We start from the raw sequence: 57,157 nt of genomic DNA, 5'->3' as shown, positions 1-57,157 counted from the left end.
AGCGCGGTCTGCATCCGTGGGACATGGCGGCCGGGGCGCTGTTCGCCCGGGAGGCGGGCGCGCTGACCGGTGGACGGCCCGGGGAGCCCGCCTCGGGCGAGCTGACCATCGCTGCGCCTCCCGGGCTCTTCGAGCCGCTCCAGGAGCTGCTGGAGGGCCTGGGCGCCTGGCACGACTGAGGCGCGGTCCCCCACGCGGCCCGTCCGGCGCTGTCCCGGCCGCCCCAGGCCGGTGACGGCCGGCTCCCGCGCTGTTCGCCGCGCGTAGACATGCGAACGCCCCGGCACCTTCCTGGTGGCCGGGGCGTGCGGCTTTTGGGTCGACCGCGGAATCAGTGGATCAGGCGACCTTGGGCCGTACGTCCACCCCGTGTTCCGCGGCGAGTCGCTGGAGGTCCTCCAGCTCGCTCTGCTCGACCTCGGCGAGGAATTCGTCGCCCGTCTCCCGCGCTTTGCGCAGGTCGGACTCGGTGGTGTGTATGCGCTGCAGGATTCCGGTTGTGAACGCGTTCATGTGCGCCCCCTCGTCGACTCCGTTGACACGAGGTGTGTCAAGCCCGGCGCCACGCGATGGGAAACGCGTGGCGAGGCATGGTGGGTGGGTGTACGCCTGTCCTCCCCACCCGTTTCGGGGCGGAAACCTCCCGGCAACCGGAAAATTGCGCGGGCATGTGCCAGGTGGCTCCCTTATCGCCGATTTACGGCCTCCCGGTGCACCATGGGGGTGCATTCCCACAGCTCATGGAAGGGACAAGCGCCTTGCGCGTACTGGTCGTGGAGGACGAGCAACTGCTCGCCGATGCGGTGGGCACCGGCCTGCGCCGGGAGGCCATGGCCGTCGATGTCGTCTACGACGGCGGTGCCGCTCTGGAGCGGATCGGGGTCAATGACTACGACGTCGTCGTCCTCGACCGGGACCTGCCGGTGGTGCACGGTGACGAGGTGTGCCGGCAGATCATCGGCCTCGGCATGCCCACCCGGGTGCTGATGCTCACCGCGGCCGGCGACGTCAGTGACCGGGTCGAGGGGCTGGAGCTGGGCGCCGACGACTATCTGCCCAAGCCGTTCGCGTTCACCGAGCTGACCGCCCGGGTCCGCGCACTGGGCCGCCGCACCACCGCGGCCCTGCCGCCGGTGCTGGAGCGCTCCGGCATCCGGCTGGACCCCAACCGCCGCGAGGTGTTCCGGGACGGCGCCGAGGTGCACCTGGCGCCCAAGGAGTTCGCCGTCCTGGAGGTGCTGATGCGCAGCGAGGGCTCGGTGGTCTCCGCCGAGCAACTGCTGGAGAAGGCCTGGGACGAGAACACCGACCCGTTCACCAATGTGGTGCGGGTCACCGTGATGACCCTGCGGCGCAAGCTCGGCGAACCCGCGGTGATCGTCACCGTGCCCGGTTCCGGCTACCGGATCTGATCGCCCATGGCCTCCGTGTCGTCCCAGACTCCCGCGCCCCCGCCACCCGCCGGTCCTCCGGTCCCGCCGCGGCCCTCGTGGGACCCGCCGTCCTCCGCCGAGAGCGGGCCGCCCTGGCTGCGGCCCACCATCCGTATCCGGCTGACCGTGCTCTACGGTGGCATGTTCCTGATCGCCGGGGTGGTGCTGCTGTGGATCATCTACCTGCTGGCGGCGCAGGCCATCAACCAGGGCAGCGCGCTGCCGGTCACCTTCATCGACGCCCACATCCGTTCGACCAACTGCTCCGCGCTGTCGACCGACGGCACGCTCACCCAGGACCAGTTCACCCAGGCGCTGGGCGTCTGTATGCGGCACCAGCGGGACCTGGCACTGAACACCCTGCTCAAGCGTTCGCTGATCGCCCTGATAGGGCTGGCCGTGGTCGCCTTCGCCTTCGGTTATGTCATGGCTGGCCGGGTGCTGGCGCCGCTCGGCCGGATCACCAGGACCGCCCGCGGCGTGGTCAGCTCCGACCTCAAGCGGCGGATCGAGCTGGACGGCCCGGACGACGAGCTGAAGGAGCTGGCCGACACCTTCGACGGCATGCTGGACCGGCTGGAGCGCTCGTTCGACGCCCAGCGCCGCTTCGTCGCCAACGCCTCGCACGAGCTGCGCACCCCGCTGGCGATCAACCGCACCCTGCTGGAGGTCCAGCTCTCCGACCCGGAGGCGTCCCCCGACCTCCAGCAGCTCGGCAAAACCCTGCTGGCCACCAATGAGCGCAGCGAGCAGCTGGTGGAAGGCCTGCTGCTGCTGGCCCGCAGTGAGAACGAGATCGTGGACCGCAAACCGGTGGACCTGGCCGAGGTCGCGTCCCAGGCGCTGGACCAGGCGCGGGGCGAGGCGCAGAGCAAGGCCGTGGAACTGCGCGGTGAGCTGAGCGCCGCCGTCGTACAGGGCAACGGTGTGCTGCTGGAGCGCATCGCGCTGAACCTGGTGCAGAACGCGGTGCGCTACAACGTGCCCGAGGACGGCTGGGTGCAGGTGAGTACGGTCGTGCAGAACGGGCATGCGGTTCTGGTGGTAGCCAATACCGGGCCGGTTGTGCCGGCCTACGAAATCGACAATCTTTTCGAGCCGTTCCGGCGGCTGCGTACCGAGCGGACCCGCAGCGACAAGGGTGTCGGGCTGGGCCTGTCCATCGCGCGCTCGGTCGCCAGGGCCCACGGCGGCGTGATCGCCGCGGAGCCCCGCGAGGGAGGCGGCCTGGTCATGCGGGTCGCGATCCCGCTGTAAGGTCTCCCACGGTCTTCCACCGGACCTGCGGAATCAGCCCCTTCAGCGCTGTGAACCGCGTCACTTCCGACTCGTGTGTCACAGCGGGCGGAATCGGCTCGTGTTCGCTTTGCGAGTAATTTCAGGGTCTGTTCTCAGCCGGTACAGATGGTGATCGGCCGGACACGGACGTCGTACAACGGGTACTCTCGGTGATCGCCAGACCTGGGAAAAGGACCGGAAAATCCATGTTTCCCCAGGTCATGATCACGGGAAGTACACGTGGAGGCGCCCGTGGCGGACGATTCGGAAACCGTCACGGATCATGATCGGCCACCCTGGTCATCACCTCTTCGGGGGCGTCAGTGGGTGTCGATCGAGTAACAGGCCTTGATGTGAGGCAAAATCTCCGCCTCAGGTCGGGCACAAGTCCGGCCTCCCGCGCGTTACGTGCGCTGGAGACACCACAGACACCCACAGGGGGAGAGCGAAAATGGCTACTGATTACGACACCCCACGCAAGACCGACGACGACGTCAACGAAGACAGCATCGAGGAGCTGAAGGCCCGGCGGAACGAGAAGTCGACCTCCGCGGTCGACGTCGACGAGTTCGACCAGGCCGAGTCCCTGGAGCTGCCCGGCGCCGACCTCTCCAATGAGGAGCTGTCGGTCCGCGTGCTGCCCCGGCAGGCGGACGAGTTCACCTGCATGAGCTGCTTCCTCGTTCACCACCGGAGCCAGCTGGCCTCGGAGAAGAACGGGAACCCGATCTGCCGCGACTGCGCGGCCTGATCCGCGGGCGCCCGTGACCGGCTCGCCGGAAGGACACGAGGGCGACGAGCGGGGCCGTGCGGCCTCGCTCGCGGCCACCACAGCGCGCTCGGCCTCGTTCGCGGCCACCGCAGCGCGCTCCATCGGCCGCGGCGTGGCGGGCGGCGCCCGCTGGGGCGGCAGGTTCGCCAAGGTCGGCGTCGGCTCGGTCGCCGAGCGGCTGGTCGACACCGCACCGCGGATCCCGATCCGCGATCTGGCGACCCTGCGCGGGCAGTTCCCCGGGCTCGGCCCGGAGGACATCGCCGACCGGCTGACGTCAGCGGCGGTCAGGGGCACCATGACGGTCGGCGCCGGAGTCGGCGCCGCCGCGATGCTACCCGCGCCGCCCGCGATACCGGCCGAACTGGCCACCGAGACGCTCGGCGTCGCCGCCGTCGAGTACAAACTGATCGCCGAACTGCACGAGGTCTACGGACTGCGCGTCCCCGGCACCGCCCGGGAGCGCGCCACCGCCTATCTCTGGTCCTGGACCGAGCAGCGCGGTATCGACGTGCTCAAGCCGACCACCGTCAATGTGGCACTCGGCAGCAGCATGAAGCGGGAGCTGCGCCAGCGGCTGCTGCGCCGCTCACTGCGGCACACCCCTTCGCTGACCCCGTTCATGGTCGGCGCCGCCGTCGGCGCCCTGATGAACCGGCGCGACACCCGCAAGCTCGCCGAGCGCGTCCGCCGGGACCTGCGGGCCCATCAACTCCCTTGGCCGGACCTGGAACCGCCGGCCCTGCCCGCCGGGCCGAGACCCCGCCCGGAGCTGCCGGGGCCCGGCAGCGGCACTGGCTGAGACCCCGTCACCCCGGCCCGCTCCCGTCAACCGGTCGTCGTCCTGACCGCCGCCAGCGCGTCCGCCAGCCGCTGCGGGAAGCGCGTGGACAGGTAGAGATACGGCGTCGGGTCGGACGGATCGATGATCTCGACCCTCAGCGCGGTCGGCACATACGAGCGCAGCAGCATGAACGCCCGCGGGTCGGCCTTGTGCGACCGCCAGGCAACCGTCTCGGCCGGGTCCAGCACCATGGCCTCGCCCAGCGCCTCCAGCGGGATCCGCGCCTTGCCCGCCATCAGCGAGCCGGCCACCACCCGGATCCGCGCCGAGCCGTAGGAACTGACCCCCATCATGGCCAGCGCGGTGCCGCCCACCAGACCGGCCAGGATCGCCAGTGGCCCGAAGGGGAACACGATCAGCGCCATCGCGACGCCGACCCCGAAGGCGAGCGCCCACCAGGAGCGGGGGACGGTCAGGCGTTCGTCATAAGGCTGCGGGGCACCAGGCATGGGACAAGGGTGCCATGGGCACCTGTGCCGTCCGCCGCGCGGGCACGCCAGCAGCCGGGTGACACCGGAGCCCGGCGGCGGCCTCCCACAGGTATCCGACAGGCTTCCGAAAGCCGGTGGGCTCCGGAAGGGAAAGGATCGCGCAGGAGGGTAGGGTCTCCGGCGTGAGTTCAGCCACGACATCCGCCAGCGGCGGCCGGCCGGTTCTGGCCCCGCCGCCCGACGCCACCGAGCCCGTGCGGCATCCGGACGCCCCCGCCCCCGGGACGCCGCTCGGCCCGCACTACGACCAGTGCTTCGGCTGCGGCGACGACCAGCCGTACGGACTGCACCTGGCGGTCAGGGCCGGCGAAGGCGTCGGTGTCACCGCCGAGTTCACCGTCCGGCCCGCCCACCAGGGCGCCCCGGGTCTGGCCCACGGCGGCGTGCTGGCCTCGGCGCTGGACGAGACGCTCGGCTCGCTGAACTGGCTGCGCCGGGTGATCGCGGTCACCGGCCGGCTGGAGTCCGACTTCCTGCGCCCGGTGCCGGTCGGCGCCACCCTGCACCTGTCGGCCCGCTGCACCGCGGTGGCCGGCCGCAAGATGTACGCCAGCGCGGAAGGCCGGATCGGCGGCCCCCAGGGGCCGGTCGCGGTCCGCGCCCAGGCACTGTTCGTCGAGGTCGGCGTGAGCCACTTCACCAGCAACGGCCGGCCCGAGGAGATCAGGGCCGCGATGTCCGATCCCGACCAGGTGAAGGTCGTGCGCGCCTTCGAGGTGGGCCCATGAGCGCCGTACGACCACCGGTGGACGTGCTGCTGCGGCGGCTGGACGAGTCCGTCCCGGTGCCCGGCTACGCCCACCCCGGCGACGCCGGCCTCGATCTGATCACCACCGAGGCCGCGGAACTCGCGCCCGGCGAGCGTACGGTGCTGCCCACCGGCATCTCGATCGCGCTGCCGGACGGCTACGCAGCCTTCGTGCACCCCCGTTCGGGCCTCGCGGCCCGCTGCGGAGTGGCGATGGTGAATGCTCCGGGAACGGTCGATGCCGGGTACCGTGGGGAGATCAAGGTGATCGTGGTCAATCTCGACCCGCGCGAGACCGTCCGGTTCGAGCGGGGCGACCGGGTCGCACAATTGGTCGTCCAGCAGGTCGAGCGGGTTCGCTTCCACGAAGTGGCGGAGCTGCCCGGCTCTGCCCGGGCCGCGGGGGGCTTCGGTTCCACGGGGGGTCACGCCGCGGTGGAGCCGCCGTCGGCCGACACGTCCAGCAACGGATACGCATCGGTCCTCAGCGACCGGGAAGGACAGTGACCGTGTTCCGTCGTCGCAAGGAGCGCGAAGACGCCATCGACGAGCTCGACGAGGCCGAGGGCCTGGACGGGCCGGCGGAGGACGCCGAGGATGCCGAGGAGGAGTCGGGCGGCTCCGGGGAGTCGGTCCGGTACAACCTCCCGTCCGCCCCGCGGCCCGACGGCCCCTGGGACGCGTCGGAGATCCAGGAGCCCGGCGAGGGCCGGGTGGACCTCGGCGGTCTGTTCGTCCCCGGGGTCGACGGCATGGAGCTGCGGGTCGAGGTGGCCGGCGAGTCCATCGTGGCCGCCACCGTGGTGCTGCGGGACAGCGCCGTGCAGCTCCAGGGCTTCGCCGCCCCCAAGTCCGAGGGCATCTGGGGCGAGGTCCGGGACGAGATCGCCTCCGGCATCACCCAGCAGGGCGGCATCGTCGACGAGATCGAGGGCCCGCTGGGGTGGGAGCTGCGTGCCCAGGTCCCGGTCCGGCTGCCGGACGGTACCAACGGCGTGCAGCTGGTCCGTTTCATCGGCTGCGACGGCCCGCGCTGGTTCCTGCGCGGTGTGATCTCCGGCCAGGGCGCGGTCCAGCCGGCCGCGGCCGGCGTACTGGAGTCGATCTTCCGTGACACCGTGGTGGTACGCGGTGACGCTCCGATGGCGCCGCGCGACCCGATCGTGCTCAAGCTCCCCAACGACGCGCAGATGGTGCCGGACGGCGCCGCCCCCGCGGAGCCGGCCGAGCCCTCCAAGTTCGGCGACGGCATCGACCCGCTGCGCCGCGGCCCGGAGATCACCGAACTCCACTGATCCGCATCCGCCCGGCCCCACCGGCCGACCCGCACACCTCAGCCACCCGGCCGCCGATCCGTTCGGCGACCGGGTGAGGTGTTTTCCGGCCCGCATCCCGGCTGAGCCCTGCCCGAACGCGCCGCGGCCCGCCCCGGTCTCCCGGGGCGGGCCGCAGCGCCGTGGGCATCAGAACAGCTGGGCTCCGCCAGCTATGCCCGACGGGATGCAGATCAGAGCGATCGCCGCGAAAGTGGTCATCATGCTCACAACGCCCACGAATTTGGCGGCAAAGGACAGCTTCATAGGGTCTTGTTCCTCAATCTGACAGGAGGGCTTTACGGAAGCAAATTCTGCCGGAAAGTGGATCTACAACACAAGCGCGGGCGAGAGATGATGATCTAGACATATATGCCAAACGCATACGCGTTTTGTGAATGCTGCTGGCATATGACAAAATCGCCGGAAGAGTGGGCCCGCAACGTCAACTGCCCCTACCGGGCACGGTGTTGTCCGGGAGCGTTATTGGCTGTTTCTGTTGCCCAACTGGGCAGGAGTGATATAGCCCATGGCGCACCGCCGTGCCATGCTCGCAAATGAGACAGGGTGACCATCGGCCGGAGGGGCAACGATGGAGGTTCATCTCCTGGGCGCGGTCGAATTATCGGCCCACGGCTCGCTCGTGCGGCTCCGGTCGGATCGGGAACGCTGCCTGCTCGCGTCACTCGCCCTCGATGTCGGCCGCCCCGTCACCCAGGAACTGCTCGTCGCACGACTGTGGGACGACGAGCCTCCCGACACCGCCCGCGCCAACCTGCATACGTACATCTCCCGGCTCCGGCACGCCCTGCGGACGGTCGGCGGCCCGGCGGGACAGCGCCCGAAACCGCCTCCGGTGATCAGCCTGCGAGCCCACACCTACAGCCTGGAAGCGGACCCGGAGAGTGTCGACTGGCACCGTTTCCTGCGGCTGTCCCGCGAGGCGGGGTCCGCAGTCCGCGCCGGGGACGACCACAGGGCGCTGGCCGCGCTGGACACGGCCGAGGGCCTGTGGATCGGCGAGGCGCTGGCCGGTCTGCCCGGCAACTGGGCGCGCTCGGCGCGGGGCATGATGGCCGAACGCCAACTCGCCACCGCTCACACCCGGTTGGATCTGCGGCTGCGCCTCGCACACTTCGCCGACGCCATCTCCGAGGCGTCCGAACTGACCGAACGGCACCCCCTCGACGAGACCTTGGCCCGGCAGCTGATGGTGGCCCTCTACGCCGACGGCCGCCACGCCGAGGCACTGCAGGTCTACCTGCGGGCCCGCCGCCTCTTCCGTGACCGGCTCGGCAGCGAGCCCGGCGAGCCGCTGGCCCGCGTCCACGGCCTGATCCTGCGGCAGGCTCCGCTCACCGACCTCATCCCGGGCCTGCGCCCGCCGCCCCCGCCACCCGTGGCCGCCCCGCCTCCTCCTTCGCTCGTGCCGGCCGCACCACCGCGCCGACTGCCCGGCCGCCACCAGCAGCTGGTCGGACGGGAACGCGAACTCACCCGCATTCTGCGGACCGGACGCCGGGCGCGGGACGCCGACGCGGTCATCGCCATCGAAGCCATCTCCGGCATGGCGGGAGTCGGCAAGAGCACCCTGGCGGTGCACGCCGCCCACCAGCTCGGCGAGAGCTTTCCGGACGGGTCCTTCTTCGTGGACCTGCGCGGCCACGCCGTCGCCCAGCCGCCGCTGACCACCGAAGCCGCCCTGGCCGCGCTGCTGCGCGATTTCGGGGTGCCGCCGCGGGAGATCCCGCTGGACCTGCGGGAGCGGACCGCGCTGTGGCGGACGCTGGTGGCCGGGAAGCGCGCGATCATCGTGCTGGACGACGCGGCCGGCACCCAGCAGGTGCTCCCGCTGCTGCCGGACGGCTCCCCCTCGCTGGTCCTGATCACCAGCAGGCACCGGCTCGCCGAACTGCCGGGCGCACGGCCGCTGTTCATCGACGTGCTGCCCCTGGACGACGCCGTCGGCCTGTTCCGGCGGCTGGTCGGGCCGGAACGCGCGGCGGAGACCGACAAGATCGCCGACATCGTGACCCGCTGCGGTCTGCTCCCGCTGGCCATCGAGATCACCGCCAGCAGGTTCAAGACCCGGCCCACCTGGGACCTTCACCATCTGATCGAGCGGCTGTCCCGCAGCCCCGGCCGGTTGCAGGAACTGCGGGACGGCTACCGGGAGGTGGCCGTCGCCTTCGAGATGTCCTACCAGGCGCTCACCGCCGACCAGCGCTCCGCCTTCCGCCGGCTCAGCCTGCACCCGGGCCCCGACTTCGGCACACACGCCGCCGCGGCCGTCATCGGCGAACCGCTGGACCGCACCGAGCGCCTCATCGAGAATCTGCTCGAGTACTGCCTGCTCCAGGAGTCGCGGCCGGAACGCTACCGATTCCACGACCTGCTCGGCGAGTTCGCCTCCACCCTGGCGGAATGGGAGGAATCGGCGGAGGACCGGGACGCCGCGTTACGGCGGCTCGGCGGCTACGCGCTGCGTGCCGCCGACCGGGCCGACCGGCTGCTGCATCCGCGTCGCTCCCGGCTGGAGCAGACCGCCTCGCCCGGGTCCGGAGCCGAAGCTGTCCCGGTGGCCGTGCCGCGCTTGGCGGACGCCGCCGCGGCCCGCGCCTGGCTCGCCGCCGATCTGGAAGGCCTGCTGGCGGTCGAACGCCGGGTCCGCCAGTACGGCGACGCCGGACAGGCCGCCCAATTAGCCAAAGTCCTGGGTGAGTTCGCCGACGCCGAGGGCTACTGGCGGGAGGCCGTGGCCATGCACGAGGCAGCTGCCGCGCACTGGCGGGCGGCCGGTGACCGTCGCGCGGAGGGCCGCGCCCTGCTCGACCTGGCCACGGCGCACGCCCGTGTCAGCCGCTACCCCCAGTCCTCCGAGGCGGCCGAACAGGCGCTGGTGCTGGCCCGGGGCTGCGGGGACGACGCCGGGACAGCCGAAGCACTCGGCCAACTCGGCGTGCTGCAGTGGCACGTGGGCGCGTACGACGCCGGTCTGAGGCTGCACCAGGAGTGCCTGGAACTGCGCAAGCGCATCGGCGACACCCGTGACTACGGCAGGAGCCTCAACAACGTCGGCATCACCCACCTCTACATGGGCGACTACCGCGGCGCGCTGGAGAACTTCACCGCCGCGCTCCGGGCGGTGCGCGAGGCCGGCGATGTCGAACTCCAGGCGACCTTCCTCAACAACCTGGCCGAGTTCCATATGCGGACCGGTGACGCAGACTCCGCCCGCGCCGCGTTCAAGGAGGCACTGGCGATCGGCGCCATCGCGCTGAGCGAGACCAACCGCGCCGTCATCCGGATGAATCTGGCCGCGGCGGTGGCCGAGTCGGGCGAGCCCGAGACGGCTCTCGAACTGTGCCGGACCGCCCTCGGCACCTTCCGTCGCACCGGCGACATCCGGCACGAGGCCCACGCGCTCAACGGACTCGGCAAGGTGCTGCTGGGCGCGGGGCGCTGGCGCGAGGCGAAGAGCCACCATGAGGACGCGCTGCGGCTGACCCGGCGGATCGGCGCCAGTCACGACGAGGCCACCGCTCTGCGCGGGATCGGCACCGCGGAGCGCGCCCTGGGCCGGCTCGCGCAGGCGCGCCACCACTTGGAGGCGGCCGCCGAGCTGGCCCGGCGTATTCAGGCCCCGGAGGAGGAGGCACTGTCCACCGACATGCTGGCCAAGCTGCTGTCCGACGAGGGACACGCGCAGGAGGCAGCGGGGCTGTGGCGCCGGGCGCTGGCCCTGTTCGAGCCGCTGAACCCGCTGGAGTCCGAGCGGATCAGGCACTCCCTGGCGGAGCACGGGCAGGGCGGCTCCGGCTGGTGGCCGAAAGAGGCGTGAGGTTCGTCCGGGAAGCCGGCGGACGCGGAGCGAGGGGGAGGCGACCGTGGACGCGATCAGTCATGAGGCCGTCGAGGGGGCGCTGCGACGGGCGGACGCCGCCGGGCGGGCCACGGCGCGGGCGCTGCTGCGGCGGGCGGCCGGGGTGCTGGCGCCCGGGTCCGCCGAAGCGGCCGACCCGGCCGAGGTGTTGTGCCGGGCGGCGGCCGTCAGCGAGGAGCTGAGGGCGGAGCTGGCGCGCTGGATCGGCGCGGCCGCCGGCGCCGGGTCGCACGGCAATACGATCGTCGGCGGCGATCACCACGCCGGTATCGTGCAGGCCCATACAGTCGGGGAGATCCACTGGCACACCGCGGCGCCCCCTTCCATGGCACTGCCCACACCCCGGCAGCTGATCGCCGCGCCGCGGCGACTGTCCGGCCGGACCAGGGAGCTGGCGGAGCTCGACACCATGTGGCAGGGCGGCGGCCAGCGGGAAGGCCCGCTGGTCGCGGTGGTCAACGGACCGGCCGGGGTGGGGAAGACGGCGCTGGCCGCGCACTGGCTGCGCAGCGTGGCGGCCGATTTCCCCGACGGCCAGCTCTTCGCGGATCTGCGCGGGCACGCCCCCGAGGGGCCTGTCGGACCACCGGAGTCCCTCGCCATGTTCCTGCGGGCTTTCGGCCTGACCGCCATCCCGCCGGATCCGGCAGAGCGGGCCGCGCTGTGGCGGTCGGTCACCGCGGGGCGCCGGCTGCTGGTCATGCTCGACAACGCGCTGTCCGCCGCGCAGGTCCGGCCGCTGCTGCCGGGCTCCGGGCAGAGCATCGTGGTGATCACCAGCCGGCGGCGGCTGACCGGACTCGGCCTGGAGGGCGCGGTCTTCCACCCGCTGGGTGTGCTGGACGCCGAGGCGTCGGCGGAGATCCTCGCCCAGCGGGTCGGGGCGTCACGCACCGCCGCCGAACCGGCCGCCGTGCGCCGGGTGGTCGACCGCTGCGGCGGCCTGGCGCTGGCCGTCTGCGTGGCCGCGGCCAGGATGGCCGCCCGGCCGGGGCAGCCGCTGGCGGCCACCGCTGAGGCTCTCGACCACGGGGCGCACCGCCTGGCCGAGCTACGGATCGGAGAAGAGGCCGCCGTGCGCAGTGCCCTCGACGCGTCCTACCGCCAGCTGCCGCCGGACGCCGCCGCCTTGTACCGGCTGCTGGGCGTACTCCCCTTCGTCGAACTGACACTGCCGGTGGTCGCCGCCGCGACCGGACGCGACGAGGCCGCCGCCGACCGGCTGATCGAGGTGCTCGCCGAGGCCAGCCTGCTGGAGGAGCCGGCCGCCGGCCGTCACCGCTTCCACGACCTGATCCGGCTGCACGCCCGCGGCCTCGCCGAGGTCCACGACCCCGACGCGATCCGTACCGCCGCCGTACGCCGGGCGCTGGAGTGGTATCTGGCGACCGCCACCGCCGCTGAGGCCCTGGTCAGCCCCAACCACCGCGTCCTCGACCGCGACTACGAGGAGCTGTCCCCGGACGCCGGGCTGAGGTTCCCCGACCAGCGGGGGGCGCTCGCCTGGCTGGCGGCCGAGCAGCACCACCTGATGACGGCGCTGCGCACCGCGGCCGCTCTCGGCTGGAACGGGCTGTGCTGGCAGCTCGCCGACGCGATGTGGCCGCTGTGGCTGCGCCTGCGGCCGTACGACCTGTGGGTGGAGGCCCACCGGCTCGGGCTGGCCGCCGCGCGCCGGGACAGCTCCCTCCCCGGCGAGTTGCGGATGCTGACCGACGGCGGCGCGGGCCTGCGCAACGGGGGCCGGCCGGACGAGGCCGTCAAGTCGTTCGGCGAGGCGCTGGAACTGGCGCGGACGGTCGGCGACCGGCGCGTCGAGGCGCAGGCACTGCACGGGCTGGGCCAGTCCCACTACCTCGCCGGCCGGCCGGACGAGGCCGCGGGCTTCTTCCGCCGCGCGCTGCGGCTGCGGGAGGAGATCGGCTACGCCCGCGGCGCCGCCCTGTCGCGGATCTCGCTCGGCGACACCATGCGCTCGGTCGGGCGGCCCGAGGAGGCCGCCGAGGAGCTGCGCCGGGCGCGGACCGAGCTGCTGGCCCTGCCCGACCCGTACGAGGCGAGCCGGGCGCTGGCACTGCTGGGGCGGGCGCTCGGCGAGGCCGGCCGGACCGGCCCCGCCGAACGCTGCTTGCGGGAGGCCGCCGAGGAGTTCAGGACCGGCGGCTCGGCGCACTGGGAGGCGTACAGCCTGGAGATGCTCGGCGTGGTCCTCCAGCGCGCCGGCCGCCCGGACGACGCCCGGCGCGCCTTCGAGCGCTCGCTCGCCCTCTACGAGGGAGCCGGAGCCCCCGACGCGGCCCGGCTGGCGGCCCGCCTCGCGCCACCGGCCCCGGGCACCGAATCGGGCACGGCCCCCGCCCCGGGCTCCGGTCCCGGCCGGGCTCCCGGCGCCGGAACGAGCTGAACGTCCCAGCGCCGGTCGCCGCCCGGCCCCCGGTGGACGAGCACGGCCCGCAGCGGCCGGTCCACCGGCAATCCGGCCGTCACGCAGGCGTGCAGCAGCGATCCGACGGCCGCCGCCGCGTCCGCCCCGCCCCCGGTGACGTACCCGGTCACCGGGGGCGCCCCGGCGCGGACGGCGAGGCAGCGTGCGTACCCGTAGCCGTAGCCGTATCCGTGCCCGGTCCGGTACCGCGTGCAGACCACCAGCGCCCCCGGGTGCCGGCGGACCGCCTCCCGGCACCAGTCGAGCGCGGCCGACCGGGAAGGAGCGGGGGAGCCCCGCCACAGCACGTCGGCGCTGTCCCGCCACGGTCCCCCGCCGCCGTCCCAGCGGACGCTCAGGTGCTCGTCGGTGAAGGGAGCAGGGAGGGCGGAGGCGCCGGCGTCCACCGGCAGCGGCGGGCCCGCGCACACCGCCAGCCGGACCACGACCTCGCGGACACCGGCCGGACTCACGACGCCTCCCCCTTCCCGAAGAGTCCGTTCCCGAAGAGCCCGCCGGGCGACGGCGGCGCGAGCGGCAGCGGACCGGGCAGCGGCAGCGGTTCGGTCTCCGGCTCGTGGGCCGGCTCGCCCAGCTCCAGCAGCCGGTACATCAGCCGCCGCATCCGGCTGTTGAAATGCCCGGGTTCGGAGGAGATCCGCGCCGCGATCGCCCGATAGGCGTCCGGGTCGTAGTGCTCCCTCGCGTAGTCGAGCTGCCGGGACAGCGGATGGGTGAGGGACAGCGCCGGCGCGAGGGCCGCCAGCGCCGCTCCCGGCGAGTGCCGGTTGACGTCCTGCCCGGGAAAGCGGGCCATGACGATGGGGACGCCGCACATGGCGGCGTACAGCGTCAGCGAGCCGTGGTCGCCGATGACCGCGTCCGCCGCGATCATCAGCGGGCGCCAGTCGGCGGCCGGGGAGACGACGGGCAGCTCTCTGCGGCCGGCCCCCGACAGCCAGGCCCGCACCTGCCAGCCGCCGTGGCCGGAGAAGACATTGGGATGCAGCAGCAGCGCCGGGCGGAAACCGTCCGCCGGGTCGAGGTCGGCCAGCACCCGGGGCAGCAGCGCCTCCAGCCGGTTGAAGCTCGATCCGCGTCCCCAGGTGGAGCAGATCAGCACCAGCCGCTCCCCCTCCTCCAGGCGCAGCGCCCGCCGGTAGTCCTCCCGCAGCGCCAGACTGCGCGCGATCCGGTCGTAGGTGGCGTCCCCGACCACCTCGGCGATCGGCAGCGCCTCGGGGCAGGACTCGGCCAGCAGCGCCAGGTCCTCCCGGTGCGCGAGGGCGAAAGCCGCCGGCACCACCCGGTCCCCCCACATCAGATAGTCCCGGCCCAGCCCGCCGACGCTGCGCCGGACCACGTCACCCGGCCGGGACAGCTTCATGTGCCCGGCGCCGTGCGGGAGGCGGACCAGCGGCCCGCGCAGTTGTTCCTGGCCCTGCGAGCCCGCGGCCAGGATCAGGTCGTAGTCGCCGGACACCGCCTGCGCCCAGGGGATCACCTGGGCGTCCAGTGCTTCCAGGAAGGCGCGGACCCCGGAGTTGAAGGCGTGCGGCGCGACGGTGAAGCGCACATGGATCCGCAGATCGGAGCGGAGCAGTTCGAAAACGTCCTGGAGCCGCTGTCCGTACACCACCGTGTGCACCACGACCAGGACTTCCTTGCAATCGGACCGTGTGGACCACTGCCCGGGATCGCGTATGACCGGGCCGGTCGGCCCGTTTACCGCTGACATGGGTGAAACCCCCCGACATGAGTCGTCTGCCGCGGCCGGCGTTCGGCCGCGTGTCCTCGGCTTTCCCGGGCCTTCTGACGGAAGGCGTGCCAAAGCCTTGCCGAAACCTTGCGCGGCGGACCGGTGGCCGGGCGGTCGGGGGACCCGAGGGGAGCGAACCGGGCCGCAGGGCGTGAAGTGCGCGCCCCGCGCGCCGGCCCGGGCGCCCCGGCGGGTGAAGGTCCCGCCGTCGGGGGCCGGGCACACCCCGCATCAAGACACCGTCAAGGTCGGGCCGCCGACCATCGGAATGACGGTACGACCGGTGCGCCCGATCTAGGGTCGTGATGAGCGCGCGGCCGGAACGCCCGGGTGAAGGGCGCGCACCGGCGGGACGATGGAGTCATGGCACGCGGCACACTGCGCATCTACCTCGGAGCCGCCCCCGGCGTCGGCAAGACCTACGCCATGCTCTCCGAGGCCCACCGACGCGCCGAACGCGGCACGGACGTGGTGGTGGCCTATGTCGAGCGGCACCGGCGGCCACGCACCGAGGTGATGACGGCCGGCCTGGAGACGGTCCGGCGCAAGGAGCTGGAGTACCGCGGCACCGTCTTCAGCGAGATGGACGTCGACGCCGTGCTGGCCCGCGCCCCCGAAGTCGCCCTGGTGGACGAACTGGCCCACACCAATGTGCCGGGCTCCCGCAACGCCAAGCGCTGGCAGGACGTCGAGGAACTGCTGCGGGCCGGCATCGACGTCGTGTCCAACCTCAACATCCAGCACCTGGAGTCGCTGGCCGACGTGGTGGAGTCCATCACCGGGGTGCGGCAGCGCGAGACGGTGCCCGACGAGGTGGTGCGCAGGTCCGACCAGATCGAGCTGGTCGACATGTCGCCGCAGGCGCTGCGCCGCCGGATGGCGCACGGCAACATCTACGCGCCCGACAAGGTGGACGCGGCGCTGTCCAACTACTTCCGGCCCGGCAATCTCACCGCGCTGCGCGAGCTGGCGCTGCTGTGGACCGCCGACCGGGCGGACGAGTATCTGCAGCAGTACCGCGCCGAGCACCGGATCTCCGCGGCCTGGCAGGCCCGCGAGCGGATCGTGGTCGGCCTGACCGGCGGACCCGAGGGCCGCACCCTGATCCGCCGGGCCGCCCGGATGGCCGCCAAGGGCTCCGGCAGCGAGATCCTCGCCGTGCACATCGTGCGCAGCGACGGACTCGCCTCGGCCTCCGCCGAGGAGCTGGCGGTGCAGCGCACCCTGGTCGAGGATCTCGGCGGTACGTTCCACCACGTCATCGGCGACGACGTGGTGGACGCGCTGCTGGACTTCGCCCGCGGTGTCAACGCCACCCAGATCGTGCTCGGCACCAGCCGCCGCAAGGCCTGGCAGTACGCCCTCGGACCCGGCGTCGGCGCCACCGTCGCCCGCGAGTCCGGCGACATCGACGTGCACATCGTCACCCACGAGCAGGCCGCCAAGGGCCGCGGGCTGCCCGCCACCCGGGGCGCGAAGCTCGGCCGGCCCCGGGTGGTGGCCGGCTGGCTGACCGGGATCGCCGGACCGCTCCTGCTCACCCTGCTGCTCACCCACTGGCACCCCGGGATGAGCCAGGCCACCGAACTGCTGCTCTTCCTCACCCTGACGGTCGCCGCCGCCCTGGTCGGCGGCCTGCTGCCCGCGCTGGTCTCGGCGGTGGGCGGCTCGCTGCTGCTCAACTACTACTTCACCCCGCCCAAGCACTCCTTCACCGTGGCGCAGCCCGAGAACGTCATCGCCATCGCGATCTTCGTCGTGGTCGGCGCCGCGGTCGCCTCGGTGGTGGACCTCGCGGCCCGCCGCACCCAGCAGGCGGCCCGGCTGCGGGCCGAGGCGGAGATCCTGTCGCATCTGGCGGGCAGCGTGCTGCGCGGCGAGAGCAGCGTCCAGGCGCTGCTGGAGCGGGTCAGGGAGTCCTTCGGCATGGAGTCCGTGGTGCTGCTGGAGTGGGACGACGACAACGACCGCTGGCACTGCGTGGCCGGCGTCGGCGGCGCCCCCTGCGTACGCCCGGAGGACGCCGACGTGGAGGTCCCGGTCAACGACCGGCTGGCGCTGGCGCTGACCGGGAGGATGCTGCCCGCCTCCGACCGCCGGGTGCTGTCCGCGTTCGCCGCGCAGGCCGCGGTGGCGCTGGACCGCGAGCGGCTCGCCGACGAGGCTGGCCGGTCCAGGGAACTGGCCGAGGGCAACCGAATACGCACCGCGCTGCTCGCCGCCGTCTCGCACGACCTGCGCACCCCGCTGGCCGGCATCAAGGCCTCGGTCTCCTCGCTGCGCTCCGACGACGTGGCCTGGTCGCCGGAGGACGAGGCGGAACTGCTGGCCGGCATCGAGGACGGCGCCGACCGGCTGGACCACCTGGTCGGCAACCTGCTCGACATGTCCCGGCTGCAGACCGGCACCGTGGTCCCGCTGATCCGCGAGGTCGACCTGGACGAGGTGGTGCCGATGGCGCTGGGCGGGGTGCCCGAGCAGAGCGTCTCCCTCGACATCCCCGAGACGCTGCCGATGGTCGCCGTCGACCCCGGGCTGCTGGAGCGGGCGGTGGCCAATGTGGTGGAGAACGCGGTCAAGTACAGCCCGCACGACCAGAAGGTCCTGGTGGCCGCGAGCGCGCTCGGCGAGCGGGTGGAGGTGCGGGTGGTCGACCGCGGGCCCGGTGTGCCCGAGGACGCCAAGGAGCACATCTTCGAGCCCTTCCAGCGCTACGGCGACGCGCCGCGCGGCAACGGCGTCGGTCTCGGCCTGGCGGTCGCCCGCGGCTTCGCGGAGGCCATGGGCGGCACCCTCGTCGCCGAGGACACCCCGGGCGGCGGCCTGACCATGATGTTCACCCTGCGGGCCGCGACCGGCGGCGCCCCGGCCCGCCCGAGCCTGCCGGCCTCGGCCACCACATGATCGACCACATGATCCGCCGCATGACCGCCGCATGACCGCCACACTGTCACCGAGGGTGATCAAGGAGAGGACACAGATGTACCGGGTGCTCGTGGTCGACGACGAACCGCAGCTCGTACGCGCGCTGGCCATCAATCTGCGGGCGCGGGCCTACGAGGTGGACGCCGCCCACGACGGTGCCACCGCGCTGCGGGTGGCCGCCGCCCGTCATCCCGACGTGGTGGTCCTCGACCTCGGCCTGCCCGACATGGACGGCGTGGAGGTGATCCGCGGCCTGCGCGGCTGGACCCGGGTGCCGATCATCGTGCTGTCCGCCCGGCAGGCGTCCGACGAGAAGGTCGAGGCACTGGACGCGGGCGCCGACGACTACGTCACCAAACCGTTCGGCATGGACGAACTGCTGGCCAGGCTGCGCGCCGCGGTCCGCCGGGCTGCCCCCAGCGGACCCGAGGACGACACCGCCACCATCGAGACCGAGACCTTCACCGTGGACCTGGCCGCCAAAAAGGTGCAGCGGGCCGGCACCGACGTACGGCTCACGCCCACCGAGTGGCATCTGCTGGAGGTGCTGGTGCGCAACCCCGGCCGGCTGGTCAGCCAGAAGCAGCTGCTCCAGGAGGTCTGGGGCCCCGCCTACGGCACCGAGAGCAACTATCTGCGGGTCTACATGGCGCAGCTGCGCCGCAAGCTGGAGAGCGACCCGGCCAGACCCCGGCATTTCATCACCGAACCGGGCATGGGATACCGCTTCGAGCAGTGAGGCCGCCGGGCCCGGTCGTGCCGGGCCCGGCCGGTACCCTGGACGCATGAGTGGTTCACTCCGTTCCGAGCGGCCCACGGGCCGCTTCCGCCGCATGTTCGACCGCCTGTCCTCCTCCCAGGAGGAGCTCCATTCCGAGGAACTGCAGCAGGACGCGCTGGCCACCGGGTGTACACGGATCAGCGACTGCTCCGACCGCCAGATCGTGTCCGTCACCGGTACGCTGCGTACGGTCACGCTCCGTCCTCGGGCGGGTGTGCCCGCGCTGGAGGCAGAACTCTTCGACGGATCGGCCGCGCTCGACGTGGTGTGGCTGGGCCGTCGCAGCATCACGGGCATAGAGCCCGGCCGCAGGATCATCGCCTCCGGCCGGATCTCGATGAACCGCGGCCGTCCGGTGCTGTTCAATCCCAAGTACGAGCTGCGTCCGGTCGGACAGGAGTAACAGGTGGCGTCACCAGACAACGCGGGTTCCGCACGGCACACGGGTGCCACCCGGGGCCCGGACCCGGAGGCCGGCCCGGACGACGAGGCACGGGCGGTCACCGAGGCCGCGCTGTTCCAGGCGTTCGGCGGCGTGCGCGGCATGGTGGAGACCACGGTCCCCGGCCTGGTGTTCGTCGCGATCTACACGATCGACCACGACATCAAGTCCTCCGGGATCGCCGCGCTGGCACTGTCGGTGCTGCTGGGCGTGGCCCGCCTGGTCCAGCGCGACACCCTCAAGCACGCCTTCAGCGGGATCTTCGGCGTCGCCTTCGGCGTGGTCTTCGCGATGATGTCCGGCAACGCCAAGAACTTCTATCTGCCCGGCATGCTCTACACGCTGGGCCTGGCGATCGCCTACATCATCTCGGCCGCGGCCGGCTTCCCGCTGCTCGGCCTGATCCTCGGGCCGATCTTCAAGGAGAACCTGTCCTGGCGGAAGCGCAATCCGGGCCGCCTGCGCGCCTACACCAAGGCGAGCTGGGCCTGGGGCCTGATCCTGCTGGCCAAGTCCGCGATCCTCTTCCCGCTCTACTGGTGGGGAAACGCCACCCAGCTGGGCTGGGTGAAGGTCGCACTCGGCATCCCGCCGTTCCTGCTGTCGGTCTACCTCACCTGGATCTTCCTGGTGCGGGCGCCGGCGCCGATCGACGTGATCGCGGAGATGGAGGCGGCGGAGAAGGCCGACAAGGAGAAGTCGCTCACCTGACGGCAGCTCGCCGACAGCGGTGGTGGGGGCCCGAGTCCGGGCCCCCACCACGTGCCGGCGTCCTTCGTCTATTCCCCTGCGGCGTCCCCCCGCAGGGACAGCAGGTCCTCCAGCTGCTCCTCCCGGTGCGGAGCCGCCACGAACAGCAGCTCGTCACCGGCCTCCAGGGCGTCGTCCTTGGACGGGGTGAGCACCCTGTTGCCGCGGATGATGGTGACCAGCGACGTATCGGTGGGCCACTCCACCTCCCCGACCCTGGTGCCGACCAGCGCCGCCTCCTCGGGCAGCGTCAACTCGACCAGATTGGCGTCACCCTGGCTGAAGCGCAGCAGCCGGACCAGATCGCCGACGCTCACCGCCTCCTCGACCAGCGCCGACATCAGCCGCGGTGTGGACACGGCGACGTCCACCCCCCAGGACTCGTTGAACAGCCACTCGTTCTTGGGGTTGTTCACCCGGGCCACCACCCGCGGCACCCCGTACTCGGTCTTGGCCAGCAGCGACACGACCAGATTGACCTTGTCGTCACCGGTCGCCGCGATCACCACGTTGCAGCGCTGCAACGCGGCCTCGTCCAGCGAGGTGATCTCGCAGGCGTCGGCCAGCAGCCACTCCGCCTGCGGTACCCGCTCCACCGAGATCGAGGAGGGGTTCTTGTCGACGAGCAGCACCTCGTGCCCGTTCTCCAGCAGCTCGGCGGCGATGGAACGCCCCACCGCGCCGGCTCCGGCGATCGCGACCCTCATGAGTGGCCCTGCCCCTCGGGGCCCTTGGCGAACGCCGCTTCGACCGCGGCGACCCCGTCGGTGCGCATCATCACGTGCACCAGATCGCCTTCCTGAATCACGGTCTGCGACGTCGGCAGCATCGCCTCGCCGAGCCGGGTGATAAATGCCACACGGACCCCGGTCTCCTCCTGGAGCAGACTCACCTTGTGCCCGATCCAGGACGCCGGGGTGTGCACCTCGGCGAGCTGCACCCCGCCGCTGGGGTCGCGCCACAGCGGCTCCGCGCCCGAGGGCAGCAGCCGGCGCAGCATCTGGTCGGCGGTCCACCGCACGGTGGCCACCGTCGGGATGCCGAGCCGCTGGTAGACCTCGGCGCGGCGCGGGTCGTAGATCCGCGCCACCACGTTCTCGATGCCGAACATCTCGCGGGCCGCCCGTGCCGCGATGATGTTGGAGTTGTCGCCGCTGCTGACGGCCGCGAAGGCGCCCGCCTCCTCGATTCCGGCTTCGCGCAGCGTGTCCTGGTCGAACCCGACTCCGGTCACCCGGCGCCCGGCGAACCCGGAGCCCAGCCGGCGGAACGCCGTCTGGTCCTGGTCCACCACCGCGACCGTATGACCTTGCTGTTCGAGGGAGTGCGCGAGAGTGGATCCCACTCGCCCGCATCCCATAATCACGACGTGCACGACCGTCCTTCCGGCTGCCAACGTATGCGCCTGTGCCTTGCGGTTGCCTGCGGCTGCAGGTCCGAGCCGTCGGCGTACCTCAAGCGGCACGCCAAGCGTCTCAGACCGCGGCCAAAGCTACACACGTGTGCGCCGCTGCTAAAGGTTGCGCCATGGCGGGGTCACAAGTTCGCCACACTCCATAAGTCGCCCGGGCACCCGCGCATCTTGGCGATCCCTTAACATCGCGGGGTGTCCAAACTGACCGACCTGCCGAAACGGATCCTGATCGGCCGGGCGCTGCGCAGTGACAAGTTGGGGGAAACACTGCTCCCCAAACGTCTCGCGCTGCCCGTCTTCGCCTCGGACCCGCTGTCCTCCGTGGCATACGCACCGGGCGAGGTGCTGCTGGTCCTTTCCATCGCGGGAGCGTCGGCCTACCACTTCAGCCCCTGGATCGCGGGCGCGGTGGTCATCTTGATGTTCACCGTGGTCGCCTCCTACCGGCAGAACGTGCACGCCTACCCCTCGGGTGGTGGCGACTACGAGGTCGCCACCACCAACCTGGGGCCCAAGGCGGGCCTCACCGTCGCCAGCGCCCTGCTGGTGGACTACGTGCTCACCGTGGCGGTGTCGGTCGCCTCGGGCATCGAGAACCTCGGCTCCGCGGTGCCGTTCTTCGTCACGCACAAGGTGCTGGGCGCGATCGGCATGATCGTGATCCTGATGCTGATGAATCTGCGCGGGGTGCGCGAGTCCGGCAGCATCTTCGCCATCCCGACCTACGCCTTCGTGCTCGGCGTCTTCTGCATGATCGCCTGGGGGATCTTCAGGATCTCCACTGGACATGTCATGCACGCGCCTACCGCGGGCTTCACCGTCCACGCGGAGTCCTCCGGACTCGGCGGCTTCGCCCTGCTCTTCCTGCTGCTGCGGGCCTTCTCCTCCGGCTGCGCGGCGCTCACCGGGGTCGAGGCGATCAGCAACGGCGTACCGGCCTTCCGCAAGCCCAAGTCCAAGAACGCCGCCACCACGCTGGCGGCGATGGGCCTGCTGGCCGTCACCATGTTCGTCGGCATCATCGCGCTCGCGATAAACACCAAGGTCCGGATGGCCTCCGACCCCGCGACCGACCTGCTCGACCACGGCCGGCCGGTCGGTCCCGGCTACACCCAGGACCCGGTGATCGCCCAGGTCGCCGAGGCGGTCTTCGGGCACAACTCGATCCCGTTCATCTTCCTGGCCGCGGTCACCGCGCTCGTCCTCTTCCTGGCCGCCAACACCGCCTACAACGGCTTCCCGGTGCTCGGCTCGATCCTCGCCCAGGACCGCTACCTGCCGCGCCAGCTGCACACCCGCGGCGACCGGCTGGCCTTCTCCAACGGCATCGTGCTGCTGGCCGGCTTCGCCTGCGTGCTCGTCTATATCTACGGCGCCGACTCCACCCGGCTGATCCAGCTCTACATCGTCGGCGTCTTCGTCTCCTTCACGCTGAGCCAGATCGGCATGGTCCGGCACTGGAACCGTCATCTGCTGACCGAGACCGACCCCGGCAAGCGCCGCCACATGCACCGCTCCCGGGCGATCAACGCCTTCGGCGCCTTCCTGACCGGCCTGGTGCTGGTGATCGTGCTGCTCACCAAATTCACCCACGGCGCCTGGGTCGCGGTGCTCGGCATGGTGGTCTTCTACGGCGTGATGACCGCGATCCGCCGCCACTACACCCGGGTCGCCGAGGAGATCGCCGCCGAGGACGAGCCGGGCGACGACTACGTACGGCCCTCCCGGGTGCACTCCATCGTGCTGGTCTCCAAGCTGCACAAGCCCACCCTGCGGGCGCTGTCGTACGCCAAGCTGATGCGCTCCGACAGCCTGGAGGCGCTCAGTATCAACGTCGACCCCGAGGACACCAAGCTCCTCCAGGCGGAGTGGCAGCGGCACGGCATGGACGTACCGCTGAAGATCCTCGACTCGCCCTACCGCGAGATCACCCGCCCGATCATCGACTACGTCAAGGGGCTGCGCCGCGACAGCCCGCGCGACGTGGTCAGCGTCTACATCCCCGAGTACGTCGTCGGCCACTGGTACGAGCACCTGCTGCACAACCAGAGCGCGCTGCGGCTCAAGGGCCGGCTGCTGTTCACCCCCGGGGTGATGGTCACCTCGGTGCCGTGGCAGCTGGAGTCCTCCGAGCTGGCCCGGATCAGGGCCAGGCGGCGGGCCAACTGGAACGCGCCCGGGTCGATCCGCCGCGGTCCGGTGGGGACGCCGGCGCTGCCGCGCAGCCGGGAGCACAGCGAGCCCGGGGGCACGGCCGGGGCGGCGGGGGCGGCGGAGGGCAAGTAGCCGGCGGCCGCCGGGGACCGGCCCCCGGCGGCGGGTGGCGGGGCCCCGCAGCCGGAGAACGGGGTCGGCCCGGGGACGTAGACTGGTCGGCTGGCGCCGCCGGACCGTCGTGTCCGCGCGCATCCCGTCACCAGCCCAGGAGCAGCCCCGTATGCAGACCGAATCCGCCGCCTCGCTCGTCGGCCGCGAGTACGAGGTCGAGGTCGGCCCGGTGGCACACGGCGGCCACTGCGTGGCCCGCACCGAAGCCGGCCAGGTGCTCTTCGTCCGGCACGCGCTGCCCGGCGAGCGGGTGGTGGCCCGGGTCACCGAGGGCGAGGAGGGTGCCCGCTTCCTGCGGGCCGACGCCGTACGGGTGCTGACCGCGTCCAAGGACCGGGTGGCGGCGCCCTGCCCGTACTCCGGCCCGGGGCGCTGCGGCGGCTGCGACTGGCAGCACGCCGGTCCGGGCGCCCAGCGCCGCCTGAAGGCCGCGGTGATCGCCGAGCAACTGGCCCGGCTGGCCGGGCTCACCCCGCAGCAGGCCGGCTGGGACGGCACCGTCGCACCCGCGCCCGGGGACAAGGTCGCCAAGGGCGAGGTGCCCGCCTGGCGCACCCGGGTGCAGTACGCGGTGGACGCCGAGGGCCGGGCCGGACTGCGCCGACACCGCTCGCACGAGGTCGAGGTGATCGACCACTGCCTGATCGCGTCGCCCGAGGTCGAGGAGCTCGGCGTCGAGGCCCGCGCGTGGCCGCAGATCGCCTCGGTGGAGGCCATCGCCGCCACCGGCTCGCACGACCGGCAGGTCATCCTCACCCCGAGCCCGGGCGGGCGGCTGCCGATCGTGGAGCTGGACCGGCCGGTCTCGGTGCAGCGGATCGGCGAGCGCGACCAGGCCGTGCACCGCGTCCACGGCCGTCCCTTCGTGCGCGAGCGCGCCGTCGGCCGCACCTGGCGGGTCGGTGAGGGCGGCTTCTGGCAGGTCCACCCGAAGGCCCCCGACCTGCTGGTCGAAGCGGTGATGCAGGGCCTGATGCCGCGCAAGGGCGACATGGCCCTCGATCTGTACTGCGGGGTCGGCCTGTTCGCCGGCGCCCTGGCCGAACGGGTCGGTGAACGCGGCGCCGTGCTCGGCATCGAATCCGGCAAGCGCGCGGTCGAGGACGCCCGGCACAACCTCCAGGACCTGGAGCGGGTGCGCATCGAGGAGGGCAAGGTCGAGCAGGTGCTGCCCCGCACCGGCATCAGCGAGGTCGACCTGATCGTCCTCGACCCGCCCCGCTCCGGCGCCGGCCACCCCACCGTCCGCCATCTGGCCTCCCTCGCCCCCCGCCGCATCGCCTACGTCGCCTGCGACCCGGCCGCCCTGGCCCGCGACCTCGCCTGGTTCGCCGAAGAGGGCTACCGCCCCGTCACCCTGCGCGCGTTCGACCTCTTCCCTTTCACCCACCATGTGGAGTGCGTGGCGATCCTGACGCCGGCCGCGAAGCACGCCTGATCCGAGGTATCGGTCGGGCGCGTCGTCGCGCGCCGGAACAGCCTTGAATTCCTCCGCCGTGGATCCCGGGAGCGGACTCGGCGAGAATGGGCATATTGGTTTGCACCGTTGGTAATGCGCCGGACCGTGTATCGGCCGCACTGCCGGGGTCGGTGGACTCCCCTTGTGAACACACCTGGAACGGGGCTGAGTTGGGCGCTGTCGTGATAGAGTCATGATTAATTCATGGGACGCCGCGAAAAAGGGGAATGGCGTGAATACCGAGAAGGTCACGGCTCGACGTCTTACGGCCGATGAAGTTTCAGAGTTGGGTCGCCAGGACGGCATCTTCGTCTCCGCACAGACCGAAGGCCTTCCTCTCGACTGCTACGCCCCGGCCAGCCTTACGAAGCCGGGCAAGAATTTTGAGGGAGGGTCCTTCACCGCGAGGACGATATTCGGCGACGAAATCCAACTTCTCCCGGACAATGCCGAAGAGCCCGGGGTCTGGGCGGCCGACCCGGCGGGGGAGGAGATAGAGGTCCTCCAGAGCGCCGGTGTCCTGCTGAACCTCGCCCTCTTCGTTCCCGGCGGGAACAAGGAATCCCTGGAGGCGCTCTACGCCGCCGCGCGGGACGCGTTCGGCGCGGGGATCGTCCAGCGCTGGAACGAGGAAGTCGTCGCGGTACCGGAGGTCAAGGTCGATCTGTTCGAGGAGCCGATCCGGGGGCGGAAGAGCGCGGCCGGCCAGAACCGTGACCGGCGCGCCCTGGACATCTACCCGACCCGGGTGCGGTTCCTGGAGCCCAGCGACGGCTGGAGGTTCATCGTCGAACCGCACCAGGAGGTCGTCGATGAGACACCGACGATCTGACGCACCGGCGGCTTGACCGGAAGACGCCCGGCCGGGATCTCCCGGCCGGGCGTTTCGCGTCGGCGGCCGTCAGCGCGTCGGCGGCAGCTCGTCGAGGACGCGCGCGGCGCGGCCGACATCGTGCAGGAGCTCGGACGGCGGGACGGCCAGTACGGGACACCGCGCATGCGCCAGGCAGTAGCGGCTGACGTCACCGTGGAACAGCCGCAGCAGACTCCCTCGCCTGCCGGTACCGATCACCAGCAGATCCTCCGGTTCCCGCGCGATCCGGGCGAGGACCGGTCCGGGTCCGCCCCGTACGACGGTCAGCCGGCATCGCACCCCGCTCGGACAGCCGCCGAAGGCATCCCGGAACGACTGCTCCAGACGCTCGCATGCCGCGTTCTCCAGTGCCTCCAGCAGCGGCGGCCAGCTGTTCCGCCGGGAAGCCACCTCACCACCGGGCGGTGTCCAGGTCATCACGCCGACCAGTTCGCTGTCCCGGTGCCGGGCCTCGGCGACGGCCCGATGCAGGGCGGTCAGGCCGCGCAACGATCCGCTGATCCCGACGACGACCCGCCCGTACTCCGCCATGCCGCTCCGCTTCCTTTCGCGTGCCCGCTCGGAAGGACCCCGCTGCCTCCGACTCACCTCCAGGGAAACGCCGGCTCCCGGCGAGGAATCCATTCCTGACGCCGTCGATACGCGCCGCGACCCCGCTCTGACGCCTCATTGACGGTGACGGGAAAGGGCCGCCGCCATTCAGGCGAAAGCTGTGTCCTCCCTCCCCCTGTTCCGCGCATACGGCATCGGCCTGTCACCTCTTTGCGGGCGACAAGCACGGGGCGCTGGTCGAGACTCGTTCGGGAAGGTGTTTCCATTTCTCACCACTGTCCCGCTACTGCCGGCGTGAGGGGCTGCCAGGTGGCCGATGTCCCGTTCTGGCTGTGGGCGGTGTTCGTCGTCCTCGTGCTGGTGTCGCTGGCGGTGGACCTGGTGGCCCACCGGGACGCCCATGTCATCGGGTTCAGGGAAGCCGCGGTGTGGAGTGCGGCGTGGGTCGGTCTCGCCCTCGGCTTCGGCGCGGTCGTCTTCGCCGTCCTCGGCTCGACCGCCGGGGTCGACTACACCACCGCGTGGCTGCTGGAGAAGAGCCTGTCCGTCGACAATCTGTTCGTCTTCGCGCTGATCTTCGCCTATTTCAAAGTGCCGCGCGCCTATCAGCACCGTGTGCTCTTCTTCGGGGTCCTGGGCGCCCTGCTGTTCCGCGGGATCTTCCTGGCCGCCGGCGTGGCCGTGGTCAACCGCTTCACGGCGGTGCTTTTCGTCTTCGCGGCGATCCTCTTCTACAGCACCTACAAGATCCTCACGGGCGACGAGGAGAGCTTCGACCCGGGCCGGAGCCTCGCGGTGCGACTGCTGCGCAAGGTCGTCCCGGTCCGGGACGAGTACGCGGGGACGAAGTTCTTCCTCAAGGAGGCCGGCCGGCGTGTCGCCACTCCGCTGCTCGCGGTCGTCGTCGCGATCGAGGCCGCCGACCTGGTCTTCGCCGTGGACAGCGTGCCGGCCGTCCTCGCGGTCAGCGACAACGCCTTCATCGTCTACACCAGCAACGCGTTCGCCATCCTCGGCCTGCGCGCGCTGTACTTCCTCCTCGCGGGTCTGCTGGACCGGTTCCACTATCTGAGCAAGGGACTCGCGCTCATTCTCGCCTTCATCGGCGTCAAGCTGATCCTGCAGGCCTGCCACAAGCTGATCAGCAAGAGCATTCCGGAGATCCCCTCGCTGGTGAGCCTGGCGGTGATCGTCGTGGTCCTGGCCCTCGCCGTCGTGTTGAGCCTGCTCCGCCCCGTGGCACGTGAAGGGAAAGGGCCCGAAAGGGAGGGATGAGGACGCGGTCGGGGTCATATCACCTGGAAAGAACGGTCCGTATACTTCGTCATATGACCGAGAACAGGACGGGAAGCGCCGCGGCGGGGACCAGGCGGCCGTCGGCGGCGCGGGCGCGTCTGCTAGCCACGGCGAGCAGGCTGTTCTACACGGAGGGAATCCGTGCGGTCGGCGTCGACCGCGTGATGGCCGAGGCGGATGTGGCGCGGGGAACTTTCTACCGCCATTTCGAGGGCAAGGACGACCTGGTGCGGGGCTATCTGGAGGCCACCGACCTGAATATCCGGGCTCAGGTGGATTCCGCGGCCGCGGCGACGGGCGGCGGGGCCGCGCTGCTCCAGGGTGTCGCCCGGGCCATCGGGCAGGACGTGTGCGGTCCGGGGTTCCGCGGCTGTCCTTTCATCAACGCCGCCGCGGAATACCCGGATCCGCAGAGCCCGGTGCACCAGGCCGTGCTGACCCATCGCGCGTGGTTCCGCCAGATGCTGGAGGACGCCTTCCGGGCGATCGGCGCCACGCGTCCCGGGCAGTCGGCCGACACGATGTTCGCCCTGCGGGACGGAGCGATGGTGGCGGGCTACCTCAGCGACGCGGAGACGGCCGCCCGCACCCTGGAGCACGGGACGGGCCTGCTCATCGCGCGGGGCTGACGGCGGCAGGAGCCGGCGGCGGTGCGGGGCGAGGCCCTCCGGCCGCCCGGCCGCGTGACGTGGGTCACCCACCCCCCATCTGTTGCCGGGGTCGAGGCAGGTCTATCTTCTGCATAGAACGTTCTATCCACTTAGACGTTCTCGCCAGGGCGACCGCGCGCCGGCAAGCCGTTCGGCGCGCAACGCCCCGCTCACACCAGGAGAGTCCCGTGCTCAACCGCCGCATCTTCCGTATCTCGCTGGTCGGCACGACCGCCGTCGCCCTCGCCGCCGGTGTGGCGACCCTCGCGTCCGCCGCGCCCTCGCACCACACCTCTTCGGCCCCGAAGCCGACCGTCGTCCTCGTCAACGGCGCGTGGTCCGACTCGGCCAGCTGGAGCGGTGTGATCAAGCGCCTCCAGGCCGAGGGCTACCCGGTCACCGCGCCCCCCACGGCCCTGCGCGGCCTGGCCGGCGACTCGGCGTACCTGGCTTCCTACCTGAAGACCGTCCAGGGCCCGATCGTGCTGGTCGGCCAGTCGTACGGCGGGTCCGTCATCACCGACGCCGCCACGGGCGACACCAGTGTCAAGGCACTGGTGTACATCTCCGCCTTCGCGCCGGACACGGGGGAGAGCGCCGTCGGACTGGCCACGAAGTTCCCCGGCAGTCACATCTCCGACGACCCCGACGCCCAGATCCCGACCGCCCTCGACGCCGTGCCGTACACCCTGCCCGGCGGGACCGGCGGCGTCGACCTCTACGCCAAGGCGGACCAGTACCGCGACCTCTTCCTCAGCGGCCGCCTGGACGACAAGGCCGCCGCCGAACTGGCGGCCACCCAGAGCCCCATCGACTCCCAGGCCCTGGGCGAGCCGTCCGGCGCGCCGGCCTGGAAGACCATCCCGTCCTGGTACCTCGTCTCCAAGGACGACCACCTGATCCCCCCGGCGGCCGAACGGTTCATGGCCGCCCGCGCGCACGCCCACACCGTCGAGGCCAATACCCCGCACGCCGCACAGGTGACCGACCCGAAGATCGTCACCGACCTCATCGAGCAGGCGGCCAGGACCGTTCGCTGACAAACTCCGGGGGCCCTCTCCGGCGGGTCGCGCTCCTGCCGGAATTCGGTAAGCCGTACCTTCTCGATCTGCGGCCCCGCACCCGCCCGGCCGGGACCGCCGCACCGTCCTCGGACGGGTCCGAGGTCAGCGTGATGTGACACGCCACCCGCACCGGGGGCGTCCGTAACCATGGAGGCTGTCAGCGCCACCGGTCCCGGCCCAGGCCGGTGCCGCAGGCGTCCGGCCTCCCGGAATCAAGGAACGATCAGCCATGAGTGGACAGTTCGAAGCAGTCACCGAGATCGACCGGCCCATCGAGGAGGTCTTCGCGTATCTGGCACAGGGTACGAACGACCCGAAGTTCAGCCCCCGGGTGCAGCGGATCGACAAGGAGCCGGCCGGGGCCACCGTGATCGGCACGGTGTTCCGGAGCACGGTGAAGGACGCGGGGATGACCTCGCAGCGCGAGATCCGGATCACCGAGCTGGAAGTGCCGCGGAAGATCCGCTGGACGGAGACGTCGAAGAACTCGGTGACGTCCTCCGAGGGCGGTTACGACCTGGACGCGATCTCGGACGGGACGACACGGGTACGGCTGTTCAACGTGCTGGAGGGGCACGGCATCGGCAAGCTGCTGGTGAGCTTCGCCCTCGGCGCGGCCCGCAAGGACGCACCCGCGTTCGGCGAGCGGATCAAGAAGGCGATCGAGGCTTCCTGACCGGATCGGCAACCGGATCGACGACCGGGTCGACGCCGAGGACAGTTCTCCCGACGGGCGTTCGTGGTGCCCGTCGGGCGGCGGCGGCCCAGACGAACACCAGGGAGCCGGTACGGGCCGCCAGCGCCCCGGTGGCGGTGACGGACCGCCGCGCCCTGCCCGTACGGATCGGGCAGCGCGTCCGGCACCACCGCGGCCAGCGCACCCAGGCCCGTCACGGCCTGGCCCAGCGCCCCCAGGCCGATCCACACCGTGGGCACCGACGCACCGGTGGGCGCGTCATGGTGCACCAGACGGCTGTAGACCATGGCCGGCACCAGCAGTACGGCCAGCAGGCCGAGCCCGAACATCGCGTTGCAACCCAGCAGCAGAGCCAGCGGCGGCTGCCCGGCCGGCGTGTGCGGGACGAGCAGCGCGCCCGTCGAAGCCGAGACCAGCGGCGGCACCACCGGCATCAGCCAGCCGCCGAACGCCGCGTCGGGGGCGAAGCGGTGCCGGGTCACCATCAGATACGGCACCGCGCGGGCCGTGGCCAGACCGAGCGCGGTGCCGAGCGACCACAGCGTCCAGTCCACCTCCAGCGCCGCCCGCGCATCGATCACCCGCCGGCCGAGTTCCAGCGCCCCGGCGCCCACTGTCAGGAGCGCCACGGCCGGCGCGCCGAAGAACTGCGCCTGGACCGGATCGGCGGCGTGCAGCCGCAGCGCCCGCTGCCGGACGTAGCCGGCCGCCCGGACGGCGGGGAAACGCAGACCTCGTTGCCGTCGGCCGACACCAGGATCAGTCGGTAGCGGCCGCCGAATTCGTTCGCCGAGGTGAACACCCCGATCGGACCGGCCACATCCAGCAGCCGGACTCCGGGGAAGCCGAAGACCGTCACGAGGAGCGAGCCGGTCGCCCCGTCTTCGCCGTTCATCGCATGCCTCCGGACCTGCCGTGCGGGCCCCGCCGATGCTAAGCGCAGTCAGTTGGTAGGACGAACCGACCGGAGTCGCGTCATGTCCGATCCGCGGGCCCCGTCGGCGCGGGAAATGCCCGCGGACCGACGGGTCGATGACGTCGAGTACCTGTTCGTCCGATGTGTGCGCCCGCGCCGACGGGGCATCCGGATGCGTGCGCCGTCGTGCCGGGTCAAGGTGGTGGCGTGTATCGGGCGGTCGCGGGCAAGGAGCACGACGCATGTACAGCGCAACAGACCAGCAGGAAGCATTTCCGGTCGCGCAGGGGGCGTCGGACGGGGAGCCGGAGGGCTTTTCCGCCCGGCGGGCCCGGCGGGAGGCCGCCGCCCGCTTCCATGACCACGTCGCCGAGCTGTGGTCCGGCGGCGCGGAGAGTCCGCTCCCCGGATCGGGCCGGACCGCGGAGCGTTTCGCTGCCCTGGCCTCGGTCGCGGCCGAGGACCTGAGCGCGGCGCGTCTGGTGGAGGGCCATGTGGACGCGGTCGCGATCCTGGCCGAGCTCGGCGGACCGGAGCCCGCGGTCGGGCAGTTGTGGGGGGTATGGGCCGCCGAGCCGCCGGGGGAGGGGCTGAAGGCCGTGCGCACCCAGGACGGCTGGTCGCTCAGCGGTCTCAAGCGCTACTGCTCCGGGGCGCACAGCTGCACGCACGCCCTGGTCACCGCCCGGGCGGGGGACGGCCGCCGGCTCTTCGCGGTCAGCACCGGGGTCGGGGAGGGGGGAGCCACCGGATACCGGCCGGTCGCGGGCAGCTGGCAGGCGATCGGGATGGCCGGCAGCGACACGCCCGATGTGGGGTTCGAGGACGTGGCGGCCGTACCGGTCGGCGGGGTCGACGCCTATGTGACGAGGGCCGGCTTCCAGCACGGCGGCATCGGCGTGGCGGCCTGCTGGCTGGGCGGCGCCCGCGCGGTCGGCGGCGAGCTGCTGCGCGCGGCCGCGCGGCGCGGGCCCGATCCCATCACCGACGCCCACCTGGGCGCCGTCGACATGCGACTGCACGCCGCCGAGGCCGTGCTGCGCCAGGCCGCCGCCGAGATCGACGACGACCCCTTCGACAAGGGCGGCACCGCCCGCGTGCGGAGTCTGCGCGTCCGGGCCTTCGTGGAGTCGGTCTGCGCCGACGTCCTGACCCATGTGGGACGTGCCACCGGTGCGGGACCGCTGTGCCACGACGAACGCCACGCCCGCGCCGCCACCGACCTCGCCGTCTACATCCGGCAGCACCACGCCGAACGCAATCTGGCAGAGCTGGGCGCGCTCGTCGCCGGCCAGGAGCGGTCGTGACCGCGCGACCGGGGCACGGTCCCGGAGCGGACCGCGCGCCCCGGGTCCCCGCCGACGCCATCCAGGCCCCCGGCACCGACGAGAGCCGCTGGCGGGCCTGGGACGGCTGGGACAGGCTGCCGGAGCTGCGGCTCCCCACCGACGGCCGCGTCGTGGTGGTGGCCGCCCATCCGGACGACGAGGTACTCGGCGCCGGCGGCATGATGACGCTGCTCGCCGGCTCCGGTGTGGACCTGACGGTCGTGTCGGTCACCGACGGGGAGCGGTCCCACCCCGGCAGCGCGGTCGTCACGGCCCGGCAGCTCGCCGGGATCCGGGCGGGCGAACTCCGCGCCTCGCTTTCCGAACTCGGGGCGGGCACGGCGGAGGTCGTCCGGCTGGCCGTGCCCGACACGGAGGTCGCCCGCCACGAGGAGATGGTGGCCGCGGCCCTCGCTCCTGTCCTGCGGGGCGCGCGGATGTGCCTGGCACCGTGGACGGGGGATGTCCACAGCGACCACGAGGCCGCCGGCCGGGCGGCGCTCACCGCGTCCGGCGCGGCGTCCGTCCGCTGCCTGCTGTACCCGGTGTGGATGTGGCACTGGGCGGAGCCGGACGATCCCCGCGTGCCCTGGTCGTCCGCGCTGGCCGTGCGCCTGCCGCGGGAGGTGGTGCGACGCAAGAGCGCCGCCGTCGACCGGTTCACCAGCCAGATCCGGCCGCTCGGGCCCGCCCCGCAGGACGCCGCGGTGCTGCCCCCCGGGGAGATCGCCCACCATCTCCGCGACGTCGAGGTGGTCTTCGGATGACGAGCGCCGACCCGATGGGCGACCCGGGCCGTCCCCGCCCGGCGGCAGCGGCCGACCGAAGTACCCCCGACACGTACTTCGAGGAGCAGTACCGGCGCGCCGAGGACCCCTGGGCACTGGCCGAGCGCTGGTACGAGCGGCGCAAGTACGACCTCACGGTGGCGGCCCTGCCGCTGCCGCGCTACCGCAGGGCGTTCGAACCCGGATGCTCGGTCGGCGAACTGACCCGGCGGCTGGCCGGCCGCTGCGACTCGCTGCTGGCCGCCGACCGCGTCGAGCCGGCGGTGCGGACCGCCCGGCAGCGCACCGCCGGACTCGCCGGAGTGACCGTTCGCCGCCTTGTCCTGCCGGACCAGTGGCCGGAGGGCGGCTTCGACCTGATCGTGCTCTCCGAGCTGCTCTACTACTTCGAGGCCGCGACGCTGGACCGGCTGGTGGAACGCGCGGTCGCCTCCCTGGAGCCCGGCGGCACCCTGGTGACCGCGCACTGGAACCACCCGGTGCCCGAGCACCTGTTCACCGGTGACGACATCGCGGCGAGGCTGGCGGCGGTGCCGGGGCTCGGCCTGCTGGCCGACCACCGTGAGGACGACTTCGTCCTGCAGGTCCACTCGCGCGCCTTCCCCGACGGCCGGCTGCCGGCCGGCCCGGCCGAGCGGGAGGGGCTGGTGTGAACATCGGGGCCGTCGCCGTCGTGATCCCCGCCCACGACGAGGAAGTCCTGCTGCCCGCGGCCCTCGACGCGGTGGCTGTCGCCGCCCGGCATCCGGACCTCGCGGCGGTGCGGGTGGTCACGGTGCTCGTCGCCGACTCCTGCCAGGACCGGACCGCGGAGGTGGCCCGCCGGTCGGGGGCCGTGGTCGTACGGGCGGACTGCCGCAACCCGGGTCGCGCCCGCGCCCTGGGCGTCGAGCGGGCGCTGCGGGAACTCGCCTCCCCGGCGGCGACCACCTGGATCGCCGTCACGGACGCCGACAGCGTCGTCCCCTCCGACTGGCTGGCGCACCACAGCGCCCGGGCCCGCGAGGGCTGGCAGGCCGTCGTCGGGACCGTCGCCCTGCCCGCGACCACGGCTGCCTCCCTCGTCGCGAGCCACACGCTCGGCTACGAGGCCACCCGCCCGACGGACGGCTCCGCCTGGCGCCACCCGCACATCCACGGCGCCAACCTCGGCCTGACCGCCGGCGCCTACCGGGCGGTCGGCGGCTTCCCGCCCCTCGATGTGGGTGAGGACCGCGCCCTGGTCAGAGCCCTGGAGGCGTCCGGTCACCGCGTGCTCCGTACGGCGGACTGCCCCGTCCTGACCTCCTCCCGGCTGCGGGCGCGGGCGCGAGGGGGCTTCGGTGATCACCTGGCCGCGCTCGACCCGGTCATGGCCGAAGGGGAAATCCGGAGTCCGGGGCCGAGCGGACTCCTGGTCCGCCGCCCGGGATGACGACCGGCGAGGCGATCGTCCCGCGGCGGCACTGGCGACGCGCGCGTCGACGGCCCGGCGGGCCGTGCCCGGGCCCGGATCGGGGTGGGGCCGGGGCGGGGGTCGCCGCCTACGCGGTTTCGCGGTCGAGCGCCTCGGTCAGCGCCAGGAGCTTGGTGACCGTGTTCCAGTTGCGGAACGAGGCGGTCAGTCCGAGCTTGCGGTCGGTGAAGAGGGCGGCGAGCCTGGAGTCGCGGATCGAGTCGGGGAAGTGGGCGTAGATCTCCGTCTCGCCGGGGCTGAACTCGTCGGGAGCGTACGCCGCCGGGTCGATCGCGGCCAGCCGGTCGAGCGGGACCGGTCCGGACAGGAAGACGACGACGAAGCGGGAGCCGTTCACCTTCTCCATGGGGAAAGGGTTGGCGTCCACGACCCGGCGCAGATCGGCCCCGGAGCGGACCAGTACGGCGATGGTCAGGCCCAGTTCGCTGGAAAGGGCCTGCTCCAGATCGGCCGCCAGGCGCGGTGGGTCCCGCCGTTCATGGGTGAACACGGCGTTGCCGCTCTGGAGATGGGTACGCACCCGTGCGCCGCCGATGCCCTCGATGAGTTCGCGCAGCTTCGGCATGGGCACCCTGTTGTTGGGCCCGACGTTGATGCCGCGCAGCAGTGCGACGTAGCTGGTGCTGGTCGTGGTCACCCGCGCCACGCTACCGGGAGCGGACGGCGGCGGGGTGTGCACAGGTGTCGGGGGCGGGGTGTGCACAGGTGTCGGGGGCGGGCGGGGCAGGACAGTGTCGGCTGTCCGGTTTCCTATGGTTGGCCGGAATTCCCGGGTTGACCTCAATCATGCGTGATGTCCCTCGTTCGAGGGACGATGGGCCCGCTTGAACGGTTCGGCACCCCAACAGGTCGTTACCTTCGCCGCCATGAGCACCAGGCAGCACCGCCCCGTCGTCACCGAACTCCGGCTGTCGGCCTTCAAATCGCACCGGGGAGCGACCTTCGGGTTCGGTCCGCTCACTCTGCTCACCGGGGGCAGCGGCACCGGCAAGTCCAGTGTGCTCGAAGGGCTCGCCGCACTCGGCCGACTGGCCTGCGGCGACGGGCTGCACGAGGTGTTCGACACCGTCGTACGCGGGGGCGCCGCAGCCTGCGTCCCCCAGGGCGCCCGGCCCGACGCGCAGGGCCGCCGCGGCTTCCGCATCGGCTGTACGGTCACCGGTCCGGTCGGGCCGGTGCGGCTCGATGTCGCCGTGCAAGTGGAGCCGACCTTGCGGATCGTCGGCGAACGCCTCACCGGCGCCGGCGAGACACTGCTTACGACCGCGCTGCGCGACCCGTCCCGGCCCACCGTCCAGGCGGCCTGGCACACCGCCGGCGTGGTCGCCGTGACCCGCGCTCCGCTGCCGGACGACCTGCTGGCCACCGCGCTGCTGCCGCTGCGCGTCGCGGGCCGTACCGACGGGCAGCGGCTGGTGCTGGCCGCGGCCGAGCAGGTGGTGGTCGCGCTGCGCGGGGTCTTCCCGGTCGCGCCGCGGCCGGAGCTGATGCGTGCCCCGGCGGCGCTCGGCGACGGCCGGTTGCGGATGGCCTGCGACAACCTCTCCGCGGTGCTCGCCAGGACCGAGGGCGAATGCGTCACCCGCCACGCCGCACTGGTGAACGCGGTGCGCGCGGTGTGCAGCCCGCCCGTCGAGGGCCTGACGACACTGCCCGCGCTGCTGGCCGGCGACGGCCGCGGCCCCGCGCTCGACGCCACGATCGCCGCGGTGGACCGGGGTCCGCTCGGCCTGGTGCCGATCGACCGCCTCGGCGACGGCGAACTCCGCTTCCTCGCCTTGGCGCTGGTCCTGCTCACCGGCCCCGGCGTGCTGGATGTCGACACCAGTACGGAGTTGCTTCCGGCCGGTCAGGTGCTGACCGTGATGGCCGACGGGCTCGACCTCGGGCTGGACCGGCAGCAGGCACGCGAACTGCTGCGCCTGGCCGGGCGGGCCGCCGCCCACGGGCACATCCGGCTGCTCGGGACCGTGCAGGACCCGGCCTGTCTGGACGGGGTGGGCGGACTGTCCGTGACGACGTTCGCCGCCGGGATGGTGCCGAGACAAGCGGGTGAGGGGGGCGTGGTCGGAGCGGTGAAAGCGGGTGAGGACGGGGCCGCCGGCCGGCTGAGGGCATCGGGGGCGGGCCAGGTCGACGCGCGTGAAGTCGTGGAACTCGGCGCCGGCACCGAGGAGTCGGTGGAGGGCGCGGGCGGCGACCGGGAAGATGGGGTAGACCAGTCCGGGTGACCGAACAACAGGATCCGGACCTCGCGGCCCTGCAGCGCCGCCTCGTCGACTTCGCGGCGGCCCGCGACTGGGCGCCCTTCCACACCCCGAAGAACCTCGCCGCGGCGCTCAGCGTCGAGGCGTCAGAACTGCTGGAGATCTTCCAGTGGTTGACGCCCGAGCAGGCGGCCGCGGTGATGGAGGACGCCGACAGCGCCCATCGGGTCAGGGACGAGGTGGCGGATGTGCTGGCGTATCTGCTGCAGTTCTGCGCCTCGCTGGGCGTCGATCCGCTGACCGCGCTCGACGCGAAGATCGACCGCAATGAGCTGCGCTTTCCCCGTCCGGACCGGTCGGCCGCCCGGTCGACCGGATCGGCTCACTCGCAGGAGTGAGCGAGTTGTCCACAATGCGCCGCTCGTCCACAGATTCGCGGCTCGCCCCTTCCGTGCCGTCCCCGGTCTGTCACGCTGAGTGACATCAGACGGCGGCACGGAGACCGCCGCGGACGACGAAGGGTGCGGACGATGGACGCGGCACGACTGGTGGCGGAGGCGGAACGCGCTCTGAGGGGCAGCCCGCAGCCCGAGCACGTCATCGCGGAGGCCTGGCAGGCGTACGAACTGACCGAGGCGGTGGGGCGGCTGCTGGGCGACGACGGTGGACGGCCGGGGGTGAGGGCGGGGCCCGCCCCGGTGGTCGCGGCCGGGGGCGCGGGACCGCTGCGGGCGGTACGGCTGACCGGGGTGCGCGATCCGGCCGGCACCTTGCGGGCGCTGGGCGTCCTGCTCGGCGAGATCGGGCTGACCCTGGTGGGCATCACCTGCGCGGCCGAGGACGAGGCGGGCTACTGGCAGTGCATCGAGGCGCTGGACGCGGTGGACGAGGCCAAGGACCGGGTCGGTGAGCTGGCGGGCGGCGGCGGAGGCGGTGATTGACGGACAGCGCCGTGGTGGGGGCAGGATGGAGCAATGGATCTGCGAATCTTCACCGAGCCCCAGCAAGGGGCGAGCTACGACACACTGCTGGCCGTCGCCAAGGCGTCGGAGGACCTCGGCTTCGACGCCTTCTTCCGCTCCGACCATTTCCTGAGGATGGGGGAGGGCGACGGGCTGCCGGGGCCCACGGACGCGTGGATCACCCTGGCGGGCCTCGCCCGGGAGACCAGCCGGATCAAGCTGGGCACCCTGATGACGGCGGCCACCTTCCGGCTCCCCGGCGTACTGGCCATCCAGGTGGCACAGGTCGACCTGATGTCGGGCGGACGGATCGAGATGGGGCTCGGCGCGGGGTGGTTCGAGGCGGAGCACACCGCGTACGGCATCCCGTTCCCGAAGGAGAAGATCGCCCGGCTCGAGGAGCAGCTGGCGATCGTCACCGGGCTCTGGGAGACGCCGGTGGGCGAGACCTACGACTTCGACGGGAAGTTCTATCAGCTGAAGGACTGCCCGGCGCTGCCGAAGCCCGCCCAGGCGAAGGTCCCGGTGATCATCGGGGGGCTGGGCGCCAAGCGCACGCCGGAGCTGGCGGCCCGCTACGCCGACGAGTTCAATGTGCCCTTCGCCTCGCTGGAGGACACCGGCCGGCAGTTCGAGCGGGTGCGGGAGGCGGCGCGGGCGGCCGGCCGCGATGCGGACGACCTGGTCTACTCCAACGCCCTGGTCGCGGCGGTCGGCAAGGACGACGCGGAGGTGGCCCGGCGGGCGGCGGCGATCGGCCGGGAGGTCGAGGAGCTGCGGGCCAACGGGCTGGCGGGATCGCCCGCGCAGGTCGTCGACACGATCGGCCGGTACGCGGAAAAGGGCTCCACCCGCTTCTACCTCCAGATCCTCGACCCGTACGACCTGGACCACCTGGAGCTGATCTCCTCCCAGGTGCTGTCCCAGGTGGGCTGAGCCGGCGATGAGTTCACCCGCGCCTCCGCCTCCGCCCGGCCCGCCCGGGGTGCCTCCGTCCGGCGCTCCGCCGGGACCGGCTGCCACCGGGTCGTTCCTGGGCGCCGACGGCACGCTGGTGCTGGACGGCGGGCTGTCCAACCAGCTCGCCGCCCAGGGGTGCGACCTGTCCGACGCGCTTTGGTCCGCCCGGCTGCTCGCCGACGACCCGGAGCAGATCCAGGCCGCCCATACCGCGTATCTGCGGGCGGGGGCGCGGGTGCTGATCACCGCCAGCTACCAGGCGACGTACGAGGGTTTCGCGCGGCGCGGGATCGGGCGGGAGGAGGCGTCGGGGCTGCTGCGCCGCAGTGTCGAGCTGGCCCGGCGGGCGGCGGCGGGGCGACCAGGGGTGCGGGTGGCCGCCTCGGTCGGACCGTACGGCGCGATGCTCGCGGACGGCAGCGAGTACCGCGGCCGCTACGGCAGGTCGGTGCGGGAGCTGGAGCGTTTCCACCGCCCCCGGATCGAGACGCTGGCGGCGGCCGGACCGGACGTGCTCGCCCTGGAGACGGTGCCGGACGCGGCCGAGGCCGAGGCGATGCTGCGGGCGGCCGAGGGCACGGGCGTGCCGGTGTGGCTGTCCTACACCGTCGCCGGGGACCGCACCCGGGCCGGCCAGCCGCTGCGGGAGGCCTTCGCGCTGGCGGCGGGCCGGGACCAGGTGGTCGCGGTGGGCGTCAACTGCTGCGCTCCCGAGGACGCCGAGCACGCCGTGCGGCTGGCGGCGGAGGCCACCGGCAAGCCGGTGGTGGTCTACCCCAACAGCGGTGAGCGGTGGGACGCCGACGGGCGCCGCTGGGAGGGGAGTCCGGCCTTCGACCCGGAGCTGGCCGTGGCCTGGCAGGCCGCCGGGGCGCGGTTGATCGGGGGCTGCTGCCGGGTCGGACCGGCCGGGATCGCCGGCATCGCGGCCGCGCTGCGCGGGTGAGCCGAAGGGCGCGGGCGGCCGGTGAGCCGGACCCGTCGGCCCCGGGGCGGTTGAGCCGGGCGGGCGGTGAGCCGGCCGGGCGGGCGGCCGGGGAAAACCGTTGTCGGGGGTGAAGTCGGGCAGGGAATACTCACTCGGGTGTTCCTGACGATATCCACCACCGCATCCACCGGCGCGAACTCCGCCGGTCCGGCAACGGACCTCGGCTTCCTGCTGCACAAGCACCCGGACAAGGCGCAGGTCTTCTCGACCTCCTACGGCGACGCTCATGTCTTCTACCCCGAGGCGGGCGCCGAGCGCACCACGGCCGCGCTGCTGCTGGAGGTCGATCCACCGGCGCTGGTGCGGCGCGGGCGGGGGAAGGGCCGGGGCGGGGCGCCCGACGCGGCGCTGGCGGCGTATGTGAACGACCGGCCGTATGCCGCGTCGTCACTGCTGGCGGTGGCGCTGCGGACGGTGTTCGGCAGCGCGATGCGCGGCGAGTGCCGCAGCCATCCCGAGCGGGCCGCGGCGCCGATGCCGTTGCGGATCGAGGTGCCCGCGCTGCCGGCACGGGGCGGCGCCGCGCTGGTGGCCCGGCTGTTCGAGCCGCTCGGCTGGCAGGTGAGCGCCCGACCGGTGGCGCTGGACGAGCGCTTCCCGGAGTGGGGGGAGTCCCGGTATGTGACGCTCACGCTCCAGGGGGAGATGCGGCTGTCCGAGGCGCTGTGCCACCTGTATGTGCTGCTGCCGGTGCTGGACGACGCCAAGCACTACTGGGTGTCCGCGGACGAGGTGGACAAGCTGCTGCGTTTCGGAGCGGGCTGGCTGCCCCGGCACCCGGAGCAGAAGCTGATCACCAGCCGCTATCTGGCGCGTCGTTGGTCGCTGACCAGGGAGGCGATGGAGCGGCTGGAGCTGGCCCGGCTCGCCGACGCGGACGACGTGGAGGTCGAGGAGATCGACAACGCGGTCGCCGCCGAGGCGCCGGAGGAGGCCGAGGAGCCGCCGACCCCGCTCGCCGTGCGGCGCCGCGTGGCGATCCTGGCCGCGCTGCGCGCCTCGGGCGCCAGCCGGGTGCTCGACCTGGGCTGCGGGCAGGGCCAGTTGGTGGCGGCGCTGCTCAAGGAGCCGCGGTTCACCGAGATCGTCGGCATGGACGTGTCGGTCCGGGCACTGGACATCGCCGCCCGCCGACTCCGGCTGGACCGGATGGGCGAGCGGCAGTCCGGCCGGATCACCCTCCTCCAGGGCTCGCTCGCCTACACCGACACCCGGCTGAAGGGCTATGACGCCGCCGTGCTGAGCGAGGTGATCGAGCATCTGGACCTGCCGCGGCTGCCCGCCCTGGAGTACGCGGTGTTCGGTGCCGCCCGGCCCGCCACCGTGGTCGTGACCACACCGAACGCCGAGTACAACGTGCGCTGGGAGAGCCTGCCCGCCGGGCACGTCCGGCACGCCGACCACCGTTTCGAGTGGACCCGGGCCGAGTTCGCCGACTGGGCCGGCGCGGTGGCCGGCCGGTACGGCTACCAGGTGACCTTCGCCCCGGTCGGCCCCGAGGACCCCGAGGTCGGCCCGCCCACCCAGCTGGCCGTCTTCACCCTGGCCGCACCGGAACCCGGCGCGCGGACCCCGACCGCCCACCCCGACAGGAACAAGGAGGCAGCCGCATGACCGACGAGACCGAGTCCACCGGGCCGACCGCGCACACCGGCGCCGCCGCCCCCCGCGCCCTGGCCGTCACCGACCTGTCCCTGGTCGTGCTGATCGGCGCCAGCGGTTCCGGCAAGTCCACCTTCGCCGCCCGCCACTTCAAGCCGACCGAGGTGATCTCCTCCGACTTCTGCCGCGGCCTGGTGAGCGACGACACCAACGACCAGAGCGCCACCTCGGACGCCTTCGACGTCCTGCACTACATCGCCGGCAAGCGCCTCGCGGCCGGCCGCCGGACGGTGGTGGACGCCACCAGTGTGCAGCCGGAGAGCCGCAAGCAGCTGATCGCCCTGGCCCGCGAGTACGACGTGCTGCCCATCGCCATCGTGCTCGACGTGCCCGAGCAGGTCTGCGTCGCGCGCAACGCCGGGCGCCCCGACCGCGCCACGCTGCCCCGCCACGTCGTGCAGCGCCACCAGCGCGAACTGCGCCGTTCGTTGAGGGGCCTGGAACGCGAGGGCTTCCGCAAGGTGCACATCCTGCGCGGCGCCGCCGAGATCGACGCCGCCGAGATCGTCACCGAGCGCCGCTACAACGACCTGACCCACCTCACCGGCCCCTTCGACATCATCGGCGACGTCCACGGCTGCGCCTCCGAGCTGGAGACGCTGCTGTCCGAACTCGGCTACCGGGACGGCGCGCACCCGCAGGGCCGTACCGCGGTGTTCGTCGGCGACCTGGTGGACCGCGGCCCGGACAGCCCCGGCGTGCTGCGCCGGGTGATGGGCATGGTCGAGGCCGGCACCGCGCTGTGCGTGCCGGGCAACCACGAGAACAAGCTGGGCCGCTATCTGAAGGGCCGCCAGGTCCAGCACACCCACGGCCTCGCCGAAACCGTCGAGCAGCTGGAGAAGGAGGACGAGCGCGATCCGCTGTTCCGCGAGCGGGTGCGGCGGTTCATCGAGGGGCTGGTCAGCCACTACGTCCTCGACGGCGGCAAGCTGGTGGTCTGCCACGCCGGGCTGCCGGAGAAGTACCACGGCCGCACCTCGGGCCGGGTCCGCTCGCACGCCCTGTACGGCGACACCACCGGCGAGACCGACGAGTTCGGCCTGCCGGTCCGCTACCCGTGGGCCGAGGACTACCGAGGGCGCGCCGCCGTCGTCTACGGCCACACCCCGGTCCCCACCACCTCCTGGATCAACAACACCATCTGTCTCGACACCGGCGCGGTGTTCGGCGGCAGGATGACCGCGCTGCGCTGGCCGGAGCGCGAGATCGTCGACGTGCCCGCCGAGCGCGTCTGGTACGAGCCGGTCAAGCCGCTGGCCGGCGAGGCCCCCGGCGGCCTGGACGGCCGCCCACTGGACCTCGGCGACGTGGCGGGCCGCCGGACCGTCGAGACCGGCGCGATGGGACGGCTCGCGATACGCGAGGAGAACGCCGCCGCGGCTCTCGAAGTGATGAGCCGCTTCGCCGTCGACCCCCGGCTGCTCGCCTACCTGCCGCCCACCATGTCGCCGTGCGCCACCTCGACCAGGGACGGCTACCTCGAACACCCCGAGGAGGCGTTCGCCGCCTTCCGGGACGACGGAGTACGCCAGGTCGTGTGCGAGGAGAAGCACATGGGCTCGCGCGCCGTCGCCCTGGTGTGCCGCGACGAGGCCGCCGCCCTGGCCCGCTTCGGCGTCCCGGGGGTGAGCGGCGCCCTGCACACCCGTACCGGCCGGCCGTTCTTCGACGACCCGGCCGTCACCGAGCAGGTGCTGGCCCGGCTGCGCGACGCCGTGTCCGGAGCCGGGCTGTGGGACGAACTCGGCACCGACTGGCTGCTGCTCGACGCCGAGCTGCTGCCCTGGTCGCTCAAGGCGTCCGGCCTGCTGCGCAAACAGTACGCGGCGGTGGGCGCGGCGGCCGGCGCCGCCTTCCCGCCCGCCCTGGCCGCGCTGGAGGCCGCCGCCGCCCGCGGCGCCGACGTGTCCGCCACGCTGGCCCGGCAGCGGGAACGGGCCGCGGACGCCGGGGCGTTCACCGACGCCTACCGGCGCTACTGCTGGACCACCGACGGCCTGGACGGGGTGCGGCTGGCACCCTTCCAGCTGCTCGCCGTCCAGGACCGCAGTCTCGCCGCCCTCCCGCACGACCGGCAGCTGGAGCTGATCGACCGCCTCGCCGCGGCCGACAGCAGCGGCCTGCTGCACACCACCCGCCGGCTCGTGGTGGACACCGGGGACGAGGCGTCCGTCGCCGAGGGCGTGCGCTGGTGGCTGGAGCTGACCGAGGCCGGCGGCGAGGGCATGGTCGTCAAACCGCTGGCCGCGCTCGTACGCACCGGGGCCGGCCGGCTGGCGCAGCCCGGGGTCAAGTGCCGCGGCCGGGAGTATCTGCGGATCATCTACGGCCCGGAGTACACCCGCCCGGAACACCTGAAGCGGCTGCGCGACCGGGCGCTCGGCCACAAGCGGTCCCTCGCGCTGCGGGAGTACGCCCTCGGCCTGGAATCCCTGGACCGGCTCGCGGCCGGCGAGCCGCTGTGGCGGGTCCACGAGGCGGTGTTCGCGGTGCTGGCCCTGGAGTCGGAACCGGTCGACCCGCGGTTGTAGGCGCGCGGGCCCGATCCCGGGGGCAGCGGAACGTGCCGTGCGGCCCCCGTCGTGGGAGGGTCTCCTACCATGGGATTCCACGTGGACTCCGAGACCGGGCGGCTGCGCAGCGTCATCCTGCACCGCCCGGATCTCGAACTGAAGCGACTGACCCCGACCAATATGGACGCGCTGCTCTTCGACGACCTGCTGTGGGTCCGCAGGGCCCGCGCCGAACACGACGGGTTCGCCGACGTGCTGCGCGACCGCGGTGTGCGGGTGCACCTCTTCGGCGATCTGCTGACCGAGACGCTGCGGCTGGCCGAGGCGAAGCGGCTCGTCCTGGACCGGGTCTTCAACGAGAAGGAGTACGGCCCGCTGGCCACCGGCCATCTGCGGGCCGCCTTCGAGAAGCTGGACGTCGCCGAGCTGGCCGAGGCGCTGATCGGCGGCATGACCAAGCGGGAGTTCCTGGACGGCTTCCCCGAGCCGGTCTCGGTGCGCTTCCACGCCATGGGACTGGACGAATTCCTGCTCAGCCCGCTGCCCAACCACCTGTTCACCCGCGACACCTCGGCCTGGGTCTACGACGGGGTGAGCATCAACGCGATGCGCTGGCCGGCCCGGCAGCGCGAGACCGTGCACTTCGAGGCGATCTACCGCCACCACCCGCTGTTCGCGGACGGCGGTTTCCATGTGTGGTCCGAGGGCCAGGTCGCCTACCCCTCCACCATCGAGGGCGGCGACGTGCTGGTCATCGGCCGGGGCGCGGTGCTGATCGGGATGAGCGAGCGCACCACCCCGCAGGCGGTGGAGATGCTGGCGCGCGGGCTGTTCGCGGCGGGTTCGGCGCGGACCATCGTGGCTCTGGACATGCCCAAGACGCGGACCTTCATGCACCTGGACACGGTGATGACGATGGTCGACGGCGACACCTTCACCCAGTACGCGGGGCTGGGCATGCTGCCCTCCTACACCATCGAACCCGGCTCGGACGAGGGCGGGCTGAAGGTCACCGACCATCCGCCGGAGCAGATGCACCGGGCCATCGCGGCGGCTCTCGGCCTGGACTCGATCACCGTGCTCACCGCCACCCAGGACGTGCACGCCGCCGAACGCGAGCAGTGGGACGACGGCTGCAACGTCCTGGCCGTCGAGCCGGGCGTGGTGATCGCCTACGAGCGCAACGCCACCACCAACACCTTCCTGCGCAAGCGAGGTATCGAGGTCATCGAGATCCCGGGCAGTGAACTGGGCCGCGGGCGGGGCGGTCCGCGCTGCATGAGCTGCCCGATCGAGCGGGACGCGGTGTGAGGCGGACCACGGGTCCACCGGAGCACGGGTCTGTATAAGAATGCTGACTATCGTATAGAGTTCCGGTGTTGGCAGCGACGCACCGACCTAGGAGTCCCCGCATGGCCGTCGACCTCAAGGGCCGGCACTTCCTCAAGGAGCTGGACTTCACCCCGGAGGAGTTCCGCCACCTCGTGGAGCTGGCCGCGGAGCTGAAGGCGGCCAAGAAGGCGGGTGCCGAGCAGCGCCGGCTGCGTGGCAAGAACATCGCGCTGATCTTCGAGAAGACCTCCACCCGCACCCGCTGCTCCTTCGAGGTCGCCGCCGCCGACCAGGGTGCCTCCACCACCTATCTCGACCCCTCCGGCTCGCAGATGGGGCACAAGGAGTCGGTCAAGGACACCGCCCGGGTGCTCGGCCGGATGTTCGACGGCATCCAGTACCGGGGCTACGGCCAGCAGGTCGTCGAGGAGCTGGCGGCGCACGCGGGTGTGCCGGTCTGGAACGGTCTCACCGACGAGTGGCACCCCACCCAGATGCTCGCCGACGTCCTCACCATGGCCGAGCACAACACCAAGCCGCTCGGCGAGATCTCCTACGCCTATCTCGGCGACGCCCGCTCCAACATGGGCCACTCGCTGCTGGTCACCGGCGCGCTGCTCGGCATGGACGTCCGGATCGCCGCGCCCGAGAGCCTGTGGCCGGACGACGGGGTGACCGCCGAGGCCCACCGGCTGGCCGAGGTCAGCGGCGCCCGGATCACCCTCACCGAGGACGTCGACGAAGCGGTACGGGGAGCTGACCATGTGCACACCGACGTATGGGTGTCCATGGGCGAGCCGAAGGAGGTCTGGGACGAGCGGATCGCGCTGCTCAGGCCGTACGCCGTCACCGCCGGGGTGATGCGGGCGACCGGCAACCCGCGGGCCACCTTCCTGCACTGCCTGCCCTCCTTCCACGACCTGGGCACCGCGGTCGGCCGGGAGGTGCACGCGCGGCACGGGCTGGAGTTCATGGAGGTCTCCGACGAGGTCTTCGAATCCGAGCGGTCGGTCGTCTTCGACCAGGCGGAGAACCGTATGCACACCATCAAAGCGGTCCTGGTGGCGACCCTCGGCTGAGGCCGAGCGGCCGCGCTTCCCGCGGCCGGGCTCGCCGGGCCTACAGGCCGGCCGCGGCTCAGGACAGGATGAACCAGACCGCCTTCCCGCTGCCGGTCAGCCGGCATCCCGACGACGCGCTCAGCATCCGGATCAGCAGCAGCCCGCGCCCGCCCTCGGCCAGCGCCTCCACCGGCACCTCGTCCGGCGCCACCGCCTGGGCCGGGATCAGCCGGGCGAAGCCGTCCGGCACCTCGCGCCCCGGGTCGTGCACCTCCACCTGGCAGCCGTGCGCCAGCAGCGCCACGATGAGCTCGATGGGGCCGCCCGGCGTGTGCTCGACGGCGTTGGTCACCACCTCGGCGGTGAGCAGTTCGGCGGTGTCGGCGTCGAGCGCCTCGTCCCGTCCCGGCTCGGCGAGCAGGTCCCGGATCACCGCCCGGGCCAGCGGGACCGCCTGGGGGGAGTGCCTTTTCGTTGTTCCGGCAACCGGTGGAAGCCACACCGAGCACGGACTCGCGGCGAGGACGCCACCGAGGACAGGACCCGGCAGGCCTGCGCCCCGGATGTCTACGAACGGCTGCGGACGGTCAAGGCGGCCTACGACCCCCGCAACAGATTCCGGCTCAACCGCGACATCCCGCCCCGGGCGGCGTAAGGGCGACCGGGCCTCAGCGGGTAGGCCTTCCTGCCGTCCAGCACTTGTGCGCGCGGCAGGAGACCTGGTGACCCGACTGGCCCATTGGTGCTTCGAGCACCGCACGAGAGTCGTCGTCTTCTGGCTGCTGGCGCTGCTGGTCACTCTCGGGCTCAGCCGGTCGATCGGCAGCCACTACAACGAGAGCGTGAGCCTGCCGAGCACTGACTCCCAGCAGGCGGTGAGACTGCTGACCGACAATTTCCCCGCGGCGTCGGGTGAGGGCGACCAGGTCGTCTTCCAGGCCGAGGGCGGGGCCACCGTGCGCTCCCCCTCGGTCCGGGGACCGGTGACCGCGGCGCTCGCCAGGGTGGCGGCGGTCCCGGGGGTGGCATCCGTGGTCAGCCCGTACAGCGGACAGGCGGCGGCGCAGATCAGCGGCGACGGCTCGGTGGCGTTCGCCCGGGTGACCTGGGAGCAGAAGGCCGCGAAGGTCACCAAGGCCGACGCCAAGCGCCTGATCGACGCCGCGAAGACCGCGGACGGGCCGCATGTCCATGTCTCGCTCGGCGGGCAGTCCATCTCCAACGAGGAGAGCACCGGCCCGGGTGTGTCCGTCGCGGTCGGCGTGGTGGCCGCCCTGATCATCCTGCTGATCGTCTTCGGCGGAGCCCTGTTCTCCTCCCTGATGCCGCTGCTGACCGCCGCCGTCGCCCTGGTGATCGGGACCTCGGTCATCGGCCTGCTCTCCCACGCCATGGACACCCCGAGCGTGTCCACCGACCTCGCCGTCCTCATCGGGCTCGGCGTCGGCGTGGACTACGGCCTGTTCATCATCAGCCGGCACCGCACCGCGGTGAGAGCCGGATCGCCCTATCCGGCCGCCTCCGACGAGGCGGTGAACACCTCCGGACGTACGGTGCTGTTCGCCGGGATCACGGTGTGCATCGCGCTGCTCGGCCAGTTCGCGCTCGGCGTCAACTTCCTCTACGGGCTGTCGGCCTCCTCGGCCATCACCGTCGCGCTGACGATGGCCACCTCGCTGACCTTCCTGCCCGCCATGCTCGGCTTCCTCGGCCCGAAGGTGCTGTCCCGGCGGGAGCGGGCCGCGCTGGCCGTCCACGGCCCGGCCTCCACCGACGCCGCCGGCTTCTGGCTGCGCTGGGCGCGGGCGATCGAGGCCCACCGGGCCTTCGTCGCGGCGGCCTCACTGGCGGTGGTCGTGGTGGTCGCCCTGCCCACGGTCAGCCTGCGCCTCGGGTCCGCCGGCGCGGGCAACGACCCCTCCTCGTCCACCACCCACCAGGCGTTCGCCGCCCTGGCCAAGGGCTTCGGCCCCGGTTTCAACGGGCCCTTCCAACTCGTCGGCCGGGTGTCGGCGCCGGCCGACGTCAAGGCGTTCGCCGGCTTGCTGGCCGCCGCCGCCCGCACCCCCGGAGTGGCGTCGGTGACGCCCCCGGTGACCTCGCCGAACCGCGAGGTCGAGCTGGCGATCCTGTATCCGACCACCGATCCGGGATCGAAGCAGACCGTCACCCTGGTCTCCACCCTTCGCCACCACCTCGTCCCCCGCGCGGAAGCCGGGACCTCCCTGGCCGTCCATGTCGGCGGTGTCACCCCCACCAACATCGACTTCTCCCGGGTGCTGAGCGACAAGCTGCCGCTGTTCGTCGCGGTGGTGGTGATCCTGGCGTTCCTGCTGCTGATGGCGGTCTTCCGCAGCCTGCTGATCCCGCTGGTGGCCGCGGTGATGAACCTGCTGTCCGTCGGCGCGGCGCTCGGCGCGCTCAACGCGGTGTTCACCTGGGGGTGGGGCAGTTCGGTGCTCGGGCTGACGGGCACCGGCCCGGTCGACGCCTTCATCCCGGTGCTGCTGTTCTCGGTGCTCTTCGGACTCTCCATGGACTACGAGGTCTATCTGGTCAGCCGTATGCAGGAGGAATGGCGCCACCGCGGGGACGGCGGCGGGAATGGCGGCGGCGGTCCCGGTGCCGCCGTCCGGCGCAACCACCGGGCGGTGACCGTCGGCCAGGCGAAGAGCGGGCGGATCATCGCCGCGGCGGCCGGGATCATGATCCTGGTCTTCGGCTCCTTCCTCATCGGCGACCAGCGTGTCCTCAAGGAATTCGGCTTCGGCCTGGCTTTCGCGGTCCTCGTCGACGCGCTGGTGATCCGCGGCCTGCTCGTCCCGGCCCTCATGCACCTCATTGGCCCTGCCAACTGGGCGCTGCCGGCCTGGCTGGAACGCGTGGTCCCCAACCTGTCGATCGAGGCCCCGGAGCACGGGGCGGCGGACCGCGACGAGCACTGAATTCCGCCCAACTGGCAGGCCGCAGCGGGTGATTGGCGACAATAGCGGACAGGTCGCAGTGGTTTGATTTTTCGACGCCCCGCGTTAACGAAGGTGTCACCTTTCCACGACCGCAGCGGTTCAACGGTGCTCCTACGATGATCACGACAGCGAGATCCCGAAAGGGAAATGCTCGGTCCTGCCGCATCTGTGTGCCGGCTGTGGACCGTGCTGTTTTTCGGCTCTTTGAATTGTTGGTACGGAACGGCGACCCGCACGAAGCGTATGAGCTCGTACCTTTTTATCCGTCGGCGGCTGTGGGCTACCGTAAAAGTTGACAGGGCCTCAATGAAAAGACGTAGTTGGTCCATTCGCCGCAAATTCACGGCATTGCTGCTGCTTCCGCTGCTGTCGCTGGCCGCCTTGTGGGCCTATGCCGCCGACCTGTCCCTCGGAAACGCGCTCACCCTCGAGCACGAGAACACCATCGGCAATCACCTGGCGGCTCCCCTCGGGCACGCCATCGTCGCGCTGCAGGGTGAACGGCGCGGCTCGGTGGTGGCCGCCGCGTCGCCGACCGCCGATCCCTCGGGGCTGCGCCGGGCCAGGGGCGTGGTGGACGCCGCCGTGGCGGACTTCCTCAAGCAGGCGCACGACGGCAGCGTCAGGTCCGACGAGAACCCGGCGGTGCGCAAGGGCGTCGACGCCGCCGAACACGCGCTGGGCACCGTCCCGGCGATACGCCAGGGGGTCGACGCCGGCAAGCTGCCCGGCGACAAGGTCCTCGCGGCCTACACCGCCGTCGACAACAGCATCTCCGAGGCGCTGCGCGCCATGACGATCCTGCCGGACCAGGACGCCCAGGACTTCGGCCAGGCGCTGTACACGCTGGTGCCGGCGGGCGACGTGCTGTCCCAGGAGGACGCGCTCATCTCGGCCGCCGCCGCGAGCCCCGCCCACCGGCTCGACCCGGCCGCCTACAGCGCGGTCGTCCAGGACATCGGGACCCAGCGGACGCTCACCCAGCAGGCCGTGGCCCGCTTTCCGGCGCCCCAGCGCGTCCCCTTCCTGAAACTCGCCGGGCCGGACGGCGCGTTGGGCCGGGTCACCGCCATGGAGAACCAGCTCATCGACGCGGGGCCGCGCGCGGCCGGCCTGCCTTTCCCCATCGGGCAGTGGCGCGCCGCCTACGACGCCGAGGACCAGGTGGCGTCCAGCACGGCGCTCGACGACATCTCACTGGTCTTCACCCGCACCGGCCCGCCCGCCCGCCGCGCCTTCGTGGAACTGATCCTGGCCGGTCTGCTGGGCCTGATCGCGCTGATCGTCTCGGTGGTGATGTCGATCCGGATGGCCCGCTCGCTGATCGGCGACGTGGGCCGCCTGCACAGCTCCGCGCGCAACCTCACGGACAAGCAACTGCGCGACGTGGTCGGCAGGTTGCGCCGGGGGGAGAGCGTCGACGTACGCGGCGACATGACCCGCCCGGTCTTCGTCAACCGTGAGATGGCCGAACTCGGCGCGGCGTTCGACGCGCTCCAGCTCACCGCCGTGGAACTCGCCCACGAGGACATCCGGTTGCACCGCGGCATCAGCGATGTCTTCGTGAACCTCGCCCGCCGCAGCCAGACCCTGGTCCACCGCCAGCTCAGCATGCTCGACGCCATGGAGCGGCACGAGGAGGACCCGCGCACCCTGGAGGAGCTCTTCCGGCTCGACCAGCTCGCCACGCGTATGCGCCGCTACGCGGAGGGACTGATCATCGTCTCCGGCGCCCCTCCCGGACGCTTCTGGCGGCATCCGGTGCCCGCCGTGGACGTGGTGCGCGGCGCGATCGCCGAGACCGAGGACTACGCCCGGGTGGTGGTGCTGCCGGTGCCTTCGGTCGGCATCCGGGGCCGGGCCGCCGCCGACGTCATCCACCTGCTGGCCGAACTCATCGAGAACGCCGAGGTGTTCTCGCCGTCCGACAGCGAGGTCCGGGTCAGCCTCGGCACGGCGGCGGGGGGTCTGATCATCGAGATCGACGACCGCGGGCTCGGGATGCCGAGCGAGGAACTGGCCGCCGCCAACGAGCGCATCAGCTCCTCGCTCGACGTGAGCACGCTGGACAGCACCCGGCTCGGCCTGGTGACGGTCGGCCGGCTGGCCCAACGGCACGACATCAGCGTGTCGTTGCGGCAGTCGCCGTACGGCGGGGTCAACGCGGTCGTGCTGATCCCGCAGGACCTGCTGGAGTGGGAGCCGGCCGCGATACCGGCGCCCGGCCCCGCCCGCCCGGCCGCCGTTCCGGGCCAGCGCCATCCCTGGATGCGGCCCGGCGGCGAGGGCGAAGTGCTCGGCGAACCCGGCGAGCAGATGTCCGTCGCGGGCCCGGGACCCGGTGCCCCCCTCCCGACCGCGCCCGCGCCCGCCGCTGCCGCCCGTGCGTACACCGCCCCGGACCCCGCCTGGACGAACTCCCCGCCGCCGGGGGCCGGTTACGCGTCGGCCGCGCATTTCGCGCCGGTCGCCGACCAGGAGCAGCCGGACATGATCGACGGCCTGCCCCGCCGGGTGCCGCAGGCCAGTCTGGCCCGCGAACTGCTCAACGAGTCCGAGGAGTTGGAGGCCGGGCGGCTGATGGACTGGGGCGGCTCCGCTCCCGGCCCGTACCCCGGTGGTCCCGCGCCGCGCCCCGACACCGCCGCCGCGCAGCGGACAGCCGGATTCCCCTCGCCGTGGGGAGCGTACGAGGAGAACGGACCGGCCCTGGGCGGCAGCGCGTACCGGGACACCGGCCCGTACGGCGCCACCCCGTGGCCGGGCGGGCAGGGCCCGGAGCAAGCGGGCCCCGGCGGTCCCTTCCGCGATGCCGCGGCGGGCCGGCCCGAGCAGGTCCGTTCGATCATGTCGGCCCTCCAGGCGGGAGCCGCCCGCGCCCGCGTCGGCCACGGCGCCGCGTCCGGCGGCGGCCCCGCGTCCGGCGGCGGCCCCGCCGGCGCCCAGGTCCCGGCGGGCGGTCAGCAGGCCGGCGTCACCGGCCGGGCTCCGTTCCCCCCGTACACCCAGTACCCCGACCAAGGAAGGCACGGCGAGCGATGACGCAGTCCAACGTCTCCGAGATGAACTCCAATCTCGACTGGCTCCTGAGCGACATGGTGCGGCACGTGCCGGAGATCGGCCATGCGGTCCTGCTGTCCACGGACGGCCTGCTGCTCGGTGCCTCCGGCGAGATGAACCGCGATCAGGCCGAGCGGCTGTCGGCGGTCGCGTCCGGATTCCACAGCCTGGCCAAGGGGGCCGGGCGCCACTTCGGCGGCGGCGCGGTGCGCCAGACGATGGTGGAGATGGAGGCCGGGTTCCTCTTCGTGTGCGCCGCGGGGGAGAACGCCTGCCTGACCGCACTCACCCCCGAGGGGGCCGACATCGGTGTGGTGGCCTACGAGATGGCCATGCTGGTCAAGCGGCTCGGCCACCACCTGTCCGTGGAGTCCCGCCCCGATCAGGCCGAAGGCCCCAGGATGGTGATGTGACACCGGCGGAATGGGTGGACGACGCGGCCGGTCCCGTCGTCCGCCCCTACGCCATGGTGCGGGGAAGGACGCGCAGCGAGCGGTATCTGTTCGACCTGGTGGCCTTCGTCGTCACCGTCGTGGACACCCTGCACCACTGGGTGGAGATGCAGCCCGAGCACCAGGCCATCCTCACGATGTGTCGCCGTCCCCGGTCGGTGACCGAGGTGGCGGCCCGGATGAACCTGCCGGTGGGGGTGGTCCGGGTGCTGCTCAGCGACCTCCTGGACGCGCGGGCCATCCGGGTGCGCGAACCGGCCGATCCGGTCGGACGGCCCAGTGTGCAGGTCATCAGAGAGGTGCTCGAGGGACTCCGCGCGCTGTGAGGCCGGCCGCGCGCGGACCCGACCGGGAACACCGAAGAAGCGGTCGTGCGGCTCTCCGAGCCGGGGCCGAAGGCACAGGACCAAGGGTTGAAAGGCGAGTTCGCGATGTCAAAGGTGCTACGGGACGGTGGCCCCGCCACACCCGGTGACGACATGCCGGAGGCGGTGAAGATCCTGGTGGCCGGCGGCTTCGGCGCGGGGAAGAGCACGCTCGTGGCGGCGGTGAGCGAGATCGCCCCCTTCCACACCGAGGAGACCCTCACCCGTTCCGGCATCGGCATCGACGACCTGGCCGGGGTCGAGCGGAAGGGGACCACGACCGTCGCCATGGACTTCGGCCGGGTCACCATCCACAACCGGCTCGCGCTGTTCCTCTTCGGGACGCCGGGGCAGGACCGCTTCTGGTTCATGTGGGACGAACTCGCGGCCGGCGCGCTCTGCGCGGTCGTGCTGGCCGACACCCGCCGACTGGCCTCGTCGTTCCCCGCCGTCGACTACTTCGAGCGGCGCGGACTCCCCTTCGTCGTCGCCGTCAACTGCTTCGAGGGCGCGCGCACCTACCCGACCGAGACGGTGCGCGCCGCGCTGAGCCTCGGGCCGCAGGTGCCGGTCCTGCTGTGCGACGCCCGGGTCCGCGAATCCGCCAAGGAGATCCTGATCCACGCGGTCGAGCACGTGCTGACCATCGAGACCCGCCGCGCCGCCCGCACCTGAGCCCTTGCCGGCCGGCGGGGCCGGCGGGTGGCCGACGCGTGGCCCGGCGCTCAGCGGCGTCGCGCGCGGATGACCACCAGCTCCTCTTTCTCCTGCCCGTCGTCCATCAGCCCCTGACCGCGCAGCCAGGACCGGCGGGAGCGCAGCACCGGACCGATGGGGACGAGTTCGCGGTCGCTGACCTCGGCGTCCAGGCCCGCCAGCGCGAGGGCGTCGATGGTGGCTTCGACCCCGCACATCTCCGAATGGACCATGAGGAGGGTCCCGCCGGGCCGCAGCACCGATCCGGCGGCCGCGCAGACCCGGTCGACGACCGCCCGGCCGTCCCGGCCGCCGTCCCACGCCCGGGCCCTGCCGCGCAGCGGCGGCAGCGCGGCGGGCGCCGGTACGTACGGCGGGTTGCTGAGCAGCATGTCGTATCTCCCCGCGCCGAGGGCGGACAGGTCGCAGCGCACGACGGTGACGCGGCTGCGGTGGAGCGCGGCGTTCACCCGGGCGCACAGGACCGCGCGCCGGGAGACGTCGACAGCCGTGACCCTGGCCCCCAGCCGGGCGGCGTGCACCGCCAGGGCTCCGCTTCCGGTGCCGAGCTCCAGCACATGCGTCCCCGGGCCGATGTCCCGCCGGCCGACGGCCCGCATCAGCAGGTGGGTGTCGTGCTGGGGGGCGTAGACGCCGGGCAGCGTCAGCATGCGCCTCGGTCCGGCAAGGGGTGCTGTCGCCATGGCCGCCTCTCGTCCTCGTGCCGACGCCGAACGTGCCCGCCCCTCGTTCAGGGTGGGCCGCGCGCGGGCGGGGCGCCACTTCAGCGGTGCCCGGGTGTACCGGTCGCCGCCGTCTCCGGTTGGCAGTGGGGGCACCAGACGGTCCCGCGACCGCCGACCCTGCCGCGGCGCAGCGGCGTGCCGCAGCGCGGGCACCGCGGCGCCGCCCCGTCACGGTGCCCGGTGAGCCAGGAGGGCCGGCCCGGGACCTCTCCCGCCCGCACGGACAGCGTGAGGACGCGCCGCATGGCGGAGTGCAGCCGGCGGATGTCCTCCTCGGTGAGGCGGTTCGCGGGCCGCGTCGGGTGGAGGCGGGCACGCCACAGGATCTCGTCGACCAGCAGATTGCCCAGGCCGGCCAGCACGGACTGGTCCATCAGCAGGGGCTTGAGCCCGGCCCGGCGTCCGCCGAGCAGTTCCCGGAACTCCCGGCGGCCCACGGACAGCGCGTCCGGCCCCTGACCGGCCAGGGCCCGGCCCACCTCCGCCGCGGAGCCCGCGAGCCGCAGGCCCTGCAATTTGCGCTGGTCGCGGTAGCGCAGCTCATGCCCGCCGCCGAGGCCGATCCGCACCCGGTCGTGGGGGTGCGGGGGGTCGTCCGGGGAACAGCACAGCAGGCGTCCGGTCATCCCGAAGTGCAGCAGCAGCGCGGGGCCGTCGTCGGTCCGGGCGATCAGCCATTTGCCGTGCCGGTGGGGCGCGCTCAGCCTGCGGCCTTCCAGCCCCCGGCGCAGCCGGCCCGTGCTCACCCCGCGCAGCACTCCGGCATCGGCCACCGCGACCCGCTGGATCCGCCGCCCCTGCCCGCACGACGACAGCACCCGGCGGAAACCCTCGACATCGGGCAGTTCCGGCATACGACGCGCTCCTTCCCCGGGGCACGGTCTCGGGCCTGGGCGGCAGCGGGCGGCCCGGTTCCGCATGGGCGGCGGCGGGCGGCCAGGTTCGGTCGGCTCATCGACCGCCGGCGCGGCGGCGCGGGAGCGTCACTGCCGGGTACCCGACGACCACACCCGCGGCCACCGCGGAGCGCACCCCATTCAGTTCTTGGGCCCGAACCCGTCGCCGACGAGCCAGGCGCCCCGCGCCTCGCCACGTGACGGATGGCTGATCGCGGGGGCGGCGGCCGCGGGCCGGGACCAAACGGCGCCCCCTAGATGTCCCGGAAGATCTCGATCTGCGCGCCGATCGTGTTCAGCCGCTCCGCCAGGTCCTCGTAGCCCCGGTTGATGACGTACACATTGCGCAGCACCGACGTGCCCTCGGCCGCCATCATCGCCAGCAGGATGACGACCGCCGGGCGCAGCGCCGGGGGGCACATCATCTCGGCGGCGCGCCAGCGGGTGGGGCCCTCGACCAGGACCCGGTGCGGGTCGAGCAGTTTGACCTGGGCGCCCAGCCGGGTGAGTTCGGTCAGGTAGATCGCCCGGTTGTCGTAGACCCAGTCGTGGATCAGCGTGGAGCCCTGGGCGGTGGCCGCGATGGCCGCGAAGAACGGCACGTTGTCGATGTTGAGGCCCGGGAAGGGCATCGGGTGGATCTTGTCGATGGGGGAGCGGAGCTTGGACGGCCGGACGGTCAGGTCGACCAGCCGGGTGCGGCCGTTGTCGGCCCGGTATTCCGGGGTCAGTTCGTGGTCGAGGCCCATCTCCTCCAGCACCGCGAGTTCGATCTCCATGAACTCGATCGGCACCCGGCGGATGGTCAGCTCCGACTCGGTGACCACGGCGGCGGCCAGCAGGCTCATCGCCTCGACCGGGTCCTCCGAGGGCGCGTAGTCGACGTCGCGGTCGATGTCGGCCACGCCGTGGACGGTCAGCGTGGTGGTGCCGATGCCCTCGACCCGCACACCCAGCTCCTCCAGGAAGAAGCACAGGTCCTGGACCATGTAGTTGGAGCTGGCGTTGCGGATGACGGTGGCGCCCGCGTAGCGGGCGGCGGCCAGCAGCGCGTTCTCGGTCACGGTGTCGCCGCGCTCGGTCAGCACGATCGCGCGGTGCGGGGTGACCTCGCGGTCCACCTCGGCGTGGTAGGAGCCGTCGGTGGCGGTGATGTCGAGGCCGAAGTGCCGCAGCGCGTTCATATGCGGCTGGACCGTCCGGGTGCCCAGGTCGCAGCCGCCGGCGTACGGGATCTGGAAGCGGTCGGCGCGGTGCAGCAGCGGGCCGAGGAACATGATCACACTGCGGGTACGGCGGGCCGCGTCGGTGTCCATCGCGGCCAGGTCCAGCTCGGCGGGCGGTACGACCTCCAGGTCGTTGCCGTCGTTGATCCACCGGGTGCGGACCCCGATGCTGCCGAGCACCTCCAGGATCCGGTAGACCTCTTCGATCCGGGCGACCCGGCGCAGCGTGGTGCGGCCGGCGTTCAGCAGCGTCGCGCACAGCAGCGCCACACACGCGTTCTTGCTCGTCTTGACGTCTATGGCACCGGACAGCCGGCGCCCGCCGACCACCCGCAGGTGCATCGGGCCCGCGTAGCCCAGGGAGACGATCTCGCTGTCCAGCGCCTCGCCGATCCG

At 72.4% G+C, this 57,157-nt stretch carries 52 protein-coding genes and 1 pseudogene (2 of these 53 running past the window's edge); 40 read left to right on the top strand and 13 right to left on the bottom strand.

From position 1 onward, the window contains the following. Positions 1-179, top strand: partial view of an inositol monophosphatase family protein gene (locus ACFO3J_RS26470; RefSeq protein WP_386434132.1) — the end only. It extends 631 nt beyond the left edge of the window; only the last 179 of its 810 coding nucleotides appear in the window; the start codon falls outside the window, past its left edge; its stop codon occupies positions 177-179. Positions 180-339: 160 nt separating this feature from the next. Here the strand turns inward: ACFO3J_RS26470 and ACFO3J_RS26465 are convergent, their stop codons facing one another. Further along, positions 340-513: a hypothetical protein gene (locus ACFO3J_RS26465; protein WP_176725257.1), complete on the bottom strand. Its 174-nt coding sequence runs from the start codon at positions 511-513 to the stop codon at positions 340-342. A 245-nt stretch (positions 514-758) separates the two neighbouring features. Between ACFO3J_RS26465 and ACFO3J_RS26460 the strand changes: the two genes are divergently transcribed. The 4 genes from ACFO3J_RS26460 (at position 759) to ACFO3J_RS26445 (ending at position 4,285) form a co-directional block, all read left to right on the top strand. Beyond that, positions 759-1,412 (top strand): response regulator transcription factor, encoded by a 654-nt coding sequence (locus tag ACFO3J_RS26460; RefSeq protein ID WP_386434130.1) that lies wholly within the window; start codon positions 759-761, stop codon positions 1,410-1,412. Between the two features lie 15 nt (positions 1,413-1,427). Then, positions 1,428-2,690 carry a sensor histidine kinase gene (locus ACFO3J_RS26455; RefSeq protein ID WP_386434128.1) on the top strand — a complete coding sequence of 421 codons (1,263 nt, stop codon included), beginning with the start codon at positions 1,428-1,430 and terminating at the stop codon, positions 2,688-2,690. 472 nt (positions 2,691-3,162) lie between these two features. Further along, positions 3,163-3,462: a DUF4193 domain-containing protein gene (locus ACFO3J_RS26450; protein WP_033173914.1), complete on the top strand. Its 300-nt coding sequence runs from the start codon at positions 3,163-3,165 to the stop codon at positions 3,460-3,462. A 13-nt stretch (positions 3,463-3,475) separates the two neighbouring features. Further along, positions 3,476-4,285, top strand: a complete 810-nt coding sequence (locus ACFO3J_RS26445) for a hypothetical protein (protein ID WP_386434125.1) — start codon at positions 3,476-3,478, stop codon at positions 4,283-4,285. Between the two features lie 26 nt (positions 4,286-4,311). On the opposite strand, the gene ACFO3J_RS26440 is transcribed toward ACFO3J_RS26445, so the two are convergent. Then, entirely contained in the window at positions 4,312-4,776 is a 465-nt protein-coding gene (locus ACFO3J_RS26440) for a DUF3093 domain-containing protein (RefSeq protein ID WP_386434122.1), read from the bottom strand. 164 nt (positions 4,777-4,940) lie between these two features. Here ACFO3J_RS26440 and ACFO3J_RS26435 point away from each other — a divergent pair, with 164 nt between their 5' ends. From ACFO3J_RS26435 to ACFO3J_RS26415, 5 genes are all read left to right on the top strand, one after another. Further along, positions 4,941-5,546, top strand: coding sequence for a PaaI family thioesterase (locus ACFO3J_RS26435; RefSeq protein WP_386434120.1), 606 nt, complete (start codon positions 4,941-4,943; stop codon positions 5,544-5,546). After that, the gene (dut, locus tag ACFO3J_RS26430; RefSeq protein ID WP_386434117.1) at positions 5,543-6,073 is read left to right on the top strand and encodes a dUTP diphosphatase; all 531 of its coding nucleotides are present in this window, start codon (positions 5,543-5,545) and stop codon (positions 6,071-6,073) included. The genes ACFO3J_RS26435 and dut overlap by 4 nt, the downstream gene beginning before the upstream one ends. A gap of 2 nt (positions 6,074-6,075) precedes the next feature. Further along, positions 6,076-6,861: a DUF3710 domain-containing protein gene (locus tag ACFO3J_RS26425; protein ID WP_386434114.1), complete on the top strand. Its 786-nt coding sequence runs from the start codon at positions 6,076-6,078 to the stop codon at positions 6,859-6,861. Positions 6,862-7,471: 610 nt separating this feature from the next. Next, positions 7,472-10,720, top strand: a complete 3,249-nt coding sequence (locus tag ACFO3J_RS26420; protein ID WP_386434111.1) for an AfsR/SARP family transcriptional regulator — start codon at positions 7,472-7,474, stop codon at positions 10,718-10,720. A gap of 46 nt (positions 10,721-10,766) precedes the next feature. Then, positions 10,767-13,166 (top strand): ATP-binding protein, encoded by a 2,400-nt coding sequence (locus tag ACFO3J_RS26415; RefSeq protein WP_386434109.1) that lies wholly within the window; start codon positions 10,767-10,769, stop codon positions 13,164-13,166. A gap of 490 nt (positions 13,167-13,656) precedes the next feature. Here the strand turns inward: ACFO3J_RS26415 and ACFO3J_RS26410 are convergent, their stop codons facing one another. Further along, positions 13,657-14,838 carry a hypothetical protein gene (locus tag ACFO3J_RS26410; RefSeq protein WP_386434107.1) on the bottom strand — a complete coding sequence of 394 codons (1,182 nt, stop codon included), beginning with the start codon at positions 14,836-14,838 and terminating at the stop codon, positions 13,657-13,659. A 471-nt stretch (positions 14,839-15,309) separates the two neighbouring features. Here ACFO3J_RS26410 and ACFO3J_RS26405 point away from each other — a divergent pair, with 471 nt between their 5' ends. The 4 genes from ACFO3J_RS26405 to ACFO3J_RS26390 all read left to right on the top strand — a co-directional run bounded on the left by ACFO3J_RS26405 (position 15,310) and on the right by ACFO3J_RS26390 (position 19,805). Then, complete coding sequence (locus ACFO3J_RS26405; protein WP_386434104.1) at positions 15,310-17,850, top strand: DUF4118 domain-containing protein; 2,541 nt, start codon at positions 15,310-15,312, stop codon at positions 17,848-17,850. A 76-nt stretch (positions 17,851-17,926) separates the two neighbouring features. Next, positions 17,927-18,610 (top strand): response regulator, encoded by a 684-nt coding sequence (locus ACFO3J_RS26400; RefSeq protein WP_386434522.1) that lies wholly within the window; start codon positions 17,927-17,929, stop codon positions 18,608-18,610. A gap of 46 nt (positions 18,611-18,656) precedes the next feature. Next, positions 18,657-19,055, top strand: a complete 399-nt coding sequence (locus ACFO3J_RS26395) for an OB-fold nucleic acid binding domain-containing protein (RefSeq protein WP_386434101.1) — start codon at positions 18,657-18,659, stop codon at positions 19,053-19,055. Positions 19,056-19,166: 111 nt separating this feature from the next. Next, positions 19,167-19,805 carry a DUF3159 domain-containing protein gene (locus ACFO3J_RS26390; RefSeq protein WP_386434519.1) on the top strand — a complete coding sequence of 213 codons (639 nt, stop codon included), beginning with the start codon at positions 19,167-19,169 and terminating at the stop codon, positions 19,803-19,805. 68 nt (positions 19,806-19,873) lie between these two features. Here ACFO3J_RS26390 and ACFO3J_RS26385 read toward each other — a convergent pair whose 3' ends face one another. Beyond that, a complete protein-coding gene (locus tag ACFO3J_RS26385) occupies positions 19,874-20,551 on the bottom strand; it encodes a potassium channel family protein (protein ID WP_386434098.1) in 678 nt (225 codons plus the stop codon). Then, positions 20,548-21,219 carry a potassium channel family protein gene (locus ACFO3J_RS26380; protein ID WP_386434096.1) on the bottom strand — a complete coding sequence of 224 codons (672 nt, stop codon included), beginning with the start codon at positions 21,217-21,219 and terminating at the stop codon, positions 20,548-20,550. Before ACFO3J_RS26380 ends, ACFO3J_RS26385 begins: the two co-directional genes overlap by 4 nt. A 231-nt stretch (positions 21,220-21,450) precedes the next feature. Here ACFO3J_RS26380 and ACFO3J_RS26375 point away from each other — a divergent pair, with 231 nt between their 5' ends. The 3 genes from ACFO3J_RS26375 (at position 21,451) to ACFO3J_RS26365 (ending at position 25,877) form a co-directional block, all read left to right on the top strand. Continuing rightward, positions 21,451-23,544: an APC family permease gene (locus ACFO3J_RS26375; protein WP_386434094.1), complete on the top strand. Its 2,094-nt coding sequence runs from the start codon at positions 21,451-21,453 to the stop codon at positions 23,542-23,544. Positions 23,545-23,695: 151 nt separating this feature from the next. Next, positions 23,696-25,024, top strand: coding sequence for a class I SAM-dependent RNA methyltransferase (locus tag ACFO3J_RS26370; protein WP_386434091.1), 1,329 nt, complete (start codon positions 23,696-23,698; stop codon positions 25,022-25,024). A gap of 253 nt (positions 25,025-25,277) precedes the next feature. Continuing rightward, a complete protein-coding gene (locus tag ACFO3J_RS26365) occupies positions 25,278-25,877 on the top strand; it encodes a hypothetical protein (protein WP_386434516.1) in 600 nt (199 codons plus the stop codon). A 69-nt stretch (positions 25,878-25,946) separates the two neighbouring features. Here ACFO3J_RS26365 and ACFO3J_RS26360 read toward each other — a convergent pair whose 3' ends face one another. Further along, entirely contained in the window at positions 25,947-26,450 is a 504-nt protein-coding gene (locus ACFO3J_RS26360; protein ID WP_386434088.1) for a universal stress protein, read from the bottom strand. A 330-nt stretch (positions 26,451-26,780) separates the two neighbouring features. On the opposite strand from ACFO3J_RS26360, the gene ACFO3J_RS26355 reads away from it, so the two are divergent. The 4 genes from ACFO3J_RS26355 (at position 26,781) to ACFO3J_RS26340 (ending at position 30,157) form a co-directional block, all read left to right on the top strand. Continuing rightward, complete coding sequence (locus ACFO3J_RS26355) at positions 26,781-27,746, top strand: TerC/Alx family metal homeostasis membrane protein (RefSeq protein WP_386434085.1); 966 nt, start codon at positions 26,781-26,783, stop codon at positions 27,744-27,746. Positions 27,747-27,799: 53 nt separating this feature from the next. Further along, complete coding sequence (locus ACFO3J_RS26350; RefSeq protein WP_386434082.1) at positions 27,800-28,396, top strand: TetR/AcrR family transcriptional regulator; 597 nt, start codon at positions 27,800-27,802, stop codon at positions 28,394-28,396. 209 nt (positions 28,397-28,605) lie between these two features. Beyond that, positions 28,606-29,457, top strand: a complete 852-nt coding sequence (locus tag ACFO3J_RS26345) for an alpha/beta fold hydrolase (RefSeq protein ID WP_386434079.1) — start codon at positions 28,606-28,608, stop codon at positions 29,455-29,457. Positions 29,458-29,710: 253 nt separating this feature from the next. After that, entirely contained in the window at positions 29,711-30,157 is a 447-nt protein-coding gene (locus ACFO3J_RS26340) for an SRPBCC family protein (protein ID WP_386434076.1), read from the top strand. Positions 30,158-30,375: 218 nt separating this feature from the next. Here the strand turns inward: ACFO3J_RS26340 and ACFO3J_RS26335 are convergent. Together ACFO3J_RS26335 and ACFO3J_RS26330 are read right to left on the bottom strand one after the other, a co-directional pair. After that, positions 30,376-30,855, bottom strand: a pseudogene (locus tag ACFO3J_RS26335) (SLAC1 family transporter); the annotation flags it as partial. Next, a complete protein-coding gene (locus tag ACFO3J_RS26330) occupies positions 30,795-31,073 on the bottom strand; it encodes a hypothetical protein (RefSeq protein WP_386434531.1) in 279 nt (92 codons plus the stop codon). The pseudogene ACFO3J_RS26335 and the gene ACFO3J_RS26330, both read right to left, overlap by 61 nt. 263 nt (positions 31,074-31,336) lie before the next feature. On the opposite strand from ACFO3J_RS26330, the gene ACFO3J_RS26325 reads away from it, so the two are divergent. The 4 genes from ACFO3J_RS26325 to ACFO3J_RS26310 are packed head-to-tail and all read left to right on the top strand — an operon-like array spanning position 31,337 to position 34,624. Then, a complete protein-coding gene (locus ACFO3J_RS26325; RefSeq protein ID WP_386434074.1) occupies positions 31,337-32,401 on the top strand; it encodes an acyl-CoA dehydrogenase in 1,065 nt (354 codons plus the stop codon). Further along, positions 32,398-33,189 carry a PIG-L deacetylase family protein gene (locus tag ACFO3J_RS26320; protein ID WP_386434071.1) on the top strand — a complete coding sequence of 264 codons (792 nt, stop codon included), beginning with the start codon at positions 32,398-32,400 and terminating at the stop codon, positions 33,187-33,189. Before ACFO3J_RS26325 ends, ACFO3J_RS26320 begins: the two co-directional genes overlap by 4 nt. A 14-nt stretch (positions 33,190-33,203) precedes the next feature. After that, positions 33,204-33,863 carry a class I SAM-dependent methyltransferase gene (locus ACFO3J_RS26315; protein ID WP_386434513.1) on the top strand — a complete coding sequence of 220 codons (660 nt, stop codon included), beginning with the start codon at positions 33,204-33,206 and terminating at the stop codon, positions 33,861-33,863. After that, positions 33,860-34,624 carry a glycosyltransferase gene (locus ACFO3J_RS26310; RefSeq protein WP_386434068.1) on the top strand — a complete coding sequence of 255 codons (765 nt, stop codon included), beginning with the start codon at positions 33,860-33,862 and terminating at the stop codon, positions 34,622-34,624. Before ACFO3J_RS26315 ends, ACFO3J_RS26310 begins: the two co-directional genes overlap by 4 nt. Before the next feature lie 109 nt (positions 34,625-34,733). On the opposite strand, the gene ACFO3J_RS26305 is transcribed toward ACFO3J_RS26310, so the two are convergent. Continuing rightward, complete coding sequence (locus ACFO3J_RS26305; protein WP_386434065.1) at positions 34,734-35,303, bottom strand: DUF1697 domain-containing protein; 570 nt, start codon at positions 35,301-35,303, stop codon at positions 34,734-34,736. A gap of 229 nt (positions 35,304-35,532) precedes the next feature. Here ACFO3J_RS26305 and ACFO3J_RS26300 point away from each other — a divergent pair, with 229 nt between their 5' ends. The 9 genes from ACFO3J_RS26300 (at position 35,533) to argF (ending at position 46,372) form a co-directional block, all read left to right on the top strand. Next, a complete protein-coding gene (locus ACFO3J_RS26300) occupies positions 35,533-36,897 on the top strand; it encodes an AAA family ATPase (RefSeq protein WP_386434062.1) in 1,365 nt (454 codons plus the stop codon). Continuing rightward, positions 36,894-37,271 (top strand): nucleotide pyrophosphohydrolase, encoded by a 378-nt coding sequence (locus tag ACFO3J_RS26295; protein ID WP_386434059.1) that lies wholly within the window; start codon positions 36,894-36,896, stop codon positions 37,269-37,271. Before ACFO3J_RS26300 ends, ACFO3J_RS26295 begins: the two co-directional genes overlap by 4 nt. Positions 37,272-37,403: 132 nt before the next feature. Further along, positions 37,404-37,814 carry a DUF6099 family protein gene (locus ACFO3J_RS26290; RefSeq protein ID WP_386434056.1) on the top strand — a complete coding sequence of 137 codons (411 nt, stop codon included), beginning with the start codon at positions 37,404-37,406 and terminating at the stop codon, positions 37,812-37,814. A 33-nt stretch (positions 37,815-37,847) separates the two neighbouring features. After that, complete coding sequence (locus tag ACFO3J_RS26285) at positions 37,848-38,771, top strand: LLM class F420-dependent oxidoreductase (RefSeq protein WP_386434053.1); 924 nt, start codon at positions 37,848-37,850, stop codon at positions 38,769-38,771. A gap of 7 nt (positions 38,772-38,778) precedes the next feature. After that, entirely contained in the window at positions 38,779-39,741 is a 963-nt protein-coding gene (gene mmuM, locus ACFO3J_RS26280; protein WP_386434050.1) for a homocysteine S-methyltransferase, read from the top strand. A 138-nt stretch (positions 39,742-39,879) separates the two neighbouring features. Then, a complete protein-coding gene (locus tag ACFO3J_RS26275; RefSeq protein ID WP_386434047.1) occupies positions 39,880-41,397 on the top strand; it encodes a 3' terminal RNA ribose 2'-O-methyltransferase Hen1 in 1,518 nt (505 codons plus the stop codon). Then, positions 41,394-43,979: a polynucleotide kinase-phosphatase gene (locus tag ACFO3J_RS26270; protein WP_386434044.1), complete on the top strand. Its 2,586-nt coding sequence runs from the start codon at positions 41,394-41,396 to the stop codon at positions 43,977-43,979. Before ACFO3J_RS26275 ends, ACFO3J_RS26270 begins: the two co-directional genes overlap by 4 nt. Before the next feature lie 69 nt (positions 43,980-44,048). Next, positions 44,049-45,272 (top strand): arginine deiminase, encoded by a 1,224-nt coding sequence (locus ACFO3J_RS26265; RefSeq protein ID WP_386434041.1) that lies wholly within the window; start codon positions 44,049-44,051, stop codon positions 45,270-45,272. Between the two features lie 101 nt (positions 45,273-45,373). Beyond that, on the top strand, positions 45,374-46,372 hold the full coding sequence (gene argF / locus ACFO3J_RS26260) for an ornithine carbamoyltransferase (protein WP_386434038.1): 999 nt from the start codon (positions 45,374-45,376) through the stop codon (positions 46,370-46,372). A 58-nt stretch (positions 46,373-46,430) separates the two neighbouring features. Here argF and ACFO3J_RS26255 read toward each other — a convergent pair whose 3' ends face one another. Beyond that, the gene (locus ACFO3J_RS26255) at positions 46,431-46,856 is read right to left on the bottom strand and encodes an ATP-binding protein (RefSeq protein ID WP_386434035.1); all 426 of its coding nucleotides are present in this window, start codon (positions 46,854-46,856) and stop codon (positions 46,431-46,433) included. On the opposite strand from ACFO3J_RS26255, the gene ACFO3J_RS26250 reads away from it, so the two are divergent. From ACFO3J_RS26250 to ACFO3J_RS26225, 6 genes are all read left to right on the top strand, one after another. After that, positions 46,818-47,009 (top strand): BBE domain-containing protein, encoded by a 192-nt coding sequence (locus ACFO3J_RS26250; protein WP_386434032.1) that lies wholly within the window; start codon positions 46,818-46,820, stop codon positions 47,007-47,009. The genes ACFO3J_RS26255 and ACFO3J_RS26250 overlap by 39 nt on opposite strands. A gap of 67 nt (positions 47,010-47,076) precedes the next feature. After that, entirely contained in the window at positions 47,077-49,299 is a 2,223-nt protein-coding gene (locus tag ACFO3J_RS26245) for an MMPL family transporter (protein WP_386434029.1), read from the top strand. Between the two features lie 369 nt (positions 49,300-49,668). Then, a complete protein-coding gene (locus ACFO3J_RS26240) occupies positions 49,669-52,362 on the top strand; it encodes a sensor histidine kinase (RefSeq protein ID WP_386434027.1) in 2,694 nt (897 codons plus the stop codon). Beyond that, positions 52,359-52,793: a roadblock/LC7 domain-containing protein gene (locus ACFO3J_RS26235; RefSeq protein ID WP_386434024.1), complete on the top strand. Its 435-nt coding sequence runs from the start codon at positions 52,359-52,361 to the stop codon at positions 52,791-52,793. Before ACFO3J_RS26240 ends, ACFO3J_RS26235 begins: the two co-directional genes overlap by 4 nt. Then, positions 52,790-53,158, top strand: coding sequence for a DUF742 domain-containing protein (locus ACFO3J_RS26230; RefSeq protein WP_386434021.1), 369 nt, complete (start codon positions 52,790-52,792; stop codon positions 53,156-53,158). Before ACFO3J_RS26235 ends, ACFO3J_RS26230 begins: the two co-directional genes overlap by 4 nt. 105 nt (positions 53,159-53,263) lie before the next feature. Next, positions 53,264-53,872, top strand: coding sequence for a GTP-binding protein (locus ACFO3J_RS26225; RefSeq protein ID WP_386434018.1), 609 nt, complete (start codon positions 53,264-53,266; stop codon positions 53,870-53,872). A gap of 50 nt (positions 53,873-53,922) precedes the next feature. Here ACFO3J_RS26225 and ACFO3J_RS26220 read toward each other — a convergent pair whose 3' ends face one another. The 3 genes from ACFO3J_RS26220 to ACFO3J_RS26210 all read right to left on the bottom strand — a co-directional run. After that, complete coding sequence (locus ACFO3J_RS26220; RefSeq protein WP_386434017.1) at positions 53,923-54,597, bottom strand: HemK2/MTQ2 family protein methyltransferase; 675 nt, start codon at positions 54,595-54,597, stop codon at positions 53,923-53,925. Positions 54,598-54,677: 80 nt separating this feature from the next. Further along, complete coding sequence (locus tag ACFO3J_RS26215) at positions 54,678-55,493, bottom strand: Fpg/Nei family DNA glycosylase (protein WP_386434014.1); 816 nt, start codon at positions 55,491-55,493, stop codon at positions 54,678-54,680. A 296-nt stretch (positions 55,494-55,789) separates the two neighbouring features. Then, positions 55,790-57,157: the 3' portion of a helix-turn-helix domain-containing protein gene (locus tag ACFO3J_RS26210; RefSeq protein WP_386434011.1), read on the bottom strand. Its footprint extends 162 nt past the window's final position; only the last 1,368 of its 1,530 coding nucleotides appear in the window; the start codon falls outside the window, past its right edge — the gene reads right to left on this strand; the stop codon is at positions 55,790-55,792.

The sequence above is a fragment of the Streptomyces polygonati genome (assembly GCF_042650325.1).
GTDB lineage: Bacteria > Actinomycetota > Actinomycetes > Streptomycetales > Streptomycetaceae > Actinacidiphila > Actinacidiphila polygonati.
This window is presented reverse-complemented; position numbering and strand designations above follow the sequence as displayed.

Bases quoted from the DNA above. Each gene is read 5' to 3' on its own strand.
- ACFO3J_RS26465 (WP_176725257.1), bottom strand. From the start codon at position 513: ATGAACGCGTTCACAACCGGAATCCTGCAGCGCATACACACCACCGAG.
- ACFO3J_RS26450 (WP_033173914.1), top strand. From the start codon at position 3,163: ATGGCTACTGATTACGACACCCCACGCAAGACCGACGACGACGTCAAC.
- ACFO3J_RS26440 (WP_386434122.1), bottom strand. From the start codon at position 4,776: ATGCCTGGTGCCCCGCAGCCTTATGACGAACGCCTGACCGTCCCCCGC.
- dut (WP_386434117.1), top strand. From the start codon at position 5,543: ATGAGCGCCGTACGACCACCGGTGGACGTGCTGCTGCGGCGGCTGGAC.
- ACFO3J_RS26420 (WP_386434111.1), top strand. From the start codon at position 7,472: ATGGAGGTTCATCTCCTGGGCGCGGTCGAATTATCGGCCCACGGCTCG.
- ACFO3J_RS26405 (WP_386434104.1), top strand. From the start codon at position 15,310: ATGGCACGCGGCACACTGCGCATCTACCTCGGAGCCGCCCCCGGCGTC.
- ACFO3J_RS26400 (WP_386434522.1), top strand. From the start codon at position 17,927: ATGTACCGGGTGCTCGTGGTCGACGACGAACCGCAGCTCGTACGCGCG.
- ACFO3J_RS26395 (WP_386434101.1), top strand. From the start codon at position 18,657: ATGAGTGGTTCACTCCGTTCCGAGCGGCCCACGGGCCGCTTCCGCCGC.
- ACFO3J_RS26385 (WP_386434098.1), bottom strand. From the start codon at position 20,551: ATGAGGGTCGCGATCGCCGGAGCCGGCGCGGTGGGGCGTTCCATCGCC.
- ACFO3J_RS26370 (WP_386434091.1), top strand. From the start codon at position 23,696: ATGCAGACCGAATCCGCCGCCTCGCTCGTCGGCCGCGAGTACGAGGTC.
- ACFO3J_RS26360 (WP_386434088.1), bottom strand. From the start codon at position 26,450: ATGGCGGAGTACGGGCGGGTCGTCGTCGGGATCAGCGGATCGTTGCGC.
- ACFO3J_RS26350 (WP_386434082.1), top strand. From the start codon at position 27,800: ATGACCGAGAACAGGACGGGAAGCGCCGCGGCGGGGACCAGGCGGCCG.
- ACFO3J_RS26340 (WP_386434076.1), top strand. From the start codon at position 29,711: ATGAGTGGACAGTTCGAAGCAGTCACCGAGATCGACCGGCCCATCGAG.
- ACFO3J_RS26330 (WP_386434531.1), bottom strand. From the start codon at position 31,073: ATGAACGGCGAAGACGGGGCGACCGGCTCGCTCCTCGTGACGGTCTTC.
- ACFO3J_RS26325 (WP_386434074.1), top strand. From the start codon at position 31,337: ATGTACAGCGCAACAGACCAGCAGGAAGCATTTCCGGTCGCGCAGGGG.
- ACFO3J_RS26315 (WP_386434513.1), top strand. From the start codon at position 33,204: ATGGGCGACCCGGGCCGTCCCCGCCCGGCGGCAGCGGCCGACCGAAGT.
- ACFO3J_RS26300 (WP_386434062.1), top strand. From the start codon at position 35,533: ATGAGCACCAGGCAGCACCGCCCCGTCGTCACCGAACTCCGGCTGTCG.
- ACFO3J_RS26290 (WP_386434056.1), top strand. From the start codon at position 37,404: ATGGACGCGGCACGACTGGTGGCGGAGGCGGAACGCGCTCTGAGGGGC.
- ACFO3J_RS26285 (WP_386434053.1), top strand. From the start codon at position 37,848: ATGGATCTGCGAATCTTCACCGAGCCCCAGCAAGGGGCGAGCTACGAC.
- mmuM (WP_386434050.1), top strand. From the start codon at position 38,779: ATGAGTTCACCCGCGCCTCCGCCTCCGCCCGGCCCGCCCGGGGTGCCT.
- ACFO3J_RS26270 (WP_386434044.1), top strand. From the start codon at position 41,394: ATGACCGACGAGACCGAGTCCACCGGGCCGACCGCGCACACCGGCGCC.
- ACFO3J_RS26265 (WP_386434041.1), top strand. From the start codon at position 44,049: ATGGGATTCCACGTGGACTCCGAGACCGGGCGGCTGCGCAGCGTCATC.
- argF (WP_386434038.1), top strand. From the start codon at position 45,374: ATGGCCGTCGACCTCAAGGGCCGGCACTTCCTCAAGGAGCTGGACTTC.
- ACFO3J_RS26235 (WP_386434024.1), top strand. From the start codon at position 52,359: ATGACGCAGTCCAACGTCTCCGAGATGAACTCCAATCTCGACTGGCTC.
- ACFO3J_RS26225 (WP_386434018.1), top strand. From the start codon at position 53,264: ATGTCAAAGGTGCTACGGGACGGTGGCCCCGCCACACCCGGTGACGAC.
- ACFO3J_RS26220 (WP_386434017.1), bottom strand. From the start codon at position 54,597: ATGGCGACAGCACCCCTTGCCGGACCGAGGCGCATGCTGACGCTGCCC.
- ACFO3J_RS26215 (WP_386434014.1), bottom strand. From the start codon at position 55,493: ATGCCGGAACTGCCCGATGTCGAGGGTTTCCGCCGGGTGCTGTCGTCG.